Genomic DNA, 55,471 nt, shown 5'->3' on the forward strand with positions numbered 1-55,471 from the left:
CACCTCACGATGACGCCCTTGCGCTTCGCTAATCCTTCGCCGCCATCAGGCTGGATAGAGGACTTCCACCTCCAAGCTGTCGTTCATACTCGGCACACAACAAAAACCCCGGCATTGCTGCCGGGGTTTCGCATTTTGTGGTTTGCCGGAGTGGCTGGATCAGAAATCCATGCCGCCCATGCCGCCGCCCGGGGGCATTGCGGGGCCGGAGCCGCCCTTCTTGGGCAACTCGGCGACCATGGCTTCCGTGGTGATCAGCAGGGCCGCAACCGAGGCTGCGTTCTGGATCGCGGTGCGCACGACCTTGGTCGGGTCGATGATGCCCTTGGTGACCAGGTTGACGTACTCGCCGGTCTGGGAGTCGAAGCCGTAAGCATACGTCTTGTTCTCCAGGATCTTGCCGACGATCACCGAGCCGTCTTCACCGGCGTTGATCGCGATCTGGCGAGCGGGCGCGGAGAGCGCCTTGCGCACGATCTCGACGCCGGTCTTCTGGTCGTCGTTCTTGGTGCGCAGGCCCTTGAGCTGCTCGGAAGCACGGAGCAGGGCGACGCCGCCGCCCGGGACAATGCCTTCTTCCACAGCCGCGCGGGTCGCATGCATCGCGTCATCAACGCGATCCTTGCGCTCCTTCACCTCGACCTCCGTCGCGCCGCCGACGCGGATCACCGCGACGCCGCCCGCGAGCTTGGCGAGACGCTCCTGGAGCTTCTCACGGTCGTAGTCCGAGGTGGTTTCCTCGATCTGCGCCTTGATCTGGGCCACGCGCGCCTCGATGTCGGCCTTCTTGCCGGCCCCGCTGACGATGGTGGTGTTTTCCTTGTCGATCATCACCTTCTTGGCGCGACCGAGCATGGCGAGCGTGACATTCTCCATCTTGATGCCGAGATCTTCCGAGATCGCCTGACCACCGGTCAGAACCGCGATGTCCTGCAGCATGGCCTTGCGGCGATCGCCGAAGCCCGGAGCCTTGACGGCCGCGACCTTCAGGCCGCCGCGGAGACGGTTGACGACCAGGGTGGCAAGAGCTTCGCCTTCGACGTCTTCGGCGATAATCACTAGCGGTTTGCCGCTCTGCACCACGGCTTCCAACAAGGGAAGCAATTCATTCAACTGAGATAGCTTCTTTTCGTTGATGAGGACGTAAGCATCTTCCATTTCAACGCGCATCTTGTCGGCGTTGGTGACGAAGTAGGGCGAGATGTAGCCGCGGTCGAACTGCATGCCCTCGACAACCTCGAGTTCGGTCTCGAGCGACTTGGCTTCTTCAACCGTGATGACGCCCTCGTTGCCGACCTTCTTCATGGCGTCGGAGAGGAACTTGCCGATTTCGGCATCGCCGTTGGCGGAGATGGTTCCGACCTGGGCGATTTCCTCGTTCGAGGTGACCTTCTTGGAGTTCTTGACGAGGTCGGCGACCACGGCTTCCACGGCCAGGTCGATACCACGCTTCAGGTCCATCGGGTTCATGCCGGCGGCAACCGACTTGGCGCCTTCACGAACGATCGCAGCCGCGAGCACGGTTGCGGTGGTGGTGCCGTCACCGGCCGCGTCAGCCGACTTGGAGGCGACTTCGCGCACCATCTGCGCGCCCATGTTCTCGAACTTGTCGTCGAGCTCGATCTCCTTGGCGACGGTGACGCCGTCCTTGGTGATGCGGGGAGCGCCGAACGACTTGTCGAGGACGACGTTGCGGCCCTTGGGGCCGAGCGTCACCTTGACGGCGTTGGCGAGGATGTCGACGCCACGCAGCATCTTGTCGCGTGCATCGACGCCGAATTTGACTTCTTTAGCTGCCATCTGGATTTTTCCTTAGGTGTCTAGCTGGGTGGGGAGAGGGGGCTGTTAGGCCGCCTTCTTCTTGGAAGCGGGGACGTCGAGGACGCCCATGACATCGCTTTCCTTCATGATCAGCAGATCGACGTTGTCGATCTTGACTTCAGTGCCGGACCACTTGCCGAACAGCACGCGGTCGCCGACCTTCAGGTCGATCGGGATCAGCTTGCCGGCTTCGTCGCGACCACCGGGGCCGACAGCGACGATTTCGCCCTGCGAGGGCTTTTCCTTGACGGTGTCGGGAATGATGATGCCGCCAGCGGTCTTCTCTTCTGCGTCAATGCGCTTGACCACGACGCGGTCGTGAAGCGGACGGAATTTCATGCAGTTCTCCTAAACGTTTGCGCGGATTGATGTTTTCAGGATGTTAGCAACCGAGGCCCGCGAGTGCTAAGGCGGGTGAACCTCAAATAGGCCAGGATTTTTGCGGGGGCAAGGGCTTGTAACAGAAAAATCAGCACTCAGAAGCGCTGCCTGCCAGAATTCTTTACCATCGTTAACCGGCCAACTCGGACCTTATTAGCACGGTGCCGCATCTGCTGCTAACGCATTGAATTTCAACAGCTTGTTAAACTTTTGGGCTTGAGATGGATTGTCAGTTTGCGTCACATTTCTATCTTGTGAGCGCATCTCCACCGGGTGGCTCGTAGGGCGCGTACCGGAAAGCCACCCCTTGAATATGCGCTCCTGCAAAGGAGGTTGGCATGGTCTCGCGGGTTGGGGTTGTTTCCGACGATTTCCGGAAACAGGTGCTGGGTTACGGGCTGACGACGGCGGAAATTCTCTACCGGATGCCGGATCATCGCTCGCTGCTCCAGACCTATGTCTGGCAGAACTACGACATGTTTCCGAAATTCCCGGCGCTGACGGATTTCCTGGCGTTTTGGCAGCAGAAGCTCGACGGCCCACTGTTCTCGGTGACGGTCGTGCATTCCAAGCTGATCAAGCCGGCCGAGCTGCGTGCGGTCGACGGTGTGTTTCGGTTGCATTGATCGCGGGGTGCGTAGGACAGGGTGGATTAGCGCAGCGTAATCCACCACTGTTTGTATCCTCGGAAGCGAAAGAGGTGGGCTACGCCTACGGCTAACCCACCCCACGAGTCTTTTTTCTGTGCTAGCGTCTCCCCCACAACAAAACGGGAGGCCGGCCCATGGCCAAGAAGGCAAAATCGCGCAGCGCATTGCAAGTCGCGGTGAAGAAGCGGAGCGGCGCCAAGGCCGCGCCCCGATTATCGGCGCGCAAGGCGGTGAAAGCGAAGGCGCGCACTGTCACCCCGAAAAAGCCCGTGCGTCCCAAGCAGCGCATCGCCATCAGCCATCACCGCGAGGAAGACTTCAAGGCCGACGGTCTGCGCACCTACGCGAAGTATCGCGATCTCGGCATCGCTGCTGCAAGCCACGGCCTCGCGCAAGCGCACGTGATCCGGCTGCAAGGTCCCTGCAATCCGGACGAGGTCTCGAAGCTCCACTTCCACGCCGTCGAATTCCAGATGGTCTACGTGCTCAAGGGTTGGGTGAAGACCTATATGGACGGAGAGGGCGAGACGCTGATGAAAGAAGGCAGCGCCTGGACTCAGCCGCCGAAGATCAAGCACATGATTCTGGACTATTCGGACGACGTCGAGCTGCTGGAGGTAATCCTGCCGGCGGAGTTCAGGACGGTGGAGTTGAAAGCGTAAGCTCTCTCGTCGTCATTGCGGGGAGCGGCCATTGCAATAGCGTTTCCACATCGCGCGATAGGCATCGTCCACTGCTTGCGTGTATGAGACGGGGTTGCCGGCGGCTGCAGCCTTGATCTGTCCGGGCAGTTCGCAGCGCAACTTCTGGAGGTCGCCGATCTGCGATCCACGGCCAGCCGCGATTTCGACATACGCCTCATCGCTATTCGCGACCCAGTCCGGCAGGCCAAGCGCGGTGAGGATAGAGCCCGCAGCACGGCTAGGCAGGCTGTTACCGAGCTTCGCCACCACCGGCACGCCCATCTGCAAGGCTTCCCAAGTGCTGACGCCGCCATTCTGCGGGAACGGGTCGAGGCCAATATCGACGCGATTGAACGATGCCAGATGCTCGGTTCGCGAGGTGGCTCCGAGCAGGTCGACGCGTTCGGCCGGCAACCGGCAAGCTGCAAACCGCGCCAGCAGATTGTCGCGGACCAGCCGATCGTCCAGCGCAAAATCCTTGATCAGCAGTCGCGAACGCGGCACCCGCTCGAGAATCCTGGACCAGACTTCCACCGCCTCGTCCGAAATCTTGCTGATACGGTTGAAGACGCCGAATGTGATGAAACCGTTCGAGATCGCCGGCGTTGGCGCCCGCGCAATCCCGTCCGGCAGCGGCACCAGCGTCACAAAGCATGGCAGGTCGACAACGGTCTCCGCAAACAGCGGCCGAACCGCAAGAGGAATCGCGACCGGGTCCGAGAACAGATAATCGATCGTTCGCAGCCCGGTGCCGGTGCCGTGGCCCCAGCCATGCACCTGGACCGGTGCCGGCTTGCGCGCAAACACGCCGAGCCGGTGTCCCTTGGTATGGCCGGACAGATCGATCAGGATGTCGATGCCATCGGCGCGGATTTGAGCGGCGAGGTGATCGTCGGTCCATTGCGAAGCGTCGCGCCAGCGGTCGGCGATCCCTTGAAATTCGCCGGTCGTCGCATCCGCTTTCGGCGAACAAGAGTAGCACACGATCTCGAACTTTGTCCGATCATGGTGTTGCAGGACCGGCTTGAAAATGAACGCCGCCGAATGCGCGTGAAAATCCGACGAGACATAACCCAGCACCAGACGGCGATCCGGATCGCAGCTGTTGTCATGCGGTCCTACCGCTGCTGAAGCGATCTTCGCGCCGACCCGTTCCCACCAAAGCTGCCGCGCTTGCTGATGCTGCGCAACGCTGGCGTCCGCCACAAAATCGAGCGCGAAGATCTTGTTGGTGATCGCGTCCTCGAAGTCAGGCTTGATGGCAAGAGCCCTGTCGAAACTGGCGTGGGCTTCGTCGACCCGGCCAAGTCCCGCGAGACATTGGCCAAGCAGGATGTGGGCCTGAAAGAAAGCGGGATTGATCGCGAGAGCCTTCTCGCAATCAGGCAATGCGTCGGCAATTCCTTTGTTTCGGACCAGGACAGTGGCCCGCCCATACCACCCGTTCGCGTTGTCGGGTGCGAGAGCGATCACCCGGTTGTAATCCGCTGAGGCTTCGTCAAATCGCAGAAGTTCCAGCCATGCAGCAGCGCGGTTCGTCAGTGCCGAGACATGATTGGGCTGGATCGATAGCGCGCGGTTCAAGCTCGCAATGGCCTCACCATAGTCGCGCAGACTGCAGAGCGCCCAGCCTCGGCCGTTATGGGCATCGGCAAGGTTTCCATCGATTGCGAGCGCCTTGTCGAAACTTTCGAGCGCTTCATGGTGAAGATCTAGGGCGAGGCATACGTTACCGAGATTGGACAGGGCAACGGCGTAATTGGGCCGCAAAGCGATGGCTTTTTGATAGCTCTCGCGGGCCTCATCATGACGTTGCAGCCCGTTCAGCGCGACGCCACGGCTCATCTGGGCTTCAGGAGACCGCGGATCCACGGCAACCGCTCGGCTTAGTAGAATTTCGGCTTGCTGATAGTTTTTGGCTTGAGACTCCAGCACGCCGAGCAAATGCAGCGCTACGAACTGATCGGGCGCAAGCTCCAGGAGTTGGCGATAGGCGGCCTGAGCCTCGGTGAGAAGCCCCGCCTTATGTAGATGGAGGGCGCGCTCGAGCAGCGGCGTCACTTCGGCTTTTTGCCGTTTCTGAATCCGGGCATTTTGAAATGCACGCTGACCAACGCCGTTGCCCATGAATCAATTCCACCCGAATCTCCAGGCGAGATTAACATGGAAGTATTGTCCGGATTGCGCTGCACGCCATCCTGGCAATGAGGACGCAAGCCTCACGCAAGCCTCACGTCAGCACCCCCACGATCGCGCCCATCAAACACGTCGTCAGCGTGCCTGATACGATCGACTTCAGCCCGAGCGCGTTGATTTCCTCGCGCCGTTCCGGCGCCATCACGCCGAGACCGCCGATCATGATGCCGAGGCTGGCGAAATTGGCGAAGCCGCACATCGCGTACAGCATGATCAGCCGCGAACGCGGATCGAGCGCATCGTGCGACAGCTTTGAGAAGTCGACATAGGCGATCAATTCGTTGAGCACGGTCTTGGTGCCCATCAGGCTGCCGGCGATGACGGCCTGATCCCATGGCAATCCCATCAGCCAGCACACCGGCGCCATCACAAGGCCAAGCAGGCGTTGCAACGAGATCGCGGCGCCGCCGATGTTCGGAAGCAGGCCGAGGATGGTGTTGACGAGATAGACCAGCGCGACCAGCACCAGCAACATCGCGACGATGTTGATCAGCAGTTCGATCCCCGCGCCGGTGCCTTTCACGATTGCATCCATCGTGCCGGAGACCTCCATCTCGGGATCCTCCAGCGCGCCGCCGGTGCGCTTGTCGGATGTTTCCGGAACCATGATCAGGCTGACGAGGATCGCGGCCGGCGCGCCCAGCACCGAGGCAATGACGAAATGCGCGGCGGCGTCAGGAATGAGGGGAGCAAGGAGCGTCGCATAGAGCACCAGCACCGTGCCGGCGATGCCGGCCATGCCGCCGGTCATCACCAGGAACAATTCGCTGCGGGTCATCTGCGCGAGATACGGCCGCACGAACAGCGGTGCTTCGACCATGCCGAGAAAGATGTTGGCGGCAGTCGAGAGTCCGACCGCGCCGCCGACCCCCAGCGTCCGCTCCAGCAGCCAGGCCATCCCGCGCACGACTGGCGGCAGCACGCGCCAATAGAACAAGAGCGTCGTCAGCACGCTCATGACCAGCACGATCGGAAGCGCCTGGAAGGCCAGGATGAAATCGGCGCCCGGCACTTTCAGGTCGAAGGGCAGGGGCCCGCCGCCGATATAGCCGAACACGAAGGACGAGCCGGCGCGCGAGGCCGCCGAGATCGCGCCCACGGCATCGTTGATGGCACCGAAGGTGCGCGCGACGACGGGCACCTTCAGGAGCACGATCGTGGTCACGAAAGTGGCGACGAGGCCGATCGCCGCCTGGCGCAGCGAGACTGCGCGGCGATTTTCGCTCAGTACCAAGGCGATCAACAGCAATGCGAAAACGCCGAGTGCCGATTGCAGCCGCAGCATGATGTCCCCAAACCCCGATGATTATGGCCGCCCGTGCGTTGCAAACGCAATGCCGGGAGATTGTCGGAGCATCCCTCTGTTGACAAGCAGGCCCGCGTCAGCCACGCGGAGCGCGTCGACATCAGGAGCCGGATAGTCCGAGCGTGACCGAAGAGGCGATGCCAGACCAGCCAATATCCGGAAATCCGCCGGTCAGCGCCCGCGCGCTCCTCTCTCACCGCGCCTTCCTGTTCTTCCTGCTCTCGCGCAGCCTGTCGCGCTTTTCCAGCCAGATCGCGGCGGTCGCGATCGGCTGGCAGATCTACGATCTCACAGGTTCGGCCTTCGACCTCGGCATGGTCGGCCTCGTGCAATTCCTGCCCACAGCGCTGCTGGTGTTCGTCGCCGGCCATGCCGCCGATCGCTACGAGCGCAAGCGCGTCGTCCAGCTCTGCCAATTGGTGGAAGCCGCGACCGCGCTCTATCTCGGCGTCATCACCTATCTCGGCTTGGTCAGCGAAGTGCAGATCTTTGTGGCGACCTTCGTGCTCGGCATTGCCGGAGCCTTCGAAAGTCCGACCACCGCGGCGCTGCTGCCGGCGATCGCGCCGCAGGGCTCGCTGCAGCGCGCCACCGCCGTCACCAGCGGTGCGGCGCAGGTCGCGACCATCACCGGGCCGGCCCTCGGCGGTTTTGCCTACGCGGTCGCGCCGCATCTTGCCTACGCAATGATGTTACTGTTCTGGATCTTTGGAATGATCCTGACCGGCTTCATCCGGCCGCGCCCGCAGGCGATCGCCAAGGAGGGGACGAACTCGGACAATGTCTTCGCCGGCGTCCGCTTCATCCGCAGCAATCCGGCGATCCTCGGCACCATCTCGCTCGATCTGTTCGCGGTGCTGTTCGGCGGCGTCACCGCGCTGCTGCCGATCTATGCCCGCGACATCCTCCAGACCGGTCCGATGGGGCTGGGGATTCTACGCGCCGCGCCCGCGGTCGGCGCGCTGGCGATGACCATGGTGCTGGCGCGGCACGCCATTTCGCGGCATGTGGGCCTGCGCATGTTCCAGGCGGTGATCGTGTTCGGCGTGGCGACGATCGTGTTCGCACTGTCGTCCTGCATGTGGCTGTCGGTGCTCGCGCTCGCTATTCTCGGCGCGGCCGATACGATCAGTGTCGTGATCCGCTTCTCGCTGGTGCAGCTCGCGACCCCCGACGAGATGCGCGGCCGGGTCGGTGCGGTGAACTTCCTCTTCATCAACGCGTCCAACCAGCTCGGCCAGTTCGAGAGCGGGGTCGCCGCCGCACTGTTCGGCGCCATGCCGGCGGCCGTTCTCGGTGGCGCCTGCACGGTCGCAGTGGCGCTGCTATGGATGAAGCTGTTTCCAAGCCTGCGGCAGGTGGAGAGTTTGGAGTAGGGCGGGAGCTCTCTCCTCTCGTCATTGCGAGGAGCCCTTGCGACGAAGCAATCCAGATTGTTGCCCCGGAGGGATACTGGATTGCTTCGCTTCGCTCGCAATGACAACTGCGGAAATAGCGCAGATGAATCAATAGGGCGCCGCTGCGCGCCTACTGTGCATGGGGTTGTTTTCGAGATTTTTGGTTAGCCCCGTCCGACGAATGGCATCTTGGTGGCCATGACAGTCATGGTCAGCACGTTGGCGTCGAGCGGCAGGCCCGCCATGTAGGCAACGGCATCGCCGACCGCCTTCGCGTCCATGCGCGGCTCCTGCTTCGACGTGCCGTCGGGCTGCAGCACGCCGGGGCCGTTGACCATGCGGTCGGTCATCGGCGTCGCTGCGTTGCCGATGTCGACCTGGCCGACCGCGATGTCATACATGCGGCCGTCAAGGTTAGAGGCCTTGGTCAGGCCGGTGATGGCGTGCTTGGTCGAGGTGTAGGCCGCCGAGAACGGCCGCGGCGCATGCGCCGAGATCGACCCGTTGTTGATGACGCGGCCGCCGCGGGGGCTCTGGTCCTTCATGATACGGAAGGCGTGCTGGGTGCACAGGAACGGGCCGGTGAGGTTGGTGTTCACCACCGCTTGCCACTGTTCGAGGGTCAGATCCTCGAAATTCACCGGCGGTGCGCCCATGCCGGCATTATTGAAGAGGACGTCGAGCCGGCCATAGGTGTCCTTCACCTTGGCGAACAGCGCGGCAATCGAGTCCGGCTTGGTCATGTCGGCGGTGACGCAGAGGCTTTTCCCCGCGGGGCCAAGCTTCGCGGTCTCCTCGAGCATGTCGAGCCGGCGCCCGACGAGCACCACGGTGAAGCCGGTGTTCATCAGCGCCAGCGACGCCGCGCGCCCGACTCCGGTGCCGGCGCCCGTCACCACTGCGATCTTTTTCGCTTCACTCATCGTTTCCTGCCTTTTCTCTTAAACTGTCAGGTTTTAGGTTCTTTTTCGTTCTTGTAGGGCGGCCGCGGAATGTTCTGATGCGCGGCGCGCAAGGCCGCCGACCAGCGCGAGCGCAAATCGTGGAAATAGGGTTCGCCCGCCTCGATGCGGTGGTTGAGATCGGCCTCGCAGGCGTCGGCACGCACCACCAACACGTCGATCGGCAGGCCGACACCGAGATTCGAGCGCATGGTCGAATCCATCGAGATCAGGCCGGTCTTCAGCGCTTCGTAGAGTTCGACGTCGTAATGCATGGCGCGGTCGAGTACCGGCTTGCCGTATTTGTGCTCGCCGATCTGCAAATAGGGCGTGTCGGTGGTGCACTCGATGAAGTTACCCGCGGTGTAAACCATGAACAGGCGCATGCGCGCACCCTTGATCTGGCCGCCGAACAGGAAGGAGACGTCGAAGGACACGTCCTCGGATTTCAGCGCCGGCCCTTCGGTCGCGTGCACGGCCCGGATCGCCCGGCCGATGCGCTGGGCCGCCTGGAACATGGTCGGCGCGTTCATCAGCGTCTCGATCTCGCCCGTGTTGGGGTCTTCGAGGCCTTCGGTCAACGTGGAGAGCACCGACTGGCTGATCGCGAGGTTGCCGGCGCTGGCGATCGCCATGATGCGGTCGCCGGGATTGGAGAAGATGTGGAGCTTGCGGAAGGTCGAGACGTTGTCGAGGCCGGCATTGGTGCGGGTGTCGGCGATCATCACCAGACCGTCCCGAACCAGGATTCCGCAACAATAGGTCATTTCCAGTCCCCGAACGCGTTTGCGCGGAATTACTAGCCAATTTCAAGGGCCGCTCCAACCCCCGATTCCCGCGGGCGGCGGGCCGAAAGCAGTCGGCCGGTGAGGGGCTTGGGTGGCGCGGCTCAGCTTTGCCGCTGGGACTGCGATTGCGACTGGCCGCTGCGGCCGGCCTGCTCGACCTTCACGGCCACCGCCAGCGTCTCGGGGCCGCCGCCATAACGGGTGCCGCGCACGGGGGCGGCGCCGAGATAATCGAGCCCGATCGCGACGCGGACATGGGCGTCGGTGGCGCAGATGCTGTTGGCGGGGTCGAAACCGACCCAGCCAAGGCCGTCGACGTAAGCCTCCGCCCAGGCATGGCCGGCGTCCTGATGCACCGTGCCGTCGGAGCGCAGGAAGTGGCCGGAGACGAACCGCGCAGGCACGCCGCCGCTGCGAGCGCAGGCGATGAAGATATGCGCGTAGTCCTGGCACACGCCGCGCTTGAGCGTGAACGCTTCCGCCGCTGACGTGCCGCTGTTGGTCGGGTCCTCGTCGAAAGTCATGTGATCGCCGATCTGCGTCATCAGCGTGTGCAGGAAGCCGAGCGTGTCGCTCTCGGCCTCGCTGCGCAGCTGGCGCGCAACCGCATTCATCCCCGGATTGACGGTGGTGAGGTCGGTGGCGCGCAAGAACATACCTGCCGGAAAGCGCTCATCGGCGCCGCGCAGCACGCCGCCGGTGTCATGGGTTTCGATCAGGCCCTCGGCGGTGATCCTGATGTCGCTGACGGGTCCGCAGGACAGCACATGGGTGACGTTGCCGAATGCGTCCTCGTGGGTGTCGAGCTTGGTGTCGGTCGAAACGTCGATCTGCCACTCCGCCACATATTGCCCGTCGTGGCTGCCGGGCGTCATGCGCAGGATCTGGATGACGCTCGTGGCCTCCGGCTCGTAGCGATAGGTCGTGGTGTGCAGGATTCGCAGGCGCATGATGGACCGTTGTTCTGGCGTCGTCGTTCCGGGCTTGCCCTGCGGGCGTCCCGGAGATGACAGCAGTATCAGATCAAATACTGCTTCGTGATGATTTCGCCCAGCCTGGCATTGTCCGCGATGAATTCCTGAATGAATTCATGCACGCCATGCTGGAAAATGTCGTTCATATTGCTGTGTTCCAGCCGATTGCGGATCCCGCGGGCATGGCGCTGGGCGGGGCCCTGGCGGCCATAGGCGACGCCGATCTGGTCGAGATTGCGCACGAGATTGCCGTAGCAGCTTGCAAGCGAACGCGGCAGCGAGTCGTTCAGGATGAGCAAATCCGCGATCAGCCAGGGTTTCAGCGTCTCGCGATAGACCCAGTGATAGGCCGTCAGCGCCGAGACCGAGCGCAGGATCGAGGTCCACTGGTAGAAATCGAGCGGGCCGCCGACATGCTCCTCCTCGGGCAACAGCACATGGTATTTCACGTCGAGAATGCGCGCGGTGTTGTCGGCGCGTTCGAGATGCAGGCCCATCCGCGAGAACCAGTAGGCGTCGTTGCGGAGCATGGTCCGGTAGGCCGAGCCGTCGAAGCGCAGCGAGGTCTCCTGCACGAAGCGCAGGAATTTTGCGAGATCCTCGCGCGTGGAGGTTCCTCTGCTCCAGACCTCCTGCAATTCGATCCAGGCCGAGTTGATGGTGTCCCACATCTCGCTCGTCAGCGCTGTGCGCACCGAGCGGGAATTCAGTCGTGCCGCCTCGATGCAGTTCCTGATCGAGGACGGATTGTCCGCCGAGAACGAGAGATAATCGACGACGTTGTGCTCGTTGGCTTCTTCATACTGTTGATAAAAGCTTGCCGCCACGCCGGCGGTGAGCAGCGCGGAGTCCCATTCGTTGGTCTTGCCGATATAGGCGGCGGGAAGCGCGGTGACGCGCAGCGTCGCATCGATGGTGCGCGCGAGATACTCGGCCCTTTCGACGTAGCGGGCGAGCCAATAGAGGTTTTCGGCGGTGCGCGACAGCATCTCTCTACTCGTCCAGAATCCAGGTGTCTTTGGTGCCGCCGCCCTGGCTCGAATTCACCACCAGGGAGCCTTCCTTCAGCGCAACGCGTGTCAGCCCGCCCGGCACGATCGTGGTGCTCTTGCTGCCGGTGAGCACGAACGGCCGCAGGTCCACGTGGCGCGGCGCAAGGCCGGATGCCGTGCAGGTCGGGCAGGTCGAGAGCGCCAGCGTCGGCTGCGCAATGAAGCCCTCGGGCTCGCGCTTGAGCTTTTCGCGGAAGGCTTCGATCGTCGCCTTGGTCGCGGCAGGACCGATCAGCATGCCGTAGCCGCCGGAGCCGTGCACCTCCTTCACGACGAGTTCGTTCAGATGGTCCAGCACATAGGCGAGATCCTTCGGCTCGCGGCAGCGCCAGGTCGGCACGTTCTTCAGGATCGGCTCCTCGCCGAGATAGAATTTTACGATGTCCGGCATGTAGGAGTAGATCGCCTTGTCATCCGCGATGCCGGTGCCGACCGCGTTGGCAAGCGTGATGTTGCCGGCCGCATAGGCCGACATCAGCCCGGGCACGCCGAGCGCGGAGTCGGGGCGGAAGGTGAGGGGATCGAGGTAGTCGTCGTCGACGCGACGGTAGATCACGTCAACGCGCTTCACGCCTTCGGTCGTCCGCATGAACACTTCGTTGTTCTTGACGATGAGGTCGCGGCCCTCGACCAACTCGATACCGAGCTTGTCGGCGAGGAAGGAGTGCTCGTAATAGGCCGAGTTGTAAACGCCAGGGGTAAGCAACGCGACGGTCGGCTCGCCGGAGGCGCTTTGCGGTGCCACTGAGCGCAGGGCGGACAGCAACTCGTCCGGATAGCGCTCGACCGGCGCCACTCTGTGGCGGGCGAACAGGTCCGGAAACAGCCGCATCATGATCTCGCGGTTTTCCAGCATGTACGACACGCCCGAGGGCGTGCGCGCATTGTCCTCCAGCACGATGAAGTCCTCTGCATCGACCCGGACGATGTCGATGCCGGCGATGTGCACGTAGACGTCGTGCGGCACCTGCTGGCCGTTCATCTCGGGCCGGAAGACCGGGTTCTGAAAGATGAGGTCGTCGGGCACGACCTCGGCGCGGAGGATGTCACGGCCGTGATAGATGTCGCGCAGGAACATGTTGAGCGCGCGCACCCGCTGCTTCAGGCCCTTCTCGAGCAGCGCCCATTCCTTGCCGGACATGATCCGCGGGATCACGTCAAACGGGATCAGGCGTTCGGTGGACTCGGTATCGCCGTAGACCGCGAAGGTAATGCCGATGCGGCGGAAGAGGAGCTCGGCTTCCTGGCGGCGATATTCGAGCGCCTCGGGCGGCGTCTCCTTGAGCCAGCGTGCCAGCTCCTGATAGGCGGGGCGAAGGTCCCCACCGGGAATGTTCATTTCATCAAACGCGAGTGCCATAGATCCCGACTTGTCTCCGCAAGGCGTTGCGCCATTCGACAGGTCGTCAGGCCTTGATGGAGACCGCAACGTCCTGGCCATGCGGCAAGAGTGCATGACTTTCATGCGGTAGCAAGGGCCGGGCCAGCGCGATAAGCATGGGCAGAGGACATTTGCCGGCGATGGCCGGCGGCTTGCCTGAAAAAATGGCTGAGGACTGCTTATTTCGGCAGCAAAAGCGCGTGACTTCAACGCGTTACCTCGGCAAAGTCGGCCCTAAAAGTGAGGGATAGTTTATGAGCGAGATCGTCACGGCGGGCATTCTGGTTATTGGGGACGAAATCCTGTCCGGCCGGACCAAGGACAAGAATATCGGCTTCATCGCCGAATACCTGACCAATATCGGCATCGACCTGAAGGAGGTCCGGGTCGTCTCCGACGACGAGCCCGACATCATTGCCGCGTTGGATGCACTGCGGCATCGCTACACCTATGTCTTCACCACCGGCGGCATTGGCCCGACCCACGACGACATCACCGCCGACAGCGTCGCCAAGGCGTTCGGCGTCGGCATCGACCATCACCCGGAGGTGGTCGCCCGTTTCCGCGAGCGATGGAGCGAGCAGGATCTCAACGAGGCCCGCCTGCGCATGGCCCGCATTCCCGACGGTGCGGAGTTGATCCAGAGCGCGACCATCCTCGCCCCCGGCTTCAAGATCGGCAATGTGATCGTGATGGCCGGCGTGCCCTCGATCATGCAGGCGATGATGGACATCGTCTCGCCCAAGCTGAAATCGGGCGTGCGCATGCTTTCCGAATCGGTCCGCGCCAATGCGCGTGAGGGTGACATCGGCAGCCCACTGCGAGTGATCGCCGCCGAGCACCCCGACACCATCATCGGCAGCTATCCCTTCATGGATGAAGAGCAGAAGCCAAACACGAACCTGGTGGTGCGCTCGCGCGACGCGGACAAGCTGGCGGCAGCGATGGTGGCGGTGAAGGAAATGCTGGCGGGATTGAATATCACCCGCTAGCTGCCGGCAGACGAATTAGGAGACGACAATGGCTGGTGATGCACCGGAACTGAGCGCGCAGGAACGCGCAGGCAAGGCTTTCCCTGTCTCGTGGGACCAGTTCCATCGGGACTGCCGGGCGCTGACCTGGCGGCTCAACGAGGTCGGTCCGTTCCACGCGGTGATCGCGATCACGCGCGGCGGCCTGGTGCCGGCCGCGATCGTCGCGCGCGAGCTCGGCGTGCGCGTGATCGATACGGTCTGCATCGCCAGCTACGATCACGACAAGCAGGGTGACTTGCAGGTCCTCAAGGGCATTTCAGATGCGGCGATGAAACTCGGCGGCGGCACCGGCAAGGGGCTCCTGATCGTCGACGATCTCGTCGATACCGGCAAGACCGGCAAGCTGGTGCGCGCGATGCTTCCCGATGCGCATTTCGCAACCGTCTACGCCAAGCCGAAGGGACGTCCGCTGGTCGACACCTTCATCACCGAAGTCTCGCAGGACACCTGGATATTCTTCCCGTGGGACACAGCGCTGTCCTACCACCCCCCGCTCCGCGACGGGGCGGCGTGACTATCCCCGTCATTGCGAGCGAAGCGAAGCAATCCAGGAATGTATCCGCGGAAATAGTCTGGATTGCTTCGTCGCTTCGCTCCTCGCAATGACGGTCGGAGCCATCGATGCCCCTGCAAAACCGCGTCACGCCGACCGGCGAGATCATTGCCACACCGCACCGCGGCCTGTTCACCGGCAACCGCGGCATCATCCATGATCCCGCGACGAAGACGCTGCTGAGGAAGCGCTGGTCGTCGCCGGCCTGGATCGTTTGCCTGTGTGAATTCCGCGGCTGGCGGCGGCCGGTGATGGCGCGGCGGAGCTGGACCGAGCTGTTCTTTCTCGACGAGGCCACGGCCTTTGCCGCGGGTCACCGTCCCTGCTTCTTCTGCCGCCGCGACGACGCCAAGCGCTTTCGCGCGGCGTGGGAGACGGGCAACGGCGTGAGCAACGCGCGTGCGAAGGAGATTGATGTCCAACTGCACCTGGAATGTCTGGATCATGGTCGCAAGCGCTTGCACCCGCTGCCTGCGCCCCTCGCAGAATTGCCCGACGGCGCGATGGTGCAGCAGGGCGAAGAGAGTTTTCTGGTGATACAGGGACGAGCGCTAACGTGGTCGCCTGCCGGCTATGTCCGCGCTACGGGTGAGCTGGCGAGCCCGATGCTGCTGACGCCCCCGTCCACACTGCGCGCGCTCAGTGCCGGATATCTGTTGCTGCTGCATCCCACCGCCCTGGATTAGCGGAGCGGCCTGCCTTCTTCATCCACATTTGTCCGCGCATCGCGCAATGCCCATTCGCGGATCACCTGGCGGCACCGGGTCAGTTCGACTTCGCTCGCGGCATTCGCATCCCGCGATGCGCGCTCCACCATCGCCTTGCAGCCAAGGAGCAAGGAGCGATCCTCCGCGCGCGCAGACGAGGTGATCGCCGCAAATGTTGCGACGACGAGCGCCGTCCGGATCACCGTCATCATCCGAGCTTCTCGCGTGCCAGGGCGGCACCGGCACCGAGCGCCATCAACTTGGCTTCGGCGATCTCCCGCCGCATCGGCGCCATGCCGCAATTGGTGGTGGCGATGATGTTGCTCTTGGGTACGAATTTCGACACAGCATCAATCACCTGCACGACGTCCTCGGCGGTCTCCACCGTGTCGCTGGCGACATCGATCACACCGGCCTGCACGATCTTGTTCTTGAGCAGCGCGAGGAGAGCGAGCGGCACCTTCGAATTGCGGCATTCGATCGCGACCTGCTGGATAGGGCTGGCGTCGATCGCAGGAAAGATCTGCTCATACTGCCGCCATTGTGCGCCGAGCGTCTCCTTCCAGTCGGTGTTGGCCTTGATGCCGTAGCCGTAGCAGATGTGCACGGCGGTGACGCAGGTCAGGCCTTGCGCCGCGCGCTCCAGCGCCTTGATGCCCCAGTCGTTGACCTCGTCCATGTAGACGTTGAAGGCGGGCTCGTCGAACTGCACGAGATCGACGCCGTCGGCCTGGAGCGCCTTGGCTTCCTCGTTCAGGAGTTCGGCGAATGCAAAGGCCATCTTGACGCGGTCGCCATAGTAGCGATCGGCAATGGTGTCGATGATGGTCATCGGGCCGGGCAGGGTGAACTTGAGCTTCTTCTTTGTATGCATCCGCGCGACGCGCGCCTCATCGGCGTGAACGCGGCTCTTCAGCCGGAGCGGGGCGACCACCTGCGGCACCATCGCCTTGTAGCGATCCTTGCGGATGCCCATCTCGACCTTGTGGGCAAAATCGATGCCCTCGATCTTCTCCAGAAAACCGTGGACGAAATGCTGTCGGGCCTGCTCGCCCTCGGTGACGATGTCGATGCCGGCGTCCTCCTGGACTTTGACGGCAAGCATGGTCGCATCGCGCTTGGCGCGGACGAGCTCGTCGCCTTGCGACTTCCATGGCGCCCAGAGCATGTTGGGCTCGGCGAGCCATTCCGGCTTCGGCAAGGAGCCGGCGATCGTGGTTGGAAACAGCATGGCGGCCCTCCCGGCGGGTTGTGTTGCGCCCCTTCCTGCCATGTCTTAACGTCGAGGTACAGAACAACAAAAGTCGCCTTGAAACCCGCGACGCCGGACCGGAAACGCCATGATCGAGTTCTTCTTCGACTGTTCCAGCCCCTGGACCTATCTCGCCTTCCACAACATCCAGCCGCTCGCCAAAGAACTCGGCGCGGAGATCATCTGGCGGCCGATCCTGGTCGGCGGCATCTTCAACACGGTCAATCCGAGCGTCTATGCGCAGCGCGAGACGCCGGTGCCGCTGAAGGCGCGCTACATGAAAAAGGACCTTGCCGACTGGACGCGCTCGGCCGGCCTGTCGATCAAGATGCCGCCGACCGTGTTTCCGGTGAACAGCGTTAAAGCGATGCGCGGCTGCATCTGGCTCGGGCAGGAATCGGTGCCCTTCGCCACGGCGGTGTTCGAGACCTATTGGGGCGAGGACAAGGATATCTCGCAGGACGCAGTGCTCGCCGAAATCTGCAGGAAGGTCGGCGTCGACGAGCAGAAATTCTTCGCGGGCATTTCCGGGCAGCCGATCAAGGACCTGCTCAAGGCCAACACCGAAGAGGTGGTCGCCCGCGGCGGCTTCGGCTCGCCGACGATCTTCGTCGGCAAGACCGACATGTATTTCGGCAACGACCGCCTGCCGCTGATCCGTGAGGCGATGCTGCGCCGCAAGGCGAGCGCGGCCTGATGGTGCGGGCTGTCGTCTGCCGCGCGCTCGGCGCGCCCGAAACGTTGCAGCTGGAAGAGTTTCCGTCGCGCGAGCTGAAGCCGGGCGAAGTGCGGGTCGCGATCCGCGCCGCTGGCTTGAATTTTCCCGACGTGCTGATGGCGGCCGGCGAATACCAGCTCAAGCCGGAGCTGCCGTTCACGCCGGGTATGGAGGCGGCCGGCGACGTGACCGAGGTCGGCGCAGAGGCAAGCGGCGTCGCCGTCGGCGACAAGGTCATCGTCAAGATGCGGCACGGCGCCTTCACGGATGAAGCCGTGGTGACGCCGTCGCAGCTCACGCCGATGCCATCGACGTTCGACTATGCGGAAGCTGCGACTTATCTCGCCGGGCATGGCACTGCCTATCACGCGCTGATCGACCGCGGTCGAGTCCAGCCGGGCGAGGTGCTGCTGGTGCATGGCGCCGGCGGGGGCGTTGGCCTTGCTGCCGTCGAGATCGGCAAGATGCTGGGCGCGACCGTGATCGCGACCGCTTCCAGCGACGAGAAGCTTGCCATCGCGAAATCCCGCGGCGCCGATCATCTTATCCGCTACGACCGCGAGCCGTTTCGTGATGCGGTGAAGCGTATCACTGACGGTCGCGGGGCCGACGTCGTGTTCGATCCCGTCGGCGGCGAGGTGTTCGAGAATTCGATGCGCTGTATCGCCTGGGGCGCGCGGCTCCTCGTGATCGGCTTTACCGGCGGCATCGGCTCGGCCAAGACCAATTTGTTGCTGATCAAAGGCGCCAGCGTGCTCGGTGTGCGTGCCGGCGAAGCCGTGCGGAAAAATCCCGCGCTTGGCGAGGTGCGTCTGAAGGCGCTGCTGACATGGGCGGAGGAGGGCAAGCTGCGGCCCAACATCTCGCACCGCCTGCCGCTGGAAGATTATGCGAAGGCGATGCGGCTGTTGATCGAGCGCAAAGCGATCGGGCGCGTGGCGCTGGTGATGGAGTGAGAAGGTGGGTTACTTGTACTCCCGCTCCGTCCACCACGGGAAATAGTCCGGCATGTCGCTCGACACCTTGTTCTTGAACTGCGCAGGGCGTTTCTCAAGGAACGATGTCACGCCTTCCTTCACATCGTCCGAGCGGCCGCGGGCGTAGATGCCACGGCTGTCGACCTTGTGGGCTTCCATCGGATCGTCGGCGCCCATCATGCGCCACATCATCTGGCGGATCAGCGCCACCGACACCGGCGCCGTCTTCGCCGCAAACTCCTTGGCGAGCGCACGGGCGGTCGGCAGCAGATCATCAGGGGCTACGACCTTGCTGACGAGACGGCCGGCGAGGGCTTCCTGGGCTGGGAAGACGCGGCCCGAATAACACCATTCCAGCGCCTGGGAAATGCCGACGATGCGCGGCAGGAACCAACTCGAGGCCGCCTCCGGCACGATGCCGCGCTGGGAGAACACGAAGCCGAACCGCGCGGCGTCGGAGGCGATGCGGATGTCCATCGCGAGCTGCATGGTGACGCCGATGCCGACCGCGGGACCGTTCACCGCGGCGATGACCGGCTTCAGGCATTTGAAGATCCGCAGCGTCACCTGGCCACCGCCGTCGCGCACCTGGGAATCGCTGTAGTCGACCTTGCCGTCGGCGAAGCGTTTTACGGGCCCGCGCCGTGCATCGCGATCAAAGGTGTCGGCGCCCGACGAAAGGTCTGCGCCCGCGCAGAAACCGCGGCCGGCGCCGGTGACGATGATGGCGCGGACGTCGTCGTCCTTGTCGGCGGCATCGAACGCGTCGATCAGCTCCCCTTGCATCTGCGCGTTGAAGGCGTTGAGCTTGTCGGGCCGGTTCAGCGTGATGGTGAGGATCTGCTCGGCGATTTCGTATTTGATCGTCTCATACGCCATGGTGGTTTCCTTCCCTGTCCTGAATTTCCATATCGAGGAGACGTCACGCACGGCCGCCAGCGTCCGTCTTGCGCGGACTGGGCGTGTGGTGGCCAAGCTCTACGTCGCGGGCGGGCTGGGCCAGGGCTTCTGCGGGCCGCGCAAGCTCTCGAACGCCTTGGCCATGCCGAGCACGCCGATATCGTCGAAGCGGCGTCCGACGATCTGGACGCCGATGGGGAAACCCCTGGCGTCAAAGCCGCCGTTGATGGAGATCGCCGGATTCTCCGACATATTCCACGGCACGGTATAGGCGATGTGCTCGAACGGCTTCATGGGATCGTTGGTCGGCGAGGCCCATTCCGCCGGATAGTTCACGTTCGGCGCGGTCGGCGAGATCACATAGTCGAGCTCGCAGAACAGCTTTGATGCCGCGGCGCGGATCGCCATGGTCTGGTTGAAGCCCCTGATGACGTCGACACCCGAGAGCTTCGCGCCAGACTTGCCCCACTTGAAAATGTAGGGCAGCACCTTTGCCTGCTCGGCGGGCGTCAGCTTCGACAGATCATCCCACATCCGCGCGCGCCAAAAGTTGTCGAGGCCGTCGAGCATTTCGCGCGTGAGGATGCCGTCGACGTCGGTGACGACGGCGCCTGCGGATTCGAACGCTTTCGCCGCCTTCATCGCGACCTCGCGCACCGGCTTCTCCAGCGCCTGGCCAACGCCGGGATCGAGCATCAATCCGATACGGAGCTTGCGCGGCGACTTCTCCAGCCCCTTCCAGTTCAGCGGCTCGGCGGGGAGGCTCATGCCGTCGCGCCGGTCGGGTTTTGCCATCACGCTCATCATCAGCGCGCAATCATCGACGGTGCGGGTCATCGGCCCCGCGACGCGGCCGACATAGGCGGGATCAATCGGCACGCGGCCAAAGCTTGGCTTCAATCCGACCAGGCCGCACCAGCCCGCGGGCAAACGAACCGAGCCGCCGATATCGGTCCCGAGATGCAGCGGACCATAGCCGGCTGCCGCAGCGGCGCCCGCGCCGGCGCTGGACCCGCCGGGATTCTTGGAGAGGTCCCAGGGATTGCGCGCGAGCGCATGGAAGCTGGAGAGCCCCGAGGACAACATGCCGTAATCGGGCATGGTGGTTTTTGCGAAGATGATCGCACCGGCTTCGCGCAGGCGCGCGGCGGGCGGCGCGTCCTTCTCGGCCGGCAGCAGCTTGACGCTCGCGGCCCCCAGCGGCACGGGCACACCCTTGGTCGCGATGTTGTCCTTCACCGTCACAGGCACGCCGTCGAGCGAGCCCGACGGCTCGCCGCCGGTCCAGCGCGCGGTCGAGGCCTTCGCGGTCTCGCGCGCGCCGTCGGGATCGAATGCATAGAGCGCTCTAAGATGCGGCTCCCACGCTGCGACGTGCGAGAGCACGTCTTCCAGCACCTCGCTTGGCGAGAATTGTTTGGCGCGATAGCCCGCGATCAGATCGACCGCGGAGAGATCGTGCAGCGAGGTGACCGCCTCTTCGACGCTCTTTTTATGCATTGCTACCTACCGGCATACGGGTCTCGATGATCCGGGCGAACATGCTGGCACCGATCGGCAGGATCTTGTCGTCGAGCACGAAGCCGGGATTGTGCACGGGCACCGAGCCGTCGTGGCCGACCCAGAAATAGGCGCCGGGAATGGTTTGCAGCATGTCGGCAAAATCCTCGCTGCCCATCTTTGGCTGGGCGCGGGTAATCACCTTGGCAGGATCGACGACGGTGCGCGCGACCTCCTCGACCACCTTGGACTGCTCGACCTGATTGACCAGCACGCCGAAGGTGTCGCGGATGTCGGCTTCGATCTCGCACTGGAAGGCGCTCGCGATGCCGGCGCAGATCGTGCGGATGCGTTGGCTGATCAGGGCGCGGACTTCATCGGAGAAGGTGCGGATGGTGCCGCAGAGATGCGCCTCGCCGGGGATGACGTTGTAGGCGGAACCGGCGTGAATCTGCGTGATCGAGATGACGGCGGCCTGCAGCGGCTCGACGTTGCGGCTGACGATGGTCTGGATCGCCTGCGCCAGCGTGGTCGCGATGATCACCGCGTCCTTGGAGCGTTCGGGCATCGCGCCATGCGCGCCGTACCCGGTGATGCGGAGGTCGAAGAAGTCGGCGCTGGCCATCGCCGGGCCGGGCAGGATCGCGATCTCGCCGTGGTTGAGGTCGGGCGCGTTGTGCAGACCGTAGAGCTCGTCGCACGGAAATTTCTCGAACAAGCCGTCCTTGATCATCGCGCGGGCGCCGCCAAGGCCTTCTTCGGCCGGCTGGAAGATCAGATGCACCGTGCCGTCGAAGTTTTTGGTCTCGGCGAGGTAGCGCGCGGTGCCCAGTAGCATGGTCGTGTGGCCGTCATGGCCGCAGCCGTGGAAGCGACCGGGGATTTTTGAACTCCATCTCAGATTGGTGTTCTCTTCCATCGGCAGCGCGTCCATGTCGGCGCGCAGGCCGATACGCTTGCCGCTCGAACCCTTGCCCTTGATGACGCCGATCACGCCGGTGCCGCCGAGACCGCGATGCACCTCGATGCCCCAGCTCTTCAGCTTGTCCGCGACGATGCCGGAGGTGCGCACTTCCTCGAAGCCGATCTCCGGATGGGCATGGAGGTCGCGGCGAATGGCTGTGAGTTCGTCGGCATAACCGTCGATGCGGTCGATCGTGGGCATGTGTTGTATCCAGTTAGCGTGAGGAGGGAGTGAAAACCGGGCCGTTCGGTTTGATGCGAATACCCGGCCGCAGGCGCGTCCATGGCAGGGTGGCTGTGTCCGCCGGCATCGCGCCGGGCGCGGCGCAGATCATCAGCATTTCCGCGATCGGCTCGAAGTCGGCGCGGAAGTGCACTGAGCTCTTGTTGACCAAAATCTTCTCTTCGGTTGGCTCGATGCCGACATAGCGGTACATCGCCTGGTCGGCGAGCTGCGCCTTGTGTGAGGAGACGACGACGCGGACGTCGCCGATGCGCAGGCAGGCAGAGGGGCCCATCTCCATCTCGCGGCCGCCATAGTAAGGGCCGGGCGCGATGAAGCGGCCGTCGGAGAGTTTTTCGATGACGAAGGTCTCGCGATAGGGTTCGTCGCCGGGAATGCCGGACTTGCCGCCGAGTGACAGCGTCACGGTGGCGCCGACGCCGGCCACATGGGCGGCCTTGGCGGATTCCGGATCGTAGATCGCGCCGGTCGCAGCACTCGCCTTGTTGCGTACCAGTGCGCGCAGCATGCCCATGGTGTCGGAATCGCCGCCGGCGCCGGGATTGTCCTGGGTGTCGGCGATGATGATCGGCTTGCTCGCGCCCTTCGAGAGTTCCATCGCGTGGCGCACGCCGTCATCGGGTGACCAGATCTTGCCGTCGAAATCGTCCTCGTGGCTTTCGATCAGTTTTACGATCGCATCCGCTGCGCGATCGGCATCGGCTTGCGTCTTGCCATAGGCGAACACGCTCGGCCCGCAATCGCGGAAATCGGCAGCGGGGAAGCCGGGCGCGAAGGACAGCGTCGGAACAGCATTACTCTCCAGCGCAGCGAGTTTTTCGTAGATGCGCTTGGTCGGCTGGTCGTTGGTGCACTGCCAGCTGATCGGGATCAGGAACGGCAATTGCCTGAAGGCCTTTGCGAATCGCTGTTTCGTGTCCAGCAGCAGCGCGAGATGCCTTGCGGAGGCGCGGCCCGTCTCGGCCATGTCGACATGGGGATAGGTGCGGTAGGCGATCAGCGCATCCGCATGTTCCATCATGTCGGGGGTGACGTTGGCATGGAGATCGAGGCTGGTGATCAGCGGAACGTCCTTGCCGATGACGCGGCGCACGCGCGCCAGAATCTCACCTTCGCCGTCGTCGAAATGCTCGGTCACCATGGCGCCATGCAGGTCGAGATAGACGGCGTCGATCGGGCCGGCGGCCGCGATGCCGTCGACCATCACCTTGACGATGCGCTCGAAGGCGTCCCTGGTGACATGCGCGGAGGGGCTGGCACCGCACGCGATCGTCGGAACGAGTTCCCAGCCGTTAGCTTCGGCGCTGTCGACGAAACCGGCGAGGCCGACATTGATGCGGCGCATCACCCTCAGCACGTCGGCGCCCTCAGTCATCGCCGGCCATCCGCCGCCGTGCTGGAAGTCTGCGAAAGTCGCCTTCGTCGGAGCGAAGGTGTTGGTCTCGTGCAGGAAGCCGCCGACGGCGATACGTGTCATCAACTCAAGTCCAGGCAATTGAAAGTGCGCGACGTTAGCCCTGCCGCTGAGGCGAGAGCAAGGTGGGAAGCAATCGCGCCGTGCATGGCGTCAAGCTGTTTTGGGAATGCTTGCCGCAATCGCCGTCATGCGAGGGGGAGAGACTAAGCGCTCGCCGCCACACCCTCCGACACCGGCCGGAAATTCGCAAAGTCCCAGCCGCGGCCGGGCGCTGCCTCGAGCAAGGCTCTGGTGTAAGCCTCCTTCGGATGCGTCAGGACTTCGGCGGCCGGGCCCTGCTCGACGACACGGCCGTGCTGCATCACCACGACCTCGTCGCAAATCTGTGCTGCGACGCGCAGATCGTGGGTGATGAACAGGATCGCGATGCCGAGCCGCTTCTGTATCTCGTCGAACAGTTCCAGCACTTGCGCCTGCACGGAGACGTCGAGCGCCGAGACCGCTTCGTCCGCCACCAGCACGTCGGGATCGAGCGCGAGCGCGCGGGCGATGGCGATACGCTGGCGCTGACCGCCGGAGAACTGGTGCGGATAGCGCGAGACCGCATCGACCGGCAGGCCGACCAGCTCGAGCAACTCGCGGGCACGCTTCATTGCGTCGGCATGCGACACGCCGTAATTGATCGGGCCTTCCGCGATGCTTTCGCCGACGGTGACGCGCGGGTTGAGGGAGCGGTAGGGATCCTGGAATACAATCTGGATCTTCTTCCGATGCGGCTGCAACAGCCGCCGCGAGATGTCCGAGATCTCGCGGCCGGAAAGGCGCACGCCGCCGGAGGTCGGATCGATCAGGCGGACGATGCAGCGTGCCACGGTCGACTTGCCTGAGCCGCTCTCGCCGACGATGCCGAGCGTGCGACTCTTGCGCAGCGTCAGCGTGACCTTGTCGGCGGCGACGACCTCGCGGCCTTTGCCGAAGAACGCGCGCTCCTTGTAGACCTTGCCGAGCTCGTTGGCCTCCAGCACGACCGGCTCCTTGGTCTCGGGCCGCGCGGCGCGCGGCACCAGGCTAGGCACCGCGGAGAGCAGGTTGCGGGTGTACTCCATGGTCGGATTGCGCAGGATGGAATCGAGTGTGCCGGTCTCGACCAATCGGCCCTGCCGCATCACCGCGACGCGGTCGGCGATCTCGGCGACCACGCCCATGTCATGCGTAATGAACAGCACGGCCGTTCCGTGATCGCGCTGGAGGTCGCGGATCAGGGTCAAAATCTGCTTCTGCGTTGTGACGTCGAGCGCGGTGGTCGGCTCGTCGGCAATGAGCAGCTTCGGTTCGAGCACGAGCGCCATCGCAATCATGATGCGCTGGCGCTGACCGCCGGAGAGTCGGTGAGGGTAGGAGGCAAAGATGCGCTCGACCTGGGGCAGGCGCACCTGCTCCATCATGTCGAGGATGCGCTTCTTCCGCGCCTTCGCGTCGAGATTGGTGTGCGCGCGCAGGACTTCGTCGATCTGGCGGCCGACCGGCACCACCGGATTGAGCGCCGTCATCGGCTCTTGAAAAATCATCGCCATCCGCGTCGCGCGCAGCTGGCGCAGGCGGCGGTCGGTCGCGGTGAGCAGCTCTTCGCCGACCAGCTTGACGCTGCCGCCGGTGGGCACCAGCGTGCCCTTCGGCAGCAGGCCCATCGTGGTGAGCGAGGTCACCGACTTGCCCGAGCCGCTTTCGCCGACAAGGCACAGCGTCTCGCGCTCATGAACCTGGATCGAGATGCCGTCGATGATCTTCGGCCCATTGGGCTTCTTGCCGACGGAGACGGCGAGGTTGTTGATGTCGAGGATCGGGTTGGTCATCACTTGCCTTCCCGCTGCTTCATGCGCGGATCGAGTGCGTCGCGGGCGGCGTCGCCGATCAAATTGATGCTGAGGATCGCGATCGAGAGCAGCAGGCCCGGCCAGAAGATCAGCGTCGGCTTGAGCTGAAAATACTGGCGGCCCTCGGCCATGATGTTGCCCCAGGTCGGCGTCTCCGGCGAGATGCCGGCGCCGAGGAAGGAGAGGATCGCTTCGGTGAGGATCGCGGAAGCACAGACGTAACTGCCCTGCACGATCAGAGGTGCGATCGTGTTCGGCATCAAATGCCGCCACATGATCTTTGGCAGCGATGAGCCGACCGAGATCGCCGCTTCAACATAGGGCTCTTCGCGCGCCGACAGCACGACCGAGCGCACCAGGCGTGCCACGCGCGGAACTTCGGGGATCGTGATCGCGATCAGCACGGTCCAGAGGCTGGCGCCGGAAAGCGACACCACGGCGATTGCCAGCAGGATGCTCGGCATCGCCATCAGGCCGTCCATGATCCGCATCATGACGGAATCGACCAGCTTGAAGAAGCCGGAGACGAGGCCGATCGCCAGCCCAATGACGATCGACATGATCGCCGAGCCGATGCCGATCAGAAGCGAGATGCGCCCGCCATACATGACGCGCGACAGCAGGTCGCGGCCATAGGCGTCGGTGCCGAGCAGGAATTGCGCCGAAGAGGGCTTCAGCCGCTGCGAGGGCGCGAGCTGGATCGGATCATGCGGCGCGATCAACGGCGCCAGGATCGAGATCAGCACAATCAATGCAAGGCAGACGGTCGCTGCCGCGATGATCGGCGTCGAGGTGAGGAATCCGAAGCGCGGCCGCAACGGCGACGTGATCGGAATGGACGACTGGGGAAGGGTATCGACCGACATATTTGTTGTTATCCTTGCCTCAGTACCGGATCCGGGGATCGAGCAGCGTGTAGGCGACATCGATCAGGAGATTGACCACGACGTAGATCAACGACGTCAGCAAAATCATCGCCTGGATCACCGGATAGTCGCGCGCCAGCACCGCATCCACCGTGAGGCGGCCGATGCCGGGGATGTTGAACACGCTCTCGGTGACCACGACCCCGGAGATCAAAAGCGCAAAGCCGGTACCGATCACGGTGATCACGGGCACGGCCGCGTTCCGCAGCGCGTGGCGCATCATCACGGCGACCTCGTTGATGCCTTTTGCGCGCGCGGTGCGGACGTAGTCCTCGCCGAGCACGTCGAGCATCGCCGCGCGCGTCATGCGCGCGATCAGCGCGATGTAGATGAAGGACAGCGCGCAGGTCGGCAGGATGATGCGCTCGAAGAACGGTCCAAAACCGTTCGAGATGCTGCGGAAGCCCTGCACCGGCACCCAGCGCAGGTCGATGGCGAAGACCTCGATCAGGATGTAGCCGACCACGAACACCGGCACCGAGAAGCCGAGCACGGACAGGCCCATCACGAAACGGTCGATCCAGGTGCCGTGCTTCCACGCCGCGATGACGCCCAGGGGAACAGCGACGATGACGGCGAGAATGATGGTCGACAGCGCGATCGAGATCGACGGCTCCACGCGCTGGCCGATCATCTTCATGACGGGCAGGTTGGAGATCAGCGAAGTCCCGAGATCGCCGTGCAGCAGCTTGTTCAGCCAGGTGATGAACTGCACGATCAGCGGCTCGTTTAGGCCCAGTGAGGTGCGGATGCGCTCGAGCCGTTCCGGCGTGGCGTTGTCGCCGGCGAGAATTGCCGCGGGATCGCCCGGGGTGAGGCGGAGCAGGAGGAACACGAACAGCGCCACCACGCCCATCACGGGCACAGCTGCGAGAATTCGGCGAAGGAGATATCCGAGCAAGTTGGATCCCGTCAGATTAGAGTCAAATCAGAGGCCGCGGCTGCAGCCAGGGTTCTGCCATCAGCCTAACATTTCAGCAATTCCCGTGCCATCCGGACCACAGTTTTTGCAGTGCGGTCACCCTGTTTTGGCGATTTGGCTCGGTTTTGGTGAGCTGGCGCGCGTTGTCACTCCAGAGTCGCGAGCAGCCCCGCCATCAGCCGGCCGCGTTCGGCCAGGCTCTCGACCTCGATATACTCTTCGAGCGTGTGGCCGTTGCCGCCACGCACGCCCAGGCCGTCGAGAGTCGGGATTCCCCTTGAGCCCGTGAAATTGCCGTCGGAGCCGCCGCCGGAACTCGCATGCGGCAGTTCTGCGCCGAGCGACTTGGCGATACCGCGCGCCTTTTCATAAAGCGCCATGGTGCCGGCATCAGGCTCCCACACGGGACGTGTCACGCCGCGCGTCACCTTGAAGGCGACATCATTGGTTGTACCGGAGAGCGCCAGCATCCTCTCGACGCCGCGATCGAGGTCGGCCTGGCGCTTGGCCATCGACAGCGCCTCGCCGGTGGCGGTCGTGGCAACGCAATTGACCCATTGTCCGCCATGCACGACGCCGACCGAAAAGGTGCAGTCCTCGCTTGTCATCGCGTCGATGGCGAGGATTTGCCGCGCCATCTCGCGAATAGCCGAGCGGCCCGCCGACAAGGTCGCGCCGGCGTGGCTCGGCCGGCCCGTCGCCTCGAGATTGAAGCGCGCGATGGCGTAACGTCCGGTGGTGACGCCGTTGTCGGCGCGGCCGGGCTCCGGCACCAGCACGTATTTATTGCGCGAAGCCTCCGCCTCGATGATATCCCGCGTCGAGGGTGTGCCGACTTCCTCGTCGGGCGTGAACAGCACGGTGATCGGCAGCGGCGTCGTGAACGCGGCGCGGGCCAGTTGGCGGATCGCTTCCAGCGAAAGATAGTTGCCGCCCTTCATGTCGTAGATGCCGGGCCCGTAGCACTTGCTGCCCTCGCGGCGCCATTTCAGCTTCTCGATGGTGCCAACGGGGTGGACGGTATCCATGTGTCCGGCAATCAGAATGCCCGGCTCGCCCTGCTTCGGATGTGGAAAGCGTGCGCGGATCACGCCTCCATAGCCTTGGCGGCCGGCGATGCGCTCGATCGTCGCACCCATGATCGCCATCTCCCGCGCTGCGATATCGAGCATGCGATTCACGGCGCCAGCGTCCCAGGTCGGGCTTTCGCATTCCACCCAGCCGCGCAGGCCCTGGAGCATCGCTTCGGGATCAAAGGGGAGATTGGCTGGATTCATCTCAATGTCTCTCAAGCTTCGGAAGATGGAACGCGCATTGCATTGGCGGGGCGAGACAGGCGCAGAGTGTTGTAGAGCCAAACCGATCCTTGTGGAGCCCGTGCGCGCGCCGCTTGGGCTTGCAGCGAAACCGGATTGACGCGCTCGGCACTGTCTGCAAGTCTCGGAAAGATAAAGGCATTGCATGAGGTTGGTTCGCCTAAAGAACGAACCGGATGCTCAACCAATAACCTGCCTTTGAACAGTTTCACGTCAGGAGAAATTTTTATGTTTAAGTTGATGCGCCGGGGGACTCGCGCGTTCGCCTCCAAACTTGCGCTGTCGGTCGTCGCGCTTTCGACCGCGCTGGCTTCGCCGGCGCTTGCGGCCGGCAAGACCATCACGGCGGTGATGCATTCGGATCTGCGCATCATCGATCCGATCTTCACCACGGCCTACATCACGCGTGACCATGGCTACATGATCTATGACACGCTGGTGGCGCCCGATTCGAACTTCAAGATCCAGCCGCAGATGGCGGACTGGAAGATCTCCGACGACAAGCTCACCTACACCTTCACGCTGCGCGACGGCTTGAAGTGGCATGACGGTGCGCCGGTCACGGCGGAAGACTGCGTTGCCTCGCTCAAGCGCTGGGCCGCTGTCGACGGCATGGGCCAGAAGCTGCTCGACTTCACCGCGAGCATCGAGGCGACCGATGCCAAGACCATCACGCTGAAGCTGAAGGAGCCCTACGGCCTCGTGCTCGACTCGATCGGCAAGCCGTCCTCCCGCGTTGCCTTCATGATGCCGAAGCGCCTGGCCGAGACGCCGCCGGACAAGCAGATCCCCGAGCAGATCGGCTCGGGTCCTTTCAAGTTCGTGCAGTCGGAATTCCAGCCGGGCGTGAAGGCGGTCTACGTCAAGAACACCGACTACGTGCCGCGCAAGGAACCGTCGAGCTGGACCTCCGGAGGCAAGGTGGTGAAGGTCGACCGTGTCGAATGGATCACCATGCCGGACTCGCAGACCGCAGTGAACGCGCTGCAGTCGGGCGACATCGATTTCATGGAGAATCTGCCGTACGACCTGCTGCCGTTGCTGGAGGCGAACAAGGAGATCACGCTCGAGGTCTCGAACAAGTTCGGTTTCCAGACGCTCGGCCGGATGAACTTCCTTTATCCGCCGTTTGATAATGTCAAAGTGCGCCGTGCTGCCTTTCTGGCGATAAACCAGAAGGACGTTCTCGACGCGCTCGTCGGCAACGCCAAATATCAGAAGATCTGCGGCGCCTTCTTCGTGTGCGATACGCCATTCGCGACCGAGGTCGGTGCCGAGACCTTGATCAAGGGCAACGGCATGGCGGAAGCCAAGAAGGCGCTCGCCGAGTCCGGCTATGACGGCACCCCGGTCGTGATCATGGCGCCCGGTGACGTCACGACGCTGAAGGCGCAGCCGATCGTTGCGGCTCAGTTGCTGCGCGAGGCCGGCTTCAAGGTCGACCTGCAAGCGACAGATTGGCAGACGGTGGTGAGCCGCCGCGCCAGCCAGAAGCCGCCGAAGGAGGGCGGCTGGAACATGTTTTTCACGAACTGGGTCGCGGCCGACGTCTCCAACCCGATCGCCAATCTCTCGATCGGCGGCCAGGGCAAGAAGGGCGGCTGGTTCGGCTGGGCGGAAGACGCCAAGATCGAGCAGCTCAAGGACGCTTTCGTCCGCGCGCCCTCGCTCGACGAGCAGAAGAAGATCGCGGCGGACATCCAGAAGGAAGCCTATGAGCAGGTGATCTACATCCCGCTGGGGCAGTATCTCCTGCCGAGCGGCTGGCGTAAATCGCTGACCGGCGTGCTCGACGGTCCCGCGACGCCGCTGTTCTGGAACATCGACAAGTCGGAGTAAGGCGAAGGCGCCTCCTCGGCACATTTCGTCCGCATCATCATGCGGCGCCGCTGTCATCAGCGGCGCCGTTTTCTTTCGTCGATCTTGCGCAAGCTGAGAAGGCGGACACTTTCAAAATCTTCCAGTTTCCAATCATTGCTATTTGTTTCTGTTCTGAAGTAGATGTGTCGTTCTCGCGCATCACCTTCCTTCCTCCATTTGATTCCCGTGCCGATCGATTTTGCATTCCAGGCGATGGCCGAGCGGTCCGATCGCACGCCGGCGCGATGGCGCCTGCCATTCCTGCGTTGGCTCGACGGCGTCGAGGCGGGCTGGGCCGTGCCGCTTCTCATCGCTTGCTTCGTTGCGATCTGGACGCTCTATCTCGCCGTCGCCTATGCCGGCGGCGGCCTGCATCCTGATACGCTGGAGGCCTGGACGCTGGGGCGGCATTTCGCGTGGGGTTATGACAAGCACCCGCCGTTGACCGGCTGGGTTGCCGCGAGCTGGACCTCCGTCTTTCCGCTCAGCGACTGGTCGCTGCAATTGATGGCGATGGCCAATGCCGGGCTCGCGCTGGTCTTCGTCGATCTGGTCGCGCGTCAATTCGTGAGCGGGCATAAACGTATCCTGGTGCTCTTGCTCCTGATGCTGACGCCGGCCTATCAATTCCACGCCCAACGCTTCAACGCCAATGCCGTGCTGCTCGCGACCTGGCCGCTGGCGACCTGGTGCTTCCTGCGCGCGTTCGAGACGCGCGCGCCACTGTGGGCCGTCGCGGTGGGATGGACGACGGCGCTGGCAATGGTCGGCAAATATTATTCGATCTTCCTGATCGCGAGCTTCGCGTTTGCCGCGCTGGCGCATCCGGCGCGACGTCCCTATTTCACGTCGGCTTCGCCCTGGATCTCGGTGGTTGTTGGGCTTGCTGCTCTGTCACCGCATCTTTATTGGCTCGCGACGACGGGGGCATCGACCTTCGCCTATGCGCTGAACCATGCCAACGGCAATGCTGCGAGCTCGCTCGGTGAGGTCAGGAACTTCCTGCTGGGGCTGGCGGCGGCGATGAGTGCGTCGGTCGTGCTCTGGGTCCTGATCGCCGGTACGCGGCTGAAGCAGTTTCCGGCCGATTTCGCCGCGATGAATCCGGGCCTGCGGCTTCTCTTCTATGTTGCCATCGGCACGATTGCGCTGCCGGTCCTGATCTCGCTGGTGATCGGCACTGATCTGCCGTCGCTGTGGGCGTTGCAGGGGTTGTTCCTGTTCGCCGTTCTCGTGGTCTGCGGCACAAGCTACCCGATCCAGCGCTTCTACACCGTCAACCTCACCGTGATCGTGGCCGGCGTCGCGCTCGCGGCCGTCCTCGTCGCTGCGCCGATCCATGCCGTCTATCGCAACGATCACGGTTACGAGGAGGGACGCAATCTTTACGCGCAGGCGGCCAGCGAACTGACACGCCAGTGGCGCGAACTGACCGGCGAGCCGCTCGCCGCCGTCAGTGGCGACGATTCGCTGGCCTTCGCGACGGCGTTCTACAGCCCGGACCACCCGCACTACGCGCGGCCGTTCGCGTATCAAGATGCCTCGGGCTTGCCGCGCAAGACGACGCTGGACCGCGGCTGGGCCGCGCTCTGTTTCCGCGATCAGGATGATTGCAGCCGGTGGATGGAGTTGGTGTCCGGGCGCGCCGGGCACTTCGTCAGGCGGGAGTTCACCGCGCAGGCGCAGCTATGGGGCCGGCCCGGTATCTCGCGGGAAGTGATAGTGATGATGGTGCCGCCCCGTGGAACGCCCGAGAGCGCCGCAGACGATTTCAGCGCCAGCAGACGCGCGGCGGAATAGGCGTCGCGCTCAACAGTGGCTGTCGCGGACCCGCTCGAGCCCTTCGCTCGCGAATGGTACGGTAAAGGCGGGCTTCTCGGCGTTCGACGGCGTGCGTTCCGTCTTGGCTTGTTCCGCGGCATCGTGATCTTTACGGTGTTCCGGTTCCATGGAGCAGCCTTTCAAATTGCTGCAGTACAACATCGAGAATGCCGCGAAGTTCCTCACGCGATAGAGCGATGATGCGGCTTAAACAGCCGTCCCTTTTCCACCACCAGCACGATCGCGAGAGCTGCGAGTGACGACACGAAGAAGCCGACCGAGAACGGCATCAGCGTGCCGTCGAAACTTTGTCCGATCGCCATGCCGACGACGATGCCGATCAACGTCGTGATCGAGCCGTAGAGCGAGGACGCCGTGCCGGCGATGTGGCCCTGCGGCTCCATGGCGAGTGCGGTGAAGTTGGCGACCATCATTCCGAACGAGAACATCATCAGCGCCGAGAGCACCATGAACACGGGAAGCGGCAGCATGCCGAGGCTTTCCGTCAGCAGCATCACAGCCGCGACCGCGGTGTAAAGCGTCAGCGCGCCGTGCGAGATCACGCGCATGCCGAGGGTTCCGACCAGCTTTGCATTGAGGAAGCCGGCAATGGCCGTACCGGCCGCGATCGCAGCGAAGGCGATCGGGAAGTAATGGCCGAGGTGATAGATGCCGGTGAAGACCTGCTGGGCCGAGAAGACATAGGCAAATAGCGCGCCTATGACGCTGCCGGCAGCCGTCGCATAGCCAATGGTCTGGCGGTTGGTCACAGTCTGCCGGAACGCCGAGAGCACGTCGGCAGGCGCCAGCGATCTCCGTTGGGACTCGGGAAGGGTTTCAGGCAGTCGCAGCACGCTCCATGCGAGCGCGAGCAGGCCGTAGAGCATGAGCACGACGAAGATGCCGCGCCACGCCGTCACCAGCAGAACCGCCTGACCGAACGAGGGCGCGATCACGGGCACCGCGATGAACACCATCATGGCGAGCGACATCACGCTCGCCATCCGGCGGCCGACATAGCAGTCGCGCACGATCGAGGTTGCGATCACGCGCGTTGCCGAGGTGCCGAGCCCTTGCAGCGCACGCGCCAGCAGCAGCGTCTCGAACGAAGGCGCCGCGACCGCCAGCACGCTCGCCACCGCATAGACCGCCATGCCGCCGAGCAGCACTGGGCGGCGCCCGAAGCGGTCCGACAATGGGCCCATGACGAACTGGCCGGCGCCGAAGCCGATCAGGAAGGTCGACAGCACCAACTGAAGATGGTTGGCGACGGGGATATTGAAGGCTGACCCGATATTGGGCAGCGCCGGGAGCATCATGTCCATCGCAAGCGGATTCAGCGCCATGATCGACGCGATCACGATGACGAATTCGGGAAAACCCATCGGACGATGTCCCGCGGACACCCAATCGTCGGCATTGACGTCGGACAAGGAAGCTCACCTCTGATTTCAGAGGCTTTATCCAACACCCATGCTGCATTGCACAAGCTATGTTTCGGGATGGCTGGCAGGCAGAGCCGGAACGGCACCTGCGAGTGCACGATGATTGCGTCATCGCCTGCACGCTGAAGGATTGAACGCGGGAGGTCGGCATCAGTGCATTTTGGGATCATGCTGCTGCACGTTCGCGCCGTCAGCTCTCGTGGTGCGGGCAGCCGGGGTCGAACCGGCACAGCGCTTGCGCGCCGAGGGATTTTAAGTCCCTTGCGTCTACCAATTCCGCCATGCCCGCTTGATCCAAAGAGATCAAACACTTAAGTCCCTTCCGGCCGTCTGGAATTGGCGCCTGGTGGGCCGGTTGGGCGGTTCTTCCTTAAGCGAGCCGGCCGCACAAGGCAAAGCCTCAATGCGGACATCTGTTGCTGCTTTAGGCATTCTCAATCCACTGGGACTATTCATCCGGCATGTCAGCTTTGATCCAATATCGCCTGCGCGCGTGCTGCATGGCCGTCGCACTGGTCGCGGCCGGCTTGGCGCTGTCTGGTTGTGCCGGCATGAGCGAGACGGTCGCTCCGGCCTTTGCCGATCCTGCCAAATACGAATTATACGAGTGCAAGCAGCTCGAGTCGGAGCGCAAGACGCTCGCCACCCGCACCGCGGACTTGCAGAGATTGATGGACAAGGCGCAGACGGGCACCGGCGGCGCCGTCGTGTCAGAGCTCGCCTATCGCAACGAATACATCTCGGTGCGCGGGCAGGCGCAGCTAGCCGAAGACGCCTGGCGTCGCAACAAGTGCCGGGAAACGCCACCCGAGGCGACACCGGCCGCCGCGCCCGCGCCTGGCGCCAAGCCTGCCTCGAAATCCGCAAGATCGGTGCGCTGAGACATCGCGCCGACGGTGCCTCGCATCAGGGACGCCAGTCGTAGATCCAGTCCTGCCGCGCCAGCATGCGGTCCGGGCCGAGCGTGCGGATCGCAAGATCGCGTGCGAACGCGAGCGGCCCCCTGAAATGATAGATGCGGCCCTGCTGCTGCGCCGTCCGCTGCACCCGCCGCACACGCGTCTGGCGCGCACCGGCGTATTGTCTCAGTGCAGCAGCGATGCCCGCGGTGCCCTCGGCGGCCTCAAGGGTCAAATGCTGCGCGAGCACGGCGGCATCCTCGATCGCCATGCCGGCGCCCTGGGCCGCAAACGGCAGCATCGCATGCACGGCGTCGCCGAGCAGTGCGACCGGGCCTTTGCTCCAGGGGCAGTCGTCAGGCACGCCGAACAGTGCCCATTTCCGCCAGCTATCGACCGTGGCGAGCATCATCCGCGCCGCCGGCGGCCAGCGCGGCGCGCCGAAGGCCTCCATCACCTCGAGGGGATCGCCGGGCGTGCTCCAGCCCGGCCTGTTCCAGGTGCCCGGCAGCACCGCGACCACGTTGATCTGGCGTCCGCCCGCGATCGGGTAGGCGACGAGATGGGCGTTCGGCCCCATCCAGAGCTGGACCCGGCGCGCGGTGTAGTCCTTCGGCAGTTGCGTGGCATCGAGCGTGCCGCGCCAGGCGATCAACCCGGAGAAGCGCGGCTGCACCTCGGGAAACAGATGCTGGCGCACCGTCGACCAGATGCCGTCGGCGCCGATCAGCGCACTGGCGAGATCGCTGCGGCGGATCGTGCCGCTGCGATGGACGACCGTCAGCCCCTTGGCGTGAGGCGCGACGTCTTCGAAGGTCGCGCCGAGTTTCAGGTCGATATCGGGATGGTCGGCGACTGCGCCGGCGAGGGCGGATTGCAGGTCGGCGCGGTGCACCACCCAATAGGGGGCGCCGGCGCGCGCGGCGGCAGCTTCTCCCAGCGGCATGCGCAAAAGTTCGCCGCCGGCCCGCGCGCTCATGATCGAGACCGCCTCCGGGGTCACGGCGCGCAGCTTGAGCCGCTCGGTGAGGCCGAGCTCGACCAGCACGCGGCTGGCATTGGGGGAGAGTTGCAGACCGGCGCCGACTTCCTCGAGCCGCTCGACCTTTTCCAGCACGACGATGCGGAAGCCGCGGGCCGCGAGCGCAAGCGCAGCCGTCAGTCCACCTATGCCGGCACCGGCAATGACAATGGTTCGGGAGAGCGCCACCCCTGACCGATGGCAGCGGTCAGGCCACCTTGTCCTTCAGGACGCATTCCGGCGGGCGGGCTTCGCCCGCCTTCAGGTCGGCGGCGAAGCGGTACAGCGTCGAGCAGTAGGGACAGATGATCTCGTTGTCGTTGCCGAGGTCGAGGAAGACGTGCGGATGGTCGAACGGAGGGTTGGCGCCCACGCACATGAACTCTTGCGAGCCGATTTCGATGACGGGGACACCGGCATCGTTATGGAAGTGCGGGACGACATGGTCGGACATCGTAGTTCATCCTGGAGTGGCAATGGCAGCAGATACAATCACGACAGACGCGGCATCATTATGGCGCGGCGGACCATACTGGCGGGTCAAGATGATTGCTAGTCCAGCGGAACCGAAAGTCCGCAATTGCCCCATGCTCGTTTTGCTCATGCAAATTCGACACAATCTTGCGGCTTGAGAGAAGCCCTTCTTTCGTCGGGGACGTTGTGTCGCAACTTTGGCATACTATGTCGGTGGGCGAGCGCAATTGCGACGAAAGACGAACCGTCAAGGCGTCAACGATCTCAGGACCGTCCAGGTTTTCCGCATGAAATGGCTGCGAATCAGCACAGCGTTGACCGGTATTGCGGCATGCGGCTTCATGCTCGCGCAGGTAGCACCGCATGCGCGCGAGGCCGGCGCGATTTTGGCCGCCCAGGAGGATCCCGCCGCGCTCTCCGAACTCAAGCTCGATGCGCTGCTGCGGCAAACCGATCGTCTGATTCAGAACAACATCGAGGCCGCGCTCGCATCGGGCGACGCCGATCTCGCGGACAGTTTTGTCGCGTTGGCGCACGACCGCAACGTCGCGCTGCCTGACGACCTCCTGAGCCGCGTCAGCGACGCGGTCAAAGACGAAAATTCCACCTCGCATTTCGCAAAACGGTTTGCCGCCGGGCTCGTCACCGGCAACGCGGACGATGTTGCGAGCCTGTCGGGAACCGTGGCCGGCGATCTCTTCGTGATCGGCGACATCAGGGACGTCGTCCGCGAGGGCAAGCATCTCGCCATGGGCGAGGAGACCGATCGCCTGGTGCTGGGCCTTGCGGCCGCTGGTCTCGCGGTCACGGCCGTGACCTATGTCTCCGTCGGCGGCGCCGCGCCGGTGCGCGCCGGGCTGACGCTGCTGAAGGACGCGCGCAAGGTGGGGCGACTCGGCGAAGGACTCGCGGCATGGGCCGGCCGGTCCGCGCGCGAGGTCGTCGATACCCCGATGCTCCAGAACGCGGTCGCCTCCGGCTCGGTGCTGCGGCCGGGTCAGACCGCGAGTGCGATCAAAGCCGCGTTCCACGCCGAGAAGGCCGGCGCACTGGTTCGGCTCGGCAAGGATGTCACGCGCGTCGTCGAGAAGACCGGCACGCGCGGCGCAATGGATAGCCTGCGCATCGCCGAAGGCCCCAAGGATGTCGCACGCGCGGCCCGGCTCGCGGAAGCGCAGGGCGGCAAGACGCGCGCGATCATGAAGCTGTTCGGCCGCGGCGCGCTGCTGCTGATCGGCGGCGCGTTCAATCTCGCACTCTGGCTGTTTGGTGCGGCCCTGACGCTGTTCGGCCTGTTGTCGTCGATCAAGGCGACGACGGAGCGCCTGACCCAGGCCTGGTGCGATCGCAGACGGACGCGGCGACTTCGCCGGGCCCAAATCGCAGCCGAAGCCGCTCTGGCAAGCGCTGCCGTCACGGCCTAAGATCGACTTCTTCCCCTCAAGATTGCGGAACTGATGATGCCGAGCTTTCACAACGGCGCCGTTGAAATCGCCTATCTCGACGAAGGCGAGGGCGATCCGATCATCCTGGTGCACGGCTTTGCCTCCAGCAAGAACGTGAACTGGGTCTATCCGACCTGGGTTTCGGAGCTGCGCAAGAACGGCCGCCGCGTCATTGCGCTCGACAATCGCGGCCATGGCGAAAGCGCAAAGCTCTACGAGCCCTCGCAGTACTCGATCCCCACCATGGGCGGCGACGTGGTCGCGCTGATGGATCATCTCGCCATCCCGCAGGCCGATCTCATGGGCTATTCGATGGGTGGACGGATGACGGCCTGGCTCTCCCTCAACGAGCCGCAGCGCCTGCGTTCGGCAATCCTCGGCGGCATCGGCATCGGCGGCCTGATCGAGGGCACCGGGCCCGGCGAGAACGTGGCGAAGGCGTTGGAAGCGCCCTCGCTCGACGACGTCACCGATCCCGTCGGGCGCACTTTTCGCGCTTTTGCAGACCAAACCCGTTCCGACCGCAAGGCACTCGCCGCCTGCCTGCGCGGCACGCGCGACCTCATGACGAAGGACGAGGCCGCGCGGATCGATTTGCCCGTGCTGATCGCGGTTGGCAGCACCGACGACGTCGCGGGCTCGGCCAGCGCACTCGGTGCCATCATCCCGGGTTCGGAAGTGCTCGACATTCCGAACCGCGATCACATGCGTGCGGTCGGCGACAAGGTCTACAAGACCGGCGTGCTCGATTTCCTGTCACGCCGCAGCTGAGGTCTCGGCCGCCGGTTCGTCGTTGCTGAAGCGCCGCGCCAGTGCCATCAACACCACGAAGGTAGCAACCCACACCATCCGCGCGCCATAGCGGTCGTGTGGTCCGGAAATCACGCCGCAGATGAAGGCGTTGCCGAGCAGTGCCAGCCCGACGGTTGCCGCCAGCAATGTCAGATCGTCGAGCCGGCGGTTCCTGAGCGAAAGCGCGAGCAACACGACCAGCGCCAGCATCGAGGCCAGCGCGACGGGAACGTGCAGCCAGTTGACGTCGTCGAAATTGACAGCCCAGTGCTGCTGGCGCGCCGCGCGCATCTGCGCGACCTGCGCGGGGATGTAGCGCTCGATGACGCCATAGGTGTGCGGGATCCAGCCATTGGTGCCTTCGCCGGTCGCCACATGCAGCAATTGCTGGCCCATGGCTTTCAAGGCTGCGCCGGCCTGCCACGCCGGATAGTCGGTGAGCGAATGCACGACGATGGTGCCCATCTCGTCGTTCATGCCTTCGAAGCGGCCGAGCGTGTTGAACATGCTCTTGCCCCACAGGAATTCGTCGGCGGTCGCCGGCAATTCGTTGCGATAGGGACAGAGCTTGTAGCGCTCGCGCGGGCAATGGTCGTTGAGGTAGCGCGCGACGATGCCGTCCTGCATCATGCGGCCGAACGCGACGCCGTAGCCGCCGGGGGTCCAGGCCCATTTGCCCGACAAGGCATGGTTCGCCGACACCAGCATCAGGCCGCCGGCGACGATCGTCATACTCGCTTGAGCCAATGCGGCGATCGGAAGCCGGCGCCCCAGCAATGGTCGCGCCATCCAGCCGGCGACGCAGAGCCCGAGCAGCACGCCGAGCGTGGCGCTGTGGGTCGCGGCAGCAAAGGCGGTGAAGACGAACAGCGAGATTTTCTCGAGCACGAAGGTCCGCGGTCCAGCGACGACCAGCAGGAACAGCGATAGCACGGACAGCCCTGCAAAGATGTCGGTGAGCAGCATGCTGGCAAGCCAGGGCAGCGCGGTCGACAGGATCAAGAGCAGGCTGATCGCGACGAAGCGGAACGTCTGCATCAGGCCGAGCACGCGCAAGGTGAGCTGCAGCAGCCACAGCGTTGCCACCGACTGCACCGCGAGGTTGATCCAGAAACCAAAACTCTCGCCATAATGCAGATAGAGGCCGAACACGGTGGAGCGGCTCGGGACGAGGTAGCCCTCGTACCAGCGCGCCAGATAGCCGCCGGTATCCCACTGCAACAGCGGATAGCCGTTCCAGAACGCCGGTGCGATCATCATGAGCGGCAGGGCCATCGCGGCCAACCGCAGCCAGAATGAGCCCGCGGCCCCCGCGCGCAAATGATCGGTGGTGGTGGTGGTCAAATCCGCTCCGTCCTCGCGCGGACCATGCCCGCAATCACGGTTGAGGCGGAATTCACCAATAGTTTGACGCCGCCCGGCTTGAATTTGACGAAACCCTGACCATTTTGAGCCGACCTTGCCGCTTGGGGCGTCAGAATAAGTAGTTGTGATTCAACGCGTTGGCATACTTTCGCGGGACAACGCACTGTTCACTCTCAGGCAAGCCCGTCGGGACTTTGTCGCCTAGACTGTGTTATAGAGCCAGCAAAACTAGCCAATTCGAAAGAACAGATCCCATGGCAGTGCATCAGGTCAATCCGGGAGGGAAGCTCGCAACGCTTGATCCGATCTGGGATCGGATCCGCGGCGAAGCTGAGGACATCGTCCACCGCGAGCCGGAGCTTGCGACCTTCATCTATTCGACGGTGCTGCACCACAGCCGCCTGGAAGATGCGGTGATCCATCGTGTCGCCGACCGGCTCGATCACTCCGCGCTGTCGGGCGATCTCGTGCGCCAGACCTATGACGAGGCGCTGCGCGACGATCCCGATCTCGGCAACGCCTTCCGCGCCGACCTCGTCGCCGTCTACGACCGCGACCCCGCGACCTCGCGCTTCATCGATCCCTTGCTCTACTTCAAGGGCTTTCACGCCATCCAGACCCATCGCCTCGCGCACTGGCTCTGGCTGAAGGGCCGCAAGGATTTTGCGTATTATCTCCAGAGCCGCGCGTCTGCGGTGTTCCAGACCGACATCAATCCTGCCGCGCGCATCGGCCGCGGCATCTTCCTCGACCACGCCACCGGCTTCGTCTGCGGTGAGACCGCCGTGATCGAGGACGACGTCTCGATCCTGCACGGCGTCACGCTCGGCGGCACCGGCAAGGAGAACGAGGACCGCCATCCGAAAATCCGTCACGGCGTCCTGATCGGCGCCGGCGCAAAAATCCTCGGCAACATCGAGATCGGCCATTGCGCGCGCATCGCGGCCGGCTCGGTCGTGGTCAAGCCCGTGCCGCACAACGTCACGGTCGCGGGCGTGCCCGCCAAGGTCGTCGGCGAAGCCGGCTGCGCCGAGCCGTCGCGCACCATGGATCAGATGATCAACGCCATGGGACTCTGAGACGGGACTCTGAGACGGGGCTTTGAGCTTGTCAGAAGGGCCGGATTTTCCCGCCGTTTGGTCCCCAAATTCTTTGGCAATTCATGCTGGCGGTTGGTCGCGTCTCGTCCTAAAACCCCGCCAACCCAGATTTCGATTGGAGACTTACCGTGGACGTCAAGGAAGTTAGGAAGCTCGACGCGTACTTGAAGCGCGTATTCGGCAATTCCAAGATCCGCGTCGTGCCGCGGCCGAAGAAGGATGATTCCGCCGAGGTTTATATCGGCGAGGAATTCATCGGCGTGCTCTTCGTCGACGACGAGGACGACGATCGCTCGTTCCAATTCCAGATGGCGATCCTCGAGGACGATCTCGTCGATCAGGAATAATCGTCACCACGAGTGTTAGAGCCGCGGCCCGCGCAACTGCGCGGCGAGCCGGTCCATCGCTTCCGCCGCATCGCGCCATTGCGAGAGCCAACTCCTCGGAAAGCGGAAGGTGAGGTCGGCGCCGCCGACGCGGCGTTCGGACAGGCACATGCCGGGCGTCGCTGCATCGCGCGTACAGCGCGCGGTCAGCGCGGGACTTGCAGCAGAATAGAAATCCTCGCTGCCGTAAGGCGTATCGGCGCGGAACATCCGCATCGTCAGCCCGTCCGCGGGCATCGCCGCAGCCTGGTCGAGATAGCGCGGATATATCGTGGCGGTACGCTGCTCGGGCGAGAGCGCATCGCGATGCGCGGCGATCGACAGGAAGATGCGGTCGATCGGCTGCATTGCCGCATCCACGCTATCGGCGGTGACGTGCTTCGGCGCGCCCGGCGGTTCCAGCGAAGGGTACAGGAAGTCGAGATCGATCCGCTCCTGCGGCCCGGAGTGGCGCTGGATCTTCATGCGGATCGCTGTCATCGGCAGGTTGAACAGCGTACCGCCGACGCTCACCGGCAGCTTGTCCGGGGCGTTCGCGCCGCTACTGCCCCAGGTCGGCCACAACAAATAGGCGACGAGCGCGACCGCGCACACCGCGGCCGCGCCGCCGAGCAAGATCGGGACGACATGCGCCCGGGTTCGCGTTCGGGGGGACTGAGGAGAGGTTGCCGAAAACACCGTCATGAGCCGCGCGAATGAGTCCGAAGTCGGCCGATGGCCGACGAATCAGCCGCGAATATGCCACGCGGCGGCGATTTCGCGGAGCGTTCGCCGGCTGCGGGAAAGGGAGAGGGGCCTGCGCGGGATAGCCGGCGGCGTTAACCTTCCCTTAAGGATAATGTAGCGTTAACCAGCCCTATTTGTCACAGGAAGGCTCCGGCGTTGCGTAAGGCGGACCGTTCCGATGACACCTGAAGCTCTCAACACTTTCTTCTCCATCTTCATCGGTTTTGCGCTCGCGGGCGCACTCGTGAGCGGATACCAGGCGGTCGCACAGCGGCCTGCCGGCTTCGGCCTGCTGCAGGACGGCGTGGCGCCGAAGACCTTCGCGGCGGTTCCGTTCCTGGTGTTCGCGGCGCCCTTCATCATCATGCGCAACACCCTGCGCGGCATGCAGGTGGAAAGCCGCCGAGTCGAGTTCGTGATGATGGCGACCGTCATCGCCGGCTTCTGGAGCATGATGAGCGGCACCTTCTTCCTGATGACGCTGCGCGCGGCCGGCGTTCTGGTCTGATGCGCGCGCTTTAAGAGCTGCCGGCGCGGCGGCCCTTTGCGTCGAGGCCTCCGTTTCGCTATGCCAGTCTTAGCGTGACAGGAGACCCTCATGGCGATCTACGAGCTCGACGGGCAGGCGCCCGACCTTCCCGCCGACGGCAATTACTACATCGCGGAGACCGCCACCGTGATCGGCCGCGTGCGGCTGAAGCCGGGTGCGAGCGTCTGGTTCGGTGCCGTGCTGCGCGGCGACAATGAGTGGATCGAGATCGGCGAGGGTGCCAACGTACAGGACGGCTCGACCTGCCACACCGACCTCGGCTTTCCCCTCGTCATCGGCAGCAACTGCACGGTCGGCCACAATGTCATCCTGCACGGCTGCACCATCGAGGAGGGCGCGCTCATCGGCATGGGCTCGATCGTGATGAACGGCGCCAGGATCGGCCGCAACAGCATCGTTGGCGCCGGGTCCGTCATCACCGAGGGCAAGGAATTCCCCGAACGGTCCCTGATCATCGGCTCGCCGGCGCGCGTGATCCGCACGCTCGACGACAGCCAGGTCCAGAAGATGGGGAGCGCAGCCAGATTCTATGCCGCAAACGGTCCGCGGTTCGCCAAGGGCCTGAAACGGATCGGCTGAGATGCACGCAGGCCGTGCGCGGCCGGCATTTGGTTTCGTACCGTAGAAACACCCGCGCGTCAGCTTCCCTCGGACTCGCTCGCTTCGATCGCGCCGGCGACCTTCTCGTGCCCGGCGGCCCACAACGCATGCTCGTTGCTGCCGTCCCGGTATGGATTGGCTGCTGCCGGGATGTTCTCGCGCGCGGAACGTTCGCCCTCTGCAAGAGGATCGCGATCCGTCATCGTGATTTCGCCTGTCGGTTTTGCCGCGTCGAACGCGTTTGGTTTGGGCATGATCGTGCCTGCCTTGCCGCTTTCAAGTTGATGCAACGGCCTTTGTTCCGGAACCGGCCTTGGCTGCGGCCGTTGACCGGCGAAGGAGAATTTCCGATGGCCAGATTGTCCACAGTCCTCCTCAAGACCGTCCTCGTGATCTTTGTCCTTGCGGCGATGCCGGCCGTATCGTTCGCGCAAGCGACCGGCGGCGCAACCGGCTCCGCTGGATCGACCGGCACGGGTAGTGGTGGTGTCTCAAACTCTCCCGCCTCGCCACCCGGCACCAACAGCCTGGGTACGGCGCAATCATCTGGTGGTTCGCCCGGCGTCACCACCGGCACCGGCACAGGCGCAGGTGAGGCTGATGCCACCGTCAACACCGAGAACCGGCTGCTCGACAAGAAGCTCAAGAGCATCTGCCGCGGCTGCTGATGCTCGCGCGGAAGTGAGGCAGTATAGCTGTCCGGAATGCCCAAGGGACGCTAGCTTGGTCCTGCTTTGAGGCGTGGAGCGCGTCCACGCGGAGGATCGAGTGATGTTACGCAAGATGATGATGGCGGCGCTGGCCGTCGCGATAGTCGGGCTGTCGGCCCCGGAGGCGGCCCAGGCGCGCGGCGGTTTCGGTCACGGCGGCGGCGGCTGGGGCCACGGCGGCGGTTGGGGCCATGGCGGTGGCTGGGGCCATGGCGGTGGCTGGAGTCATGGCGGCGGCTGGCGTGGCGGCGGCTTCTGGCCGGGAATCGCGATCGGGGCGGGTATCGCCGGAGCCGGCTACTACGGCGGCTATTACGGCTACGGCCAACCCTATTACGGCAATTCGTATTACTATGGTACCGGCTACGACGATGGTGGCTATGGCGGCTGCTACGTCGTGCGGAAGCGCGTCATGACGCCGTCAGGCTGGCGTATCCGCCGTGTGGATGTCTGCGAATAGGCGCTGTACCCATCAAAAAACAAGGTCGTCGACGCAGTATACCGTCAACGACCTTGCCAGCCCCGGACATTGAAATCGGCTCACGCCATCCGGTAACGGCTAGCATCGCTCAGATTCATACTGGCGAATGTGATCCAGTTCACAAGTCAAAAAATTTAAAGCCGCGTCGCGAGCAGCTCAGCCGCGCGAGCGCTTGCGCGCGCTGGCGTGGACGCGCTGCCGCACCGGTTTCCTGCGGGTAACCGAGGGGGTCTCCACCTCGGTCGTCCGGACGCTGGCAAAGGACTGCCGCAGGCCGTCGATCGACTCGTTCAGCGTTGCGACCTGCTCGGACAGGCGCTTGGTGTCGGCCTGCTGGAATGCGAGCAACCGCTTCACCGTTTGGAGCTGGTCCTGCACGACCTGGAGCTGGTCGATCGATTCCTGCTGGGTCGCCTCCAGTCCCTTGGTCTTCTCGAACAGCTGCTCGGAGGCCTGTGCGGTGCGGGCCTGAAGCTGCCGCGACGCCACCACCCGGTCGGTCTCAGGAGCTGAGCCGGTATAGGCGCGCCAGATCGCGATCGAGGTCATGCCGGCGATCAGCAGGAAGAGGGCGGCGGCGGTCAGCGCGATGGGCTGGGCACCGAGACGAAGAAGGGGGTTGGACGGTGCGTCCTCTGCGAGATCGATCATCGCTGACAAACCCAAATTGAAACTTGGCGAGTGGCGAAACCGGCAACCCTGAGATCACCGGGGTGTCCCGAAAACGTTACGTTTCGGCAAGGAATGGGACCAAAAAGAGGCTAAGAGCAAAAAAAGCCAGCAAACACAGGCCTTGAGACATCCGAAGGTCTCATCAGGGTAGGGATCAGGGCTGAAACAGAGAAAGCGGCCCGGCATAGGTCTTCGATCGCGGCGCCGCATAGGGCCCGAGCCGGGAGGTCTTCAGCGCCAGGCGCACCAGTGATTCCGCCAAGGTCACTGCTGCGGCGACGCCGTCGATCACGGGCAGGCCGTGCGTGGCGGCGAGTTCTGCAGCGAGATCGGCCATGCCGGCGCAACCGAGCACGATGGCCTCCGCGCGGTCGTCGCGGATCGCGGCTGTGATCTCCGCGGAGATTTTTGCGAGCGCATCAGTATTGCGCTCCTCAAGCGCGAGCACCGGCACCTCGGCAGCGCGGACGCGGGCACAGCGCTCGATGAGACCGTACTTCTTCAGATTATGCTCGATCGGCACGATGGAGACACCGAGCGTCGTCACCACGGCGAAGCGCGCAGCGATCAGGCTCGCCATGTGGAAGCCCGCTTCGCCAATGCCGATCACCGGTGCCGTCGCGATCGCGCGCGCGGCGTCGAGGCCGGTGTCGTCGAAGCAGGCGATGATGTGGGCGTCCGCGCCGTCGCGATCGGCGTCGCGGATGCAGCCGAGCATGCCGGGCACCGCAAAGGCCTCGTCGTAAAATCCCTCGATCGAGACCGGGCCCATCGCCGGCTGGCGCGCATCGATCAATGTGTCGGGCAGGGCGATCGCGCGCGCGGCAGCGGCGATCTTCGTCGTCATCGACGCCGTCGTGTTGGGATTGACGACGTGAAGCCGCATCAGACAAGTCCCTTGCCGGCGTCCGAGCCCTTCGCCGCCTGCCGCTTGTTGAGCATGTGGATGGTGCCGAGCGCAACCGTGATCACCGCAAACGACACCGCGGAGATGATAGTGCCGAGCGCATAGATATCCGGGTTCGTCACCGTCGTGGTAAGGCCCTGGAGATCGAGCGGCAATGTATTCACCGCGCCGATCGCCTGACTCGAGCGCGCCAGCTCGTCCCAGGACAGCGTGAATCCGAACAGACCGATGCCGATCACCGACGGCAGGATGATCGGCAGCACGACATGACGGAAGGCCTGCCACGGCGTCGCACCGAGGTCGCGTGCGGCTTCTTCGAGCCGGGGATCAAAGCGGTTGAAGATCGCGAACATGATGAGCAGGCCGAATGGCAGCGTCCAGGTCAGATGTGCGCCAAGGCCCGAGGTCAGCAGGCCCATCGAGGTTTCGAAGTTCTCGTTCCAATGCGCCTTGATCAGATCGTCGATGATGCGGAATTCAAGCGAGATGCCGAGTGAGGTGATGATCGAGGGAACGATGAGGCTCGCGATCGCCGAATAGAACAAGATGCTTTGCGCCTTGAACTTCCTGCGGAACGCCATGCCGGCCGCAACCGACAGCACGACGGTAACGATCATCACGATGATGCCAAGCAGCAGCGAACGGCGAAAGGCCGCGCCGAGATCGACGATGCCAGTTCCCTGGAACAGTTTTGCGATCCAGAAGGTCGAGACGCCGTTCATGGGGAAGGTGAGGCCGCCCTGCGGCCCCTGGAACGACAGGACGTAGATCGCGATCATCGGGCCGTAGAGGAACAGCGTGTAGGCCGCGAAGAAGATCGCGAGCACGTAGAAGCTGCGCGGGCGTCCCTCCTTCATCGCCTATAGCTCCTTCTTGATGTCGACGATGCGCGACATCATGGTGATGATCAGGAAGGTGATGATGAGCAGGATCACGGCGTTTGCGGCCGCTGCCGGGAATTGCAGCGCGTTCACCCGCGTCTCGATGATCTTGCCGGCGGCCGCGATCTGCTGGCCGCCCATCACGCCGATGGTGATGAAGTCGCCCATCACGATGGTGATGACGAAGATCGAGCCGATCACGATGCCGGGTTTGGCCAGCGGGATGATGACGTTGACGAGCGTCTGGAAGCCGGTGGCGCCGGCGTCATAGGCGGCCTCGATCAGCGACTTGTCGATGCGCACCATCGAATTGAAGATCGGCACCACCATGAAGAAGGTGAAGAGGTGGACCAGCGCCAGCACCACGGAGAATTCGGAGAACAGCAGCCATTCCAGCGGCTGATTGATCGCACCGGTCTTGACCAGACCGGAATTGACCAGGCCGTTGCGCCCGAGCAGCGGGATCCAGGCGATCATGCGGATCACGTTGGAGGTCCAGAACGGGATCGTGCAGAGCAGCGACAATCCCATCTGCCAGGTCCTGGACTTGACGTGGAAGGCCAGGAAATAGGCGACCCAGAAGCCGATGAACAGCGTGATTGCCCAGACCAGAAAGCACAGCTTCAGCGTTTTCAAATAGGTCTTGGCGATGGTGCAGAGATCGGGAAGCTGCGCGATGCAGCCCTCGAACGTGTCGGTGTAGCCGCGGCCCGAGAAGGCCGGCAGCAACTGGTATTCGTTGTAGTCCCAGAAGGAGACGATGACGACGAAGACCAGCGGGATCAAGAAGAAGGCGAGAAACACCAACATCATCGGCCCGGCCTGGAGCCAGGAGACGAAGGATGGCGACAGGCGCGGCGCTTTCGCGGCGCGCGCTGTGCCTGATCCCCGGACGAGGTCCGGGGATGCCTGTTGCAGGATGTCCTCCGACGTGTCCATCAAATTACGCCGCGATGAACTCGTTCCACTTGCGGACCATGTAGTCGTTCTCGTCCATCACCGCGTTCCAGCAGGCAACGCCGCCCATGCGGTCCTCGTAGGAGCCGCCGTCGCGCACGGCGCCGGCCTTTTCGAGCAGCGAGCCGTCGGGCGCCTTGATGTCCTTCTCGGCTGCCTTGCCTTCCATCCAGTAGGCCCACTCGTAGGGCTCCATATGCGCTTTCGCGGTGGAGAGCACGGCGGAGTAATAGCCCTGGCGGTTGAGATAGGCGCCGGCATAGCCGGCCAGGAACCAGTTGACGAACTCGTAGGCCCATTCGAGCTTGGCGCCCGACACGCCCTTGGAGACGCAGAAGCCGGAAGCCCAGGAACGATAGCCTTCCTTAAGCGGCTGGAAGGTGCAGGCGATCCCCATCGAGCGCACCTTCGTCACCGCCGGCGACCACATCGACTGGATCACGGTCTCGCCCGACGCCATCAGGTTGACGCTCTCGTTGAAGTCCTTCCAGAACGCGCGGAACTGGCCGGCCTTCTTCGCTTCGATCATCACCTTCATGGTGAGATCGATCTCTTCCTTGGTCATGTTGCCCTTGTCGGCATATTTGTATTTGCCGGAGGCTTCCACGACCATCGCGGCATCCATTATGCCGATCGAGGGGATGTTGAGGATCGAGGCCTTGCCCTTGAACTCGGGATTGAGCAGCTCGGCCCACGAGCTGATCGGCCGCTTGATCAAGTCGGGACGGACGCCGAGCGTGTCGGCGTTGTAGACGGTCGGAATCAGCGTGACGAATTCGGTCGCCGACGTCGCGAACTTCTTGGAGTCCTTGCCTTCGAGATACAGCACCTTCCAGGGCGCGGTGCCCTGGCCGCCGATCTTCTTGCCGCCGGGCGTCTGGCCCTTGGTGAAGACGGGCGTGATGTTGTCGAATTCCTTGATCTTCCTGGAGTCGAGGGCAAGGATGTTGCCCGACGGCACGATCTTCTTCAGCGAGAAATATTCGGTGTCCAGCACGTCGAAGGAGTTCGGCTGGGTCATGACGCGCTTGGTGACGTCGTCGGTGGTCGCGGTGATGTATTCGATCTTGATGCCGGTGTCCTTCAGGCACTGCTTGGAGATGTCGTCGCCCTCGTTCACGGCGGTGCCGAGATAGCGCAGCACCTTCGGCTCGGCCGACATCACGTAGGGGAAGCCGGTGATGGCGCCGGAGCCGGCGGCAAGGCCGGCGAGACCAGCGGTGCTCTTCAATAGCGTGCGGCGGCTGACGCCGGTCTTTTTGGTCGTCTCGGTCATACCAGTCACTCCTCTGTTGCGCATTTTTGATCGATGGCCGCTATTGCAGGCGCTGCGCCTTGGCGGGATCCCAGGTGACCAGCACGCGATCGCCCGGACGGAAAGGGCGGGCGTCGAACACGGTCTCGGGAACGTGGGCGAACAAGGCAGTGCCGTCGTCGAGCGTAAGCGAGACGGCGACATAGGAGCCCTGGTACTCGGTCTGGGCCAGCAGCGCCGGTGCGCCGAACGCACCCTCAACAAACGGCCTGATGCCGAGTTGATCGGCGCGCACGGCAATGAGTTTGCCGGCGTCGCTGAGGACGTTGTGACCGCCGATGAAGCGCGCCACGAATTCGGTGCTGGGGTGATGGAAGATGTCGCGGGCCGAGCCCTGCTGCTCGATCTTGCCCTGGTTCATCACCACGATGTGGTCGGCAAGCGCCATTGCCTCTTCCTGGCCGTGGGTGACCTGGATGAAACTGATGCCGAGCTCGCGCTGCAGCCGCTTCAGCTCGCCGCGCATCCTGACCCGCAGGAACGGATCGAGCGCGGAGAGCGGCTCGTCGAGCAAGAGGATCTGCGGCTCGGTGATCAGCGCGCGGGCGAGCGCCACGCGCTGCTGCTGGCCGCCGGAGAGCTGGGCCGGCAGTCGGCCGGCATAGGAGCTCATTGCGACGAGCTCGAGCAGTTCGCCGGCACGCTTGTGCCTGATAGCGCGGTCGACGCGGCGCATTTTCAGGGCAAACGCAACATTGTCGAGCACGGTCAGGTGCGGAAACAGCGCGTACGACTGGAACATCATCGCTGTACCGCGCTTGGCGGGCTCGAGGTCGGTGACGTTTTGCGGGCCAAGGATGATGTCGCCTTCGCTGACCGGCTCGTGGCCCGCGATCATGCGCAAGGTCGAAGTCTTGCCGCAGCCGGAGGGGCCGAGCAGGCAGCAATAGGTGCCTGCCGGGATCTTCAGATTGACGGTGTCGACCGCCAGCGTCGTGTCGTAACGCTTGGTGACGGCGACCAGTTCGAGAGCGGCGGGAGTGGCCATAGCGTGTCCGGGAAGAGGGCGATGCTTCGCCTCTCTCCGCAAGGTCCGTGCCAAGCGCGCTTGAATCGTCCTGGGCTGGCCGAATTGCAAAACAGTGCAGCGGAGTCAGATCGTTAGATCGAATCTCGTGCGTCTCGGTGGCTCGCTTGCCTTCGCAATTGCGTGCACACAAAACAGGCGCGGATTGTATAAAGTTTCGCCTGTGATTGGATACAGCTCGTCGACTACCATTTCGAGGCCGAACGTTGCCGATCGAGTCCTCACACCCATGGCCGCCAAGTCCCGACCGAAATCCGACGCGCCAGATGCGAACGATCGCGTCAGCCGCATCCGGGAAGGCGTGACCGCGGCGATCCTCGAGCATCGTCTGCTGCCGGGTACGAAACTCGGCGAGGACGAGATCGGCGAGATCTACGGCTCAAGCCGCACGCTGGTTCGCACCGCGCTCCAGCAGCTCGCGCACGAGGGCATCGTCAACATCGAGAAGAACCGCGGCGCCTTCATCGCACGCCCGACGCCTGCGGATGCCCGCGAAGTGTTCGAGGCGCGCCGCCTGGTCGAGCCGACGATCGTCGATCACGCCGTTGACGCGGTGTCACCGGCTTGGATCCATCGTCTCCAGCGGCATCTTGCCGAGGAACGCGAGGCGGAATCACGCGGCGACGCGCGCGCCTCGGTCCGGCTCTCCGGCGACTTTCATCGCCTCGTCGCCGAGATGAGTGGTCACAGCATCTATCTCGGTTTCCTGAAGGAGCTGATCGCGCGCTCCTCGCTCATCATCCTGCTCTATCGCCGCCACGACACGCCGGCCTGCGGCACTGATCATCACGCCGGCATCGTCGCCGCGATCCGCAAACGCGACAGAGCGGTCGCCCGCGCACAGATGTTGTCGCATCTGAACGAGATCGAGGCCGAGCTGTTTCTGAAAGATCCCGCCGCCGACGAGTTGCGGCTCGCGGACGTGCTGGGCGCCTAACGAACCGCATCGTTTGGCTACGGCAGCGAAGACCCTTCGTTGCGCTTCATGATCTTCAGCACGAGCAGGATCGCGCCGAGGATCAGGAAGAGAACGCCGGCGAACGTCGTGCCGCCGTATTCGAAGGTCACGCCGATTCCCGTCAGCAGACATCCGATGATGATTGCGAGGAGTCCGCCGAGTTTCTTGACCAGCATGACGTGTCCGTCAGTTGTTTGTGCCACCATGTTGCGCCTCGTCATTTCGCGCCTGCGCTCGCGGCCCCTGTTACTTCTCTCCCCAGTCGAGCAGGCCGGCACGATCGTACTCTCGAATGCGCAAATTGCAATCTGGCGTTGATCGTGGACTTTTGCAGCGTCTGCATTTGATTTGAGTTCGATGTATGTGAGACAGCCGCGCTTACTCAGTTTCCTGATCTTCCCGAGTAAAGTTCGCGGTGCACCTTTGCCGCAGCTGGATGGCTGAACTGCAGAATCTCTCTAGGGTTGCAAATTGACTCCACGGGGCACGAGGCATCAACTACCATCGCGCGGTTGGGTTCTGGAGCGGGAGATCATGCCGGGATTGAAAGTGCGGGGCGGGCTCGCGATGCTGCTTGCAGTGCTTCTCTGCAATGCGTCGCCTGCGGCGGCCCAGCAGGACGCTGCCGTCCTGTTCCGTAACGTCAGGATTTTCGACGGAAAGAACGCGACGCTCTCGGTTGCGTCCAATGTTCTGGTCAGGGACAGGAAGATCGAGAAGATATCGACTGCCGACATCGCAGCCACCGGTCAGGTGATCGACGGCGGCGGCCGCGTGCTGATGCCGGGGCTGATCGATGCGCATTGGCACACGATGCTGGTGCGCCCGACGCCGATGGCCGCGCTCGCAGGCGATATCGGCTACAACAACCTGCTTGCGGCCAGCGAGGCGACCGCGACGCTGATGCGCGGCTTCACCACCGTGCGCGACATGGGCGGGCCGAGCTTCGGCCTCAAGCAGGCCATCGACGAGGATCTTGTCGCCGGTCCCCGCATCTATCCCTCGGGCGCCATCATCACCATCACCAGCGGTCATGGCGATTTCCGCCAGCTCTCCGATCTGCCGCGCACCATCGGCGGCATGCTCAGCCGCATGGAGCGGATCGGCGGCAGCATGGTCGCCGACAGTCCCGACGAGGTGCGCGTGCGCGCGCGCGAGCAGCTCATGCAGGGTGCTTCGCAGGTCAAGCTCACCGCGGGCGGCGGCGTTGCGTCGCCCTTCAGCCCGCTCGACGTCTCCACCTTCACCGAGCCGGAGCTGCGCGCGGCAGTCGAAGCCGCGGAGAATTGGGGCACCTATGTCGCCACGCACGCCTACACACCGGTCGCGATCCAGCGTTCGATCGCAGCCGGCGTCAGATGCATCGAGCACGGTCATCTCATGGACGAGGCGAGCGCGCAGCTGATCGCGGAGAAGGGCGTCTGGCTCAGCACGCAGCCATTCCTCGACCTCTCCGCGGCGGCGGGGTTGGGGCCAGCAGAGCAGGACAAGATGCGGCAGGTGGTTGCCGGCACCGATCGCGTCTACGCGCTGGCGAAGAAGTACGGCATCAAGACCGCGTTCGGCACTGACGTGCTGTTCTCGAAGGCTTTGGCGGACAAGCAGGGCTCGATGTTGGCCGCGCTGACGCGCTGGTACACACCGGCCGAAGCGCTGGCGATGGCGACGTCGACCAATGCGGAGCTGCTGAATCTGTCAGGCCTGCGCAATCCTTACCCAGGTAAGCTCGGCGTGGTGGAGGAGGGCGCGCTTGCCGATCTCTTGCTGGTCGACGGCAATCCGCTCGACAACATCAATCTCGTCGAAGATCCCGCGAAGAATTTTGTGCTGATCATGAAGGGCGGCAGGATCTACAAGAACAGTCTGGCGCGCTGACGCGCACGCGCAGTGCAGCAATTTAATTCGCATCATTACCCCGGATTGTGACAGGCGTTGCCCGATTTTTGCGCGTGACATCGTGTCGACGGCCACACACCGCGGCGTAACGTGACTATTCCTTGCGGACGGTACCGGCTATAGAATGGCGCTCTGTCATTGAAGTGTCATGTCACCGGGAATGCTCAATCAGACGCTAAGCCGGCTCGCAAGACTTCGAGCGCGCCGGACGGGAATCCTGTCTCGAAAGACGACAAGAGAATGCAAGTCGTCGCCGGCTTCTTCAGGCAGCGTGAACCGGCCGAGCCCGGCGCGGAACCAGGGATCATCGAGGGCGCTGTGATCGACCAGACGCCATCGCAAGAGACGACGCCCGCACCCGGGCCAACCCAGTCGAACGCCGCCGCGCGGCACGCCGGTGAAATCGAGCTCAAGCTTCTCGTCGATGCCGATCGCATGGCGCATTTCAACGCAGCGCCGGTCATCGCGGCGAACGCGCGCAACAAGGGCGCGCGCAAACATCTCAAGTCGGTCTATTATGACACGCCGGAACGGACGCTGCGTCGCAACGGCTTGAGCTTGCGCGTTCGTCAGAGCGGCGCACGCTTCGTGCAAACCGTGAAAACCGATGCGGTGGATGATCCACTGCGCCGCGGCGAGTGGGAGGCGAGGGTGTCGTCGCTTGCGCCCGACCTGGCTCTGGCGATGCCCTTCATTGCGGAGAAGCTTCCCAGCCATCTCGAAGCGCAGCCGCTCGAAGCGGTGTTCACGGCCGACGTTCATCGTCATGCGCGGATGATTGACCTGCCGTCCGGCACGGTCGAAATCGCGTTTGACCGGGGCGTCCTCACGGCCGGCGACCGGACGTTACCGGTGAGCGAGATCGAACTTGAGCTGAAGAGCGGCAGCGCGAGCGCGATCTACGAGATCGCATTGCGGCTTGCCGAGCACGGGGCGGTGAAGCCGTCGGTTCGCACCAAATCGGCGCGCGGCTTCGATCTTGCCGCCAACAAACCGCCCTCGGCGCGACGTCCGCGAAAACTTCGCCTCGATGCGTCGGTTACGCTCGACGAGGCGTTCGCGACGATCCTGCGCTCCTGCTTCCTCCATTTGCTTCAATCACTGCCCGCGGCCGAGGACGGTCGCAATCCGGAAGGGGTGCATCAGCTTCGCGTCTCGCTGCGCAGGCTTCGATCGGCGCTGGACCTGATGCGATCGGTCGGCGCGCTCAGCAATCTCGATGCGCTGCGGTCGGAAGCCAGATGGCTGGCGCAAGACCTCTCCGCCGCGCGTGACTGGGACGTGTTCCGGCTCGAGACCTTGCCGACCATCGCAAAGGCCTGTCCGTCGGTCGCAGGCTTCGATGCGCTGGGCCGGGTTGCGGCCGCGCGTCGGTCCGACGCCTATCGCAAGGCGCATCACGCGCTTGACGATTGCCGCTGCACCGCGTTCCTGATCGGCCTCGGAAACTGGATCGAGACGCGGGGCTGGCGTAACGACGTCGCCGCCGGAGACCCCGGCCGGCTCGCCGAGCCCGCCGTCAACTTCGCGCAGCGCATTCTGTCGGAGCAACATGCGAAGCTGCTCAAGCGCGGCCGCCGCTTCAAGTCGCTTGCGGCGGAAGATCTGCACCGGGTGCGGCTCGCGACCAAGCGGCTGCGCTATCTCAGCGAGTTCCTGCTGCCGCTCTACGAGGACCGCAAATCCGCGCGAAAATTCTCGCGCAGGCTCGCCGGCTTGCAGGAGCAACTCGGCGCCTTCAATGACATGGCGGTCACGGCATCATTGCTCGAAGGGCTCGGTGCCGAGCCTGACAGCGCCACCGCCGCGGCGGCGATCGCCGGCTGGCAGGCGCGCGCGTCGGTCGGGGTGCAGCCCGCCCTGCAAAGCACGTGGCGCGATTTCACCGCCGCGCGCGTGCCCTGGTCGCGGCAGACGCAGCAGGACTGAACGAAAGCGACATCCCCAAAAAAGTTGCGGCCAGGCTTTGGGGGAAGCCTGGCCGCGCGCGAACCGGTCTGGGACGGGGAGGGGTGGGGATGTGACCGGGTCGCGTAACTCCTTGTCTCGTTCTTACTGGTCTCTTGCGCTGGCGGTGGAGACCGCCGGCCTGGTATCGCCCAGCGAAACCCAGACGTTGGGATCGCTCTGCGATTGTCGCTTGACGAAGCGGTAGCCGGTCTCCGTCCAGGCAACGACGTTCTCGTTCTGATTGTCGAGAACGAACTCGCCCTTGTCGGTCTTCACCGTCAGCACCGCGTGTCCTTCACCCTTCTTGTCGCGCACGACGGTGATGAGCAGGGCCTCGCGCGGCCATCCGGCATCGATCAG

General features: G+C 63.8%; 57 protein-coding genes and 1 tRNA gene (1 of these 58 cut by a window edge). 22 read left to right on the forward strand and 36 right to left on the reverse strand.

The features are described from left to right. Positions 1–159: 159 nt before the first annotated feature. Both groL and IVB27_RS29630 read right to left on the reverse strand, forming a co-directional pair. Positions 160–1,800 carry a chaperonin GroEL gene (groL, locus tag IVB27_RS29625; RefSeq protein ID WP_247338899.1) on the reverse strand — a complete coding sequence of 547 codons (1,641 nt, stop codon included), beginning with the start codon at positions 1,798–1,800 and terminating at the stop codon, positions 160–162. Between the two features lie 45 nt (positions 1,801–1,845). After that, the gene (locus tag IVB27_RS29630; RefSeq protein WP_247338897.1) at positions 1,846–2,160 is read right to left on the reverse strand and encodes a co-chaperone GroES; all 315 of its coding nucleotides are present in this window, start codon (positions 2,158–2,160) and stop codon (positions 1,846–1,848) included. Between the two features lie 380 nt (positions 2,161–2,540). On the opposite strand from IVB27_RS29630, the gene IVB27_RS29635 reads away from it, so the two are divergent. Continuing rightward, the gene (locus IVB27_RS29635) at positions 2,541–2,828 is read left to right on the forward strand and encodes an usg protein (protein ID WP_247338894.1); all 288 of its coding nucleotides are present in this window, start codon (positions 2,541–2,543) and stop codon (positions 2,826–2,828) included. Positions 2,829–2,986: 158 nt separating this feature from the next. Further along, positions 2,987–3,514 (forward strand): cupin domain-containing protein, encoded by a 528-nt coding sequence (locus IVB27_RS29640; protein WP_247446428.1) that lies wholly within the window; start codon positions 2,987–2,989, stop codon positions 3,512–3,514. Positions 3,515–3,526: 12 nt separating this feature from the next. On the opposite strand, the gene IVB27_RS29645 is transcribed toward IVB27_RS29640, so the two are convergent. Continuing rightward, entirely contained in the window at positions 3,527–5,662 is a 2,136-nt protein-coding gene (locus IVB27_RS29645; RefSeq protein ID WP_247446429.1) for an O-linked N-acetylglucosamine transferase, SPINDLY family protein, read from the reverse strand. A gap of 103 nt (positions 5,663–5,765) precedes the next feature. Continuing rightward, complete coding sequence (locus IVB27_RS29650) at positions 5,766–7,016, reverse strand: NupC/NupG family nucleoside CNT transporter (protein ID WP_247446430.1); 1,251 nt, start codon at positions 7,014–7,016, stop codon at positions 5,766–5,768. A 158-nt stretch (positions 7,017–7,174) separates the two neighbouring features. On the opposite strand from IVB27_RS29650, the gene IVB27_RS29655 reads away from it, so the two are divergent. Further along, entirely contained in the window at positions 7,175–8,413 is a 1,239-nt protein-coding gene (locus IVB27_RS29655) for an MFS transporter (protein WP_247446431.1), read from the forward strand. A gap of 185 nt (positions 8,414–8,598) precedes the next feature. Here the strand turns inward: IVB27_RS29655 and IVB27_RS29660 are convergent, their stop codons facing one another. The 5 genes from IVB27_RS29660 to IVB27_RS29680 form a co-directional block, all read right to left on the reverse strand. Beyond that, positions 8,599–9,357: an SDR family oxidoreductase gene (locus tag IVB27_RS29660; protein WP_247338875.1), complete on the reverse strand. Its 759-nt coding sequence runs from the start codon at positions 9,355–9,357 to the stop codon at positions 8,599–8,601. 26 nt (positions 9,358–9,383) lie between these two features. Further along, complete coding sequence (locus tag IVB27_RS29665) at positions 9,384–10,142, reverse strand: proteasome-type protease (protein ID WP_247338874.1); 759 nt, start codon at positions 10,140–10,142, stop codon at positions 9,384–9,386. Between the two features lie 122 nt (positions 10,143–10,264). Then, positions 10,265–11,113 (reverse strand): transglutaminase family protein, encoded by an 849-nt coding sequence (locus IVB27_RS29670; RefSeq protein WP_247338873.1) that lies wholly within the window; start codon positions 11,111–11,113, stop codon positions 10,265–10,267. 68 nt (positions 11,114–11,181) lie between these two features. Further along, positions 11,182–12,126 (reverse strand): alpha-E domain-containing protein, encoded by a 945-nt coding sequence (locus IVB27_RS29675; RefSeq protein WP_247338872.1) that lies wholly within the window; start codon positions 12,124–12,126, stop codon positions 11,182–11,184. Between the two features lie 4 nt (positions 12,127–12,130). Continuing rightward, positions 12,131–13,549, reverse strand: a complete 1,419-nt coding sequence (locus tag IVB27_RS29680) for a circularly permuted type 2 ATP-grasp protein (protein WP_247446432.1) — start codon at positions 13,547–13,549, stop codon at positions 12,131–12,133. Between the two features lie 275 nt (positions 13,550–13,824). On the opposite strand from IVB27_RS29680, the gene IVB27_RS29685 reads away from it, so the two are divergent. The 3 genes from IVB27_RS29685 (at position 13,825) to IVB27_RS29695 (ending at position 15,843) form a co-directional block, all read left to right on the forward strand. Continuing rightward, on the forward strand, positions 13,825–14,562 hold the full coding sequence (locus tag IVB27_RS29685) for a competence/damage-inducible protein A (RefSeq protein ID WP_247338870.1): 738 nt from the start codon (positions 13,825–13,827) through the stop codon (positions 14,560–14,562). 28 nt (positions 14,563–14,590) lie between these two features. Continuing rightward, entirely contained in the window at positions 14,591–15,118 is a 528-nt protein-coding gene (gpt, locus tag IVB27_RS29690) for a xanthine phosphoribosyltransferase (protein ID WP_247338869.1), read from the forward strand. A 107-nt stretch (positions 15,119–15,225) separates the two neighbouring features. Next, the gene (locus IVB27_RS29695) at positions 15,226–15,843 is read left to right on the forward strand and encodes a hypothetical protein (RefSeq protein ID WP_247446433.1); all 618 of its coding nucleotides are present in this window, start codon (positions 15,226–15,228) and stop codon (positions 15,841–15,843) included. Here the strand turns inward: IVB27_RS29695 and IVB27_RS29700 are convergent. After that, the gene (locus IVB27_RS29700) at positions 15,840–16,076 is read right to left on the reverse strand and encodes a hypothetical protein (RefSeq protein ID WP_247446434.1); all 237 of its coding nucleotides are present in this window, start codon (positions 16,074–16,076) and stop codon (positions 15,840–15,842) included. The two genes, IVB27_RS29695 and IVB27_RS29700, sit on opposite strands and share 4 nt — an antisense overlap. Then, positions 16,073–17,095: a methionine synthase gene (locus tag IVB27_RS29705; RefSeq protein WP_247446435.1), complete on the reverse strand. Its 1,023-nt coding sequence runs from the start codon at positions 17,093–17,095 to the stop codon at positions 16,073–16,075. Before IVB27_RS29705 ends, IVB27_RS29700 begins: the two co-directional genes overlap by 4 nt. Before the next feature lie 109 nt (positions 17,096–17,204). Here IVB27_RS29705 and IVB27_RS29710 point away from each other — a divergent pair, with 109 nt between their 5' ends. Beyond that, positions 17,205–17,813, forward strand: a complete 609-nt coding sequence (locus IVB27_RS29710; RefSeq protein ID WP_247446436.1) for a 2-hydroxychromene-2-carboxylate isomerase — start codon at positions 17,205–17,207, stop codon at positions 17,811–17,813. After that, entirely contained in the window at positions 17,813–18,790 is a 978-nt protein-coding gene (locus tag IVB27_RS29715) for an NADPH:quinone oxidoreductase family protein (RefSeq protein ID WP_247446437.1), read from the forward strand. The genes IVB27_RS29710 and IVB27_RS29715 overlap by 1 nt, the downstream gene beginning before the upstream one ends. A 9-nt stretch (positions 18,791–18,799) precedes the next feature. Here IVB27_RS29715 and IVB27_RS29720 read toward each other — a convergent pair whose 3' ends face one another. From IVB27_RS29720 to IVB27_RS29755, 8 genes are all read right to left on the reverse strand, one after another. Continuing rightward, positions 18,800–19,690 (reverse strand): crotonase/enoyl-CoA hydratase family protein, encoded by an 891-nt coding sequence (locus tag IVB27_RS29720; protein ID WP_247446438.1) that lies wholly within the window; start codon positions 19,688–19,690, stop codon positions 18,800–18,802. 99 nt (positions 19,691–19,789) lie between these two features. Then, positions 19,790–21,211, reverse strand: coding sequence for an amidase (locus IVB27_RS29725; protein ID WP_247446440.1), 1,422 nt, complete (start codon positions 21,209–21,211; stop codon positions 19,790–19,792). Further along, a complete protein-coding gene (locus tag IVB27_RS29730) occupies positions 21,204–22,376 on the reverse strand; it encodes a M20 aminoacylase family protein (RefSeq protein WP_247446441.1) in 1,173 nt (390 codons plus the stop codon). Before IVB27_RS29730 ends, IVB27_RS29725 begins: the two co-directional genes overlap by 8 nt. Before the next feature lie 13 nt (positions 22,377–22,389). Beyond that, positions 22,390–23,895, reverse strand: coding sequence for a M81 family metallopeptidase (locus IVB27_RS29735; RefSeq protein ID WP_247446442.1), 1,506 nt, complete (start codon positions 23,893–23,895; stop codon positions 22,390–22,392). 143 nt (positions 23,896–24,038) lie between these two features. Further along, positions 24,039–25,688: an ABC transporter ATP-binding protein gene (locus tag IVB27_RS29740; RefSeq protein ID WP_247446443.1), complete on the reverse strand. Its 1,650-nt coding sequence runs from the start codon at positions 25,686–25,688 to the stop codon at positions 24,039–24,041. Then, positions 25,688–26,575: an ABC transporter permease gene (locus tag IVB27_RS29745; protein WP_247338844.1), complete on the reverse strand. Its 888-nt coding sequence runs from the start codon at positions 26,573–26,575 to the stop codon at positions 25,688–25,690. Before IVB27_RS29745 ends, IVB27_RS29740 begins: the two co-directional genes overlap by 1 nt. A gap of 19 nt (positions 26,576–26,594) precedes the next feature. Next, entirely contained in the window at positions 26,595–27,536 is a 942-nt protein-coding gene (locus IVB27_RS29750; protein ID WP_007602533.1) for an ABC transporter permease, read from the reverse strand. A 167-nt stretch (positions 27,537–27,703) separates the two neighbouring features. Further along, entirely contained in the window at positions 27,704–28,834 is a 1,131-nt protein-coding gene (locus IVB27_RS29755) for a M20/M25/M40 family metallo-hydrolase (protein WP_247446444.1), read from the reverse strand. A gap of 267 nt (positions 28,835–29,101) precedes the next feature. Here IVB27_RS29755 and IVB27_RS29760 point away from each other — a divergent pair, with 267 nt between their 5' ends. Then, a complete protein-coding gene (locus IVB27_RS29760) occupies positions 29,102–30,712 on the forward strand; it encodes an ABC transporter substrate-binding protein (protein WP_247446445.1) in 1,611 nt (536 codons plus the stop codon). Between the two features lie 37 nt (positions 30,713–30,749). Here the strand turns inward: IVB27_RS29760 and IVB27_RS29765 are convergent, their stop codons facing one another. After that, positions 30,750–30,893 (reverse strand): hypothetical protein, encoded by a 144-nt coding sequence (locus IVB27_RS29765; protein ID WP_247446446.1) that lies wholly within the window; start codon positions 30,891–30,893, stop codon positions 30,750–30,752. A 53-nt stretch (positions 30,894–30,946) separates the two neighbouring features. Here IVB27_RS29765 and IVB27_RS29770 point away from each other — a divergent pair, with 53 nt between their 5' ends. Continuing rightward, complete coding sequence (locus IVB27_RS29770; RefSeq protein ID WP_345946935.1) at positions 30,947–32,533, forward strand: glycosyltransferase family 39 protein; 1,587 nt, start codon at positions 30,947–30,949, stop codon at positions 32,531–32,533. 9 nt (positions 32,534–32,542) lie between these two features. Here the strand turns inward: IVB27_RS29770 and IVB27_RS29775 are convergent, their stop codons facing one another. From IVB27_RS29775 to IVB27_RS29785, 3 genes are all read right to left on the reverse strand, one after another. After that, positions 32,543–32,683: a hypothetical protein gene (locus IVB27_RS29775; protein WP_247446448.1), complete on the reverse strand. Its 141-nt coding sequence runs from the start codon at positions 32,681–32,683 to the stop codon at positions 32,543–32,545. 53 nt (positions 32,684–32,736) lie between these two features. Further along, complete coding sequence (locus IVB27_RS29780; RefSeq protein WP_247446449.1) at positions 32,737–33,987, reverse strand: multidrug effflux MFS transporter; 1,251 nt, start codon at positions 33,985–33,987, stop codon at positions 32,737–32,739. A gap of 212 nt (positions 33,988–34,199) precedes the next feature. Next, positions 34,200–34,288: transfer RNA gene (locus IVB27_RS29785), tRNA-Leu, on the reverse strand. A 172-nt stretch (positions 34,289–34,460) separates the two neighbouring features. Between IVB27_RS29785 and IVB27_RS29790 the strand changes: the two genes are divergently transcribed. Continuing rightward, a complete protein-coding gene (locus IVB27_RS29790; RefSeq protein WP_247446450.1) occupies positions 34,461–34,880 on the forward strand; it encodes a twin-arginine translocation pathway signal in 420 nt (139 codons plus the stop codon). A gap of 25 nt (positions 34,881–34,905) precedes the next feature. Here IVB27_RS29790 and IVB27_RS29795 read toward each other — a convergent pair whose 3' ends face one another. Together IVB27_RS29795 and IVB27_RS29800 are read right to left on the reverse strand one after the other, a co-directional pair. Continuing rightward, entirely contained in the window at positions 34,906–36,108 is a 1,203-nt protein-coding gene (locus tag IVB27_RS29795) for an FAD-dependent monooxygenase (RefSeq protein WP_247446451.1), read from the reverse strand. 19 nt (positions 36,109–36,127) lie between these two features. Next, entirely contained in the window at positions 36,128–36,373 is a 246-nt protein-coding gene (locus IVB27_RS29800) for a zinc-finger domain-containing protein (protein ID WP_007602543.1), read from the reverse strand. A 307-nt stretch (positions 36,374–36,680) separates the two neighbouring features. Here IVB27_RS29800 and IVB27_RS29805 point away from each other — a divergent pair, with 307 nt between their 5' ends. Both IVB27_RS29805 and IVB27_RS29810 read left to right on the forward strand, forming a co-directional pair. Beyond that, positions 36,681–37,817: a hypothetical protein gene (locus tag IVB27_RS29805; protein WP_247446452.1), complete on the forward strand. Its 1,137-nt coding sequence runs from the start codon at positions 36,681–36,683 to the stop codon at positions 37,815–37,817. 36 nt (positions 37,818–37,853) lie between these two features. Then, on the forward strand, positions 37,854–38,609 hold the full coding sequence (locus IVB27_RS29810; protein WP_247446453.1) for an alpha/beta fold hydrolase: 756 nt from the start codon (positions 37,854–37,856) through the stop codon (positions 38,607–38,609). On the opposite strand, the gene IVB27_RS29815 is transcribed toward IVB27_RS29810, so the two are convergent. Beyond that, positions 38,595–39,974, reverse strand: a complete 1,380-nt coding sequence (locus IVB27_RS29815) for a hypothetical protein (protein ID WP_524536526.1) — start codon at positions 39,972–39,974, stop codon at positions 38,595–38,597. The two genes, IVB27_RS29810 and IVB27_RS29815, sit on opposite strands and share 15 nt — an antisense overlap. A gap of 275 nt (positions 39,975–40,249) precedes the next feature. On the opposite strand from IVB27_RS29815, the gene cysE reads away from it, so the two are divergent. Beyond that, positions 40,250–41,074 (forward strand): serine O-acetyltransferase, encoded by an 825-nt coding sequence (cysE, locus tag IVB27_RS29820; RefSeq protein WP_247338828.1) that lies wholly within the window; start codon positions 40,250–40,252, stop codon positions 41,072–41,074. Between the two features lie 149 nt (positions 41,075–41,223). Next, the gene (locus IVB27_RS29825) at positions 41,224–41,442 is read left to right on the forward strand and encodes a DUF3126 family protein (RefSeq protein WP_027567779.1); all 219 of its coding nucleotides are present in this window, start codon (positions 41,224–41,226) and stop codon (positions 41,440–41,442) included. A 15-nt stretch (positions 41,443–41,457) separates the two neighbouring features. Here IVB27_RS29825 and IVB27_RS29830 read toward each other — a convergent pair whose 3' ends face one another. Further along, complete coding sequence (locus IVB27_RS29830; protein WP_247446454.1) at positions 41,458–42,165, reverse strand: hypothetical protein; 708 nt, start codon at positions 42,163–42,165, stop codon at positions 41,458–41,460. Positions 42,166–42,385: 220 nt separating this feature from the next. On the opposite strand from IVB27_RS29830, the gene IVB27_RS29835 reads away from it, so the two are divergent. Both IVB27_RS29835 and IVB27_RS29840 read left to right on the forward strand, forming a co-directional pair. Further along, positions 42,386–42,715, forward strand: coding sequence for a DUF6949 family protein (locus IVB27_RS29835; protein WP_247338823.1), 330 nt, complete (start codon positions 42,386–42,388; stop codon positions 42,713–42,715). A gap of 90 nt (positions 42,716–42,805) precedes the next feature. Further along, the gene (locus IVB27_RS29840) at positions 42,806–43,336 is read left to right on the forward strand and encodes a gamma carbonic anhydrase family protein (RefSeq protein ID WP_247446455.1); all 531 of its coding nucleotides are present in this window, start codon (positions 42,806–42,808) and stop codon (positions 43,334–43,336) included. 59 nt (positions 43,337–43,395) lie between these two features. Here IVB27_RS29840 and IVB27_RS29845 read toward each other — a convergent pair whose 3' ends face one another. Beyond that, entirely contained in the window at positions 43,396–43,611 is a 216-nt protein-coding gene (locus IVB27_RS29845; RefSeq protein WP_247339183.1) for a hypothetical protein, read from the reverse strand. A 96-nt stretch (positions 43,612–43,707) separates the two neighbouring features. Here IVB27_RS29845 and IVB27_RS29850 point away from each other — a divergent pair, with 96 nt between their 5' ends. Together IVB27_RS29850 and IVB27_RS29855 are read left to right on the forward strand one after the other, a co-directional pair. Further along, positions 43,708–44,025 carry a hypothetical protein gene (locus IVB27_RS29850; RefSeq protein WP_247338819.1) on the forward strand — a complete coding sequence of 106 codons (318 nt, stop codon included), beginning with the start codon at positions 43,708–43,710 and terminating at the stop codon, positions 44,023–44,025. Positions 44,026–44,128: 103 nt separating this feature from the next. Beyond that, positions 44,129–44,527: a hypothetical protein gene (locus IVB27_RS29855; RefSeq protein WP_247446456.1), complete on the forward strand. Its 399-nt coding sequence runs from the start codon at positions 44,129–44,131 to the stop codon at positions 44,525–44,527. A 177-nt stretch (positions 44,528–44,704) separates the two neighbouring features. Here IVB27_RS29855 and IVB27_RS29860 read toward each other — a convergent pair whose 3' ends face one another. The 6 genes from IVB27_RS29860 to IVB27_RS29885 all read right to left on the reverse strand — a co-directional run bounded on the left by IVB27_RS29860 (position 44,705) and on the right by IVB27_RS29885 (position 50,268). Next, positions 44,705–45,199 (reverse strand): hypothetical protein, encoded by a 495-nt coding sequence (locus IVB27_RS29860; RefSeq protein ID WP_247446457.1) that lies wholly within the window; start codon positions 45,197–45,199, stop codon positions 44,705–44,707. A gap of 175 nt (positions 45,200–45,374) precedes the next feature. Continuing rightward, positions 45,375–46,106, reverse strand: coding sequence for an aspartate/glutamate racemase family protein (locus IVB27_RS29865; RefSeq protein WP_247446458.1), 732 nt, complete (start codon positions 46,104–46,106; stop codon positions 45,375–45,377). After that, complete coding sequence (locus tag IVB27_RS29870) at positions 46,106–46,984, reverse strand: ABC transporter permease (protein WP_247446460.1); 879 nt, start codon at positions 46,982–46,984, stop codon at positions 46,106–46,108. Before IVB27_RS29870 ends, IVB27_RS29865 begins: the two co-directional genes overlap by 1 nt. A 3-nt stretch (positions 46,985–46,987) precedes the next feature. Then, positions 46,988–47,947 carry an ABC transporter permease gene (locus tag IVB27_RS29875; protein WP_247446461.1) on the reverse strand — a complete coding sequence of 320 codons (960 nt, stop codon included), beginning with the start codon at positions 47,945–47,947 and terminating at the stop codon, positions 46,988–46,990. A gap of 4 nt (positions 47,948–47,951) precedes the next feature. Next, positions 47,952–49,241 (reverse strand): ABC transporter substrate-binding protein, encoded by a 1,290-nt coding sequence (locus IVB27_RS29880; RefSeq protein WP_247338808.1) that lies wholly within the window; start codon positions 49,239–49,241, stop codon positions 47,952–47,954. 40 nt (positions 49,242–49,281) lie between these two features. Beyond that, a complete protein-coding gene (locus tag IVB27_RS29885) occupies positions 49,282–50,268 on the reverse strand; it encodes an ABC transporter ATP-binding protein (RefSeq protein WP_247446462.1) in 987 nt (328 codons plus the stop codon). Between the two features lie 268 nt (positions 50,269–50,536). Between IVB27_RS29885 and IVB27_RS29890 the strand changes: the two genes are divergently transcribed. Beyond that, positions 50,537–51,244: a GntR family transcriptional regulator gene (locus tag IVB27_RS29890; protein WP_247446463.1), complete on the forward strand. Its 708-nt coding sequence runs from the start codon at positions 50,537–50,539 to the stop codon at positions 51,242–51,244. Between the two features lie 17 nt (positions 51,245–51,261). Here IVB27_RS29890 and IVB27_RS29895 read toward each other — a convergent pair whose 3' ends face one another. Continuing rightward, positions 51,262–51,471 carry an FXYD domain-containing ion transport regulator gene (locus tag IVB27_RS29895; protein WP_247338804.1) on the reverse strand — a complete coding sequence of 70 codons (210 nt, stop codon included), beginning with the start codon at positions 51,469–51,471 and terminating at the stop codon, positions 51,262–51,264. A gap of 361 nt (positions 51,472–51,832) precedes the next feature. On the opposite strand from IVB27_RS29895, the gene IVB27_RS29900 reads away from it, so the two are divergent. Continuing rightward, positions 51,833–53,140: a metal-dependent hydrolase family protein gene (locus tag IVB27_RS29900; protein WP_524536527.1), complete on the forward strand. Its 1,308-nt coding sequence runs from the start codon at positions 51,833–51,835 to the stop codon at positions 53,138–53,140. Positions 53,141–53,401: 261 nt separating this feature from the next. Next, complete coding sequence (locus IVB27_RS29905; protein WP_247446467.1) at positions 53,402–55,090, forward strand: CYTH and CHAD domain-containing protein; 1,689 nt, start codon at positions 53,402–53,404, stop codon at positions 55,088–55,090. Between the two features lie 123 nt (positions 55,091–55,213). On the opposite strand, the gene IVB27_RS29910 is transcribed toward IVB27_RS29905, so the two are convergent. After that, positions 55,214–55,471: the 3' portion of a transglutaminase-like cysteine peptidase gene (locus IVB27_RS29910; RefSeq protein ID WP_247446468.1), read on the reverse strand. 369 nt of this gene lie beyond the right edge of the window; the window shows 258 of its 627 coding nt (coding positions 370–627); its start codon lies beyond the right edge, outside the window; it ends in the stop codon at positions 55,214–55,216.

Origin of the sequence: Bradyrhizobium sp. 197 (genome assembly GCF_023073375.1) — a bacterium.
In the GTDB taxonomy this organism is placed as follows: Bacteria; Pseudomonadota; Alphaproteobacteria; order Rhizobiales; family Xanthobacteraceae; genus Bradyrhizobium.

Bases quoted from the DNA above. Each gene is read 5' to 3' on its own strand.
- IVB27_RS29760 (WP_247446445.1), top strand. From the start codon at position 29,102: ATGTTTAAGTTGATGCGCCGGGGGACTCGCGCGTTCGCCTCCAAACTT.
- IVB27_RS29715 (WP_247446437.1), top strand. From the start codon at position 17,813: ATGGTGCGGGCTGTCGTCTGCCGCGCGCTCGGCGCGCCCGAAACGTTG.
- IVB27_RS29680 (WP_247446432.1), bottom strand. From the start codon at position 13,549: ATGGCACTCGCGTTTGATGAAATGAACATTCCCGGTGGGGACCTTCGC.
- IVB27_RS29865 (WP_247446458.1), bottom strand. From the start codon at position 46,106: ATGCGGCTTCACGTCGTCAATCCCAACACGACGGCGTCGATGACGACG.
- IVB27_RS29830 (WP_247446454.1), bottom strand. From the start codon at position 42,165: ATGACGGTGTTTTCGGCAACCTCTCCTCAGTCCCCCCGAACGCGAACC.
- IVB27_RS29805 (WP_247446452.1), top strand. From the start codon at position 36,681: ATGAAATGGCTGCGAATCAGCACAGCGTTGACCGGTATTGCGGCATGC.
- IVB27_RS29875 (WP_247446461.1), bottom strand. From the start codon at position 47,947: ATGGACACGTCGGAGGACATCCTGCAACAGGCATCCCCGGACCTCGTC.
- IVB27_RS29840 (WP_247446455.1), top strand. From the start codon at position 42,806: ATGGCGATCTACGAGCTCGACGGGCAGGCGCCCGACCTTCCCGCCGAC.
- IVB27_RS29635 (WP_247338894.1), top strand. From the start codon at position 2,541: ATGGTCTCGCGGGTTGGGGTTGTTTCCGACGATTTCCGGAAACAGGTG.
- IVB27_RS29740 (WP_247446443.1), bottom strand. From the start codon at position 25,688: ATGACCAACCCGATCCTCGACATCAACAACCTCGCCGTCTCCGTCGGC.
- IVB27_RS29710 (WP_247446436.1), top strand. From the start codon at position 17,205: ATGATCGAGTTCTTCTTCGACTGTTCCAGCCCCTGGACCTATCTCGCC.
- IVB27_RS29900 (WP_524536527.1), top strand. From the start codon at position 51,833: ATGCTGCTTGCAGTGCTTCTCTGCAATGCGTCGCCTGCGGCGGCCCAG.
- IVB27_RS29755 (WP_247446444.1), bottom strand. From the start codon at position 28,834: ATGAATCCAGCCAATCTCCCCTTTGATCCCGAAGCGATGCTCCAGGGC.
- IVB27_RS29855 (WP_247446456.1), top strand. From the start codon at position 44,129: ATGTTACGCAAGATGATGATGGCGGCGCTGGCCGTCGCGATAGTCGGG.
- IVB27_RS29730 (WP_247446441.1), bottom strand. From the start codon at position 22,376: ATGCCCACGATCGACCGCATCGACGGTTATGCCGACGAACTCACAGCC.
- IVB27_RS29650 (WP_247446430.1), bottom strand. From the start codon at position 7,016: ATGCTGCGGCTGCAATCGGCACTCGGCGTTTTCGCATTGCTGTTGATC.
- IVB27_RS29745 (WP_247338844.1), bottom strand. From the start codon at position 26,575: ATGTCGGTCGATACCCTTCCCCAGTCGTCCATTCCGATCACGTCGCCG.
- IVB27_RS29655 (WP_247446431.1), top strand. From the start codon at position 7,175: ATGCCAGACCAGCCAATATCCGGAAATCCGCCGGTCAGCGCCCGCGCG.
- IVB27_RS29860 (WP_247446457.1), bottom strand. From the start codon at position 45,199: ATGATCGATCTCGCAGAGGACGCACCGTCCAACCCCCTTCTTCGTCTC.
- IVB27_RS29700 (WP_247446434.1), bottom strand. From the start codon at position 16,076: ATGATGACGGTGATCCGGACGGCGCTCGTCGTCGCAACATTTGCGGCG.
- IVB27_RS29870 (WP_247446460.1), bottom strand. From the start codon at position 46,984: ATGAAGGAGGGACGCCCGCGCAGCTTCTACGTGCTCGCGATCTTCTTC.
- IVB27_RS29810 (WP_247446453.1), top strand. From the start codon at position 37,854: ATGCCGAGCTTTCACAACGGCGCCGTTGAAATCGCCTATCTCGACGAA.
- IVB27_RS29765 (WP_247446446.1), bottom strand. From the start codon at position 30,893: ATGCGCGAGAACGACACATCTACTTCAGAACAGAAACAAATAGCAATG.
- IVB27_RS29640 (WP_247446428.1), top strand. From the start codon at position 2,987: ATGGCCAAGAAGGCAAAATCGCGCAGCGCATTGCAAGTCGCGGTGAAG.
- IVB27_RS29845 (WP_247339183.1), bottom strand. From the start codon at position 43,611: ATGCCCAAACCAAACGCGTTCGACGCGGCAAAACCGACAGGCGAAATC.
- groL (WP_247338899.1), bottom strand. From the start codon at position 1,800: ATGGCAGCTAAAGAAGTCAAATTCGGCGTCGATGCACGCGACAAGATG.
- IVB27_RS29880 (WP_247338808.1), bottom strand. From the start codon at position 49,241: ATGACCGAGACGACCAAAAAGACCGGCGTCAGCCGCCGCACGCTATTG.
- IVB27_RS29725 (WP_247446440.1), bottom strand. From the start codon at position 21,211: ATGCATAAAAAGAGCGTCGAAGAGGCGGTCACCTCGCTGCACGATCTC.
- IVB27_RS29665 (WP_247338874.1), bottom strand. From the start codon at position 10,142: ATGACCTATTGTTGCGGAATCCTGGTTCGGGACGGTCTGGTGATGATC.
- IVB27_RS29705 (WP_247446435.1), bottom strand. From the start codon at position 17,095: ATGCTGTTTCCAACCACGATCGCCGGCTCCTTGCCGAAGCCGGAATGG.
- IVB27_RS29885 (WP_247446462.1), bottom strand. From the start codon at position 50,268: ATGGCCACTCCCGCCGCTCTCGAACTGGTCGCCGTCACCAAGCGTTAC.
- IVB27_RS29670 (WP_247338873.1), bottom strand. From the start codon at position 11,113: ATGCGCCTGCGAATCCTGCACACCACGACCTATCGCTACGAGCCGGAG.
- IVB27_RS29905 (WP_247446467.1), top strand. From the start codon at position 53,402: ATGCAAGTCGTCGCCGGCTTCTTCAGGCAGCGTGAACCGGCCGAGCCC.
- IVB27_RS29890 (WP_247446463.1), top strand. From the start codon at position 50,537: ATGGCCGCCAAGTCCCGACCGAAATCCGACGCGCCAGATGCGAACGAT.
- IVB27_RS29770 (WP_345946935.1), top strand. From the start codon at position 30,947: ATGGCCGAGCGGTCCGATCGCACGCCGGCGCGATGGCGCCTGCCATTC.
- IVB27_RS29695 (WP_247446433.1), top strand. From the start codon at position 15,226: ATGCCCCTGCAAAACCGCGTCACGCCGACCGGCGAGATCATTGCCACA.
- IVB27_RS29685 (WP_247338870.1), top strand. From the start codon at position 13,825: ATGAGCGAGATCGTCACGGCGGGCATTCTGGTTATTGGGGACGAAATC.
- cysE (WP_247338828.1), top strand. From the start codon at position 40,250: ATGGCAGTGCATCAGGTCAATCCGGGAGGGAAGCTCGCAACGCTTGAT.
- IVB27_RS29630 (WP_247338897.1), bottom strand. From the start codon at position 2,160: ATGAAATTCCGTCCGCTTCACGACCGCGTCGTGGTCAAGCGCATTGAC.
- IVB27_RS29675 (WP_247338872.1), bottom strand. From the start codon at position 12,126: ATGCTGTCGCGCACCGCCGAAAACCTCTATTGGCTCGCCCGCTACGTC.
- IVB27_RS29645 (WP_247446429.1), bottom strand. From the start codon at position 5,662: ATGGGCAACGGCGTTGGTCAGCGTGCATTTCAAAATGCCCGGATTCAG.
- IVB27_RS29660 (WP_247338875.1), bottom strand. From the start codon at position 9,357: ATGAGTGAAGCGAAAAAGATCGCAGTGGTGACGGGCGCCGGCACCGGA.
- IVB27_RS29835 (WP_247338823.1), top strand. From the start codon at position 42,386: ATGACACCTGAAGCTCTCAACACTTTCTTCTCCATCTTCATCGGTTTT.
- IVB27_RS29720 (WP_247446438.1), bottom strand. From the start codon at position 19,690: ATGGCGTATGAGACGATCAAATACGAAATCGCCGAGCAGATCCTCACC.
- IVB27_RS29895 (WP_247338804.1), bottom strand. From the start codon at position 51,471: ATGGTGGCACAAACAACTGACGGACACGTCATGCTGGTCAAGAAACTC.
- IVB27_RS29800 (WP_007602543.1), bottom strand. From the start codon at position 36,373: ATGTCCGACCATGTCGTCCCGCACTTCCATAACGATGCCGGTGTCCCC.
- IVB27_RS29850 (WP_247338819.1), top strand. From the start codon at position 43,708: ATGGCCAGATTGTCCACAGTCCTCCTCAAGACCGTCCTCGTGATCTTT.
- gpt (WP_247338869.1), top strand. From the start codon at position 14,591: ATGGCTGGTGATGCACCGGAACTGAGCGCGCAGGAACGCGCAGGCAAG.
- IVB27_RS29790 (WP_247446450.1), top strand. From the start codon at position 34,461: ATGTCAGCTTTGATCCAATATCGCCTGCGCGCGTGCTGCATGGCCGTC.
- IVB27_RS29775 (WP_247446448.1), bottom strand. From the start codon at position 32,683: ATGGAACCGGAACACCGTAAAGATCACGATGCCGCGGAACAAGCCAAG.
- IVB27_RS29735 (WP_247446442.1), bottom strand. From the start codon at position 23,895: ATGACACGTATCGCCGTCGGCGGCTTCCTGCACGAGACCAACACCTTC.